Here is a 55,993-nt window from a genome sequence, read left to right on the forward strand (position 1 = left end):
CCTCCAGCGCCAATGGTACTTAGACCGCAGGGTCTTGGGAGAGTAGGACGTCGCCAAGCACGAGAGACCTATCGCATGTTATGCGGTAGGTTTTTTGTTGTTTCTTGTTATCTAATGAAATCTATAACACTATAAAACATCCATTTCGAGAAAATAGGTTGTCTGATTATAGCAAACGTATCTCTCCAAACATATGAATACAGTATAAACTGCCTGATGTAGAAGCTATACAGGCGGCAGGAGGAGCATTCCTTATCATGCTCAGCGGCAGCGTTTCGTTCGCCGATCTAGCCGTTATGGCAACAAGGGCAAGGGATTCGGGTATACGGCTCTTCTGGTATGATAATTACCATCATCGCTTCGTATTTTGCTGTCCCGATTGAATGGGTCGCTGTTGGCGGCTCAGCTCTGCTACCTTACCGAAATGAATCTGGATCCGTTAACTTTGAAAATTGTTTATTTAGCTAATGTAATAGGCAGTGACATCAGTTCACTTCTGCTGCCGATCGGCACACTTGCTTCCTTGATCTGGTTTCATATCCTGAAGCAAGTTGTGCTGTATGCATGGGTTCATTGGTTATTTTGATTGAATGATTGGGAATCATGTCGTAATTTGCTGACGCTCAGTCGATTTGCCGGTGAGGCGAATGGAATGAGCGTTTTTGATGTTTCTGAAATGTGCAAAGCATGTATAAATGCCCGATAAGCGCACCAAGCTAATACATAAATGAATTTCTGCAAGCACTTGACCTTTTGCTAAAATTGCATATAATAAAATCAAAGTCAAAGAAAGTCAAAGTCAATTGTCCGAATATTCGGCGTTTGGTTAAACGATGTAAGGAGACTCCTTTGATTTTTGTGGTTCAGATTTCGTTTTACTGGTTATTTCTCAGGGAGGTTGGTGATTTGCGAAACATTTCCGATCTCATCGAACAGTATTTGAAGCACATGCTCCAAGACAGCCCGGAGGGCGCAGTCGAAATTCAGCGGAATGACTTGGCTGACAAATTTTCTTGTGTACCGTCGCAAATTAACTATGTGATCAGCACTCGGTTTACGATGGAGAAGGGTTACATGGTTGAAAGTAAGCGCGGCGGAGGAGGCTATATTCGAATTCAACGAATAGATCTTCCGTCATTGAAGGCGATCCAGTACCATATCGAGCAGACGATTGGCGATTGTGTCGATCAGAGTGCGGCGGAAGGGCTTATTTATCAGCTTGAGGAAGGCAGACTTATTTCGAAGCGAGAAGCGAATCTGCTTCGCGCAGCGGTGCATCGGGAGACGATTGCGCTCAAGCTGCCGCTGAGGGATGAGATCAGGGCAAGATTGCTCCGATCCATGCTTATCTCACTGTTGGTCAAATAGCGGCAATCCGATTATACCGGGAGGAGGGATCAGGTTTGTTTTGCCAAGAATGCGGTAAGAAACCGGCGACGCTTCATTTTACAAAAATCATTAACGGTGAGAAGACCGAATTCCATATTTGCGAAAGCTGTGCTCGCGAGAAAGGGGAAGGCATTCCTGGTGCGCCAAACAGTTTTTCCATCCATAGCTTATTGTCAGGACTTCTTGATTTCGAGCATTTAGGTGCTTCCGGAATTAGCGGCATGAAGCAGCCAGCGCTGCGCTGCGGGGATTGCGGTTTAACCTATGCACAGTTCAGCAAGATTGGTCGATTTGGATGCAGCAACTGCTATCATGCCTTTTCTGACAAACTCGATCCGCTTCTTAAGAGGGTTCACAGCGGTACCGTTCACAGCGGGAAAATTCCGAAGCGATCCGGTAATCAGATTAAATGCAAACGGGAAATCGAGCAGTTAAGGCGTGATATGCAAGTCAGAATCGAGCATGAGGAGTTTGAGAGCGCGGCTCAGCTGCGGGATCGAATACGTGAACTTGAACGCAAGATAGCTGATCTGTAAGCCTGTATGGAAGGAGTGAAAGAGCCTCTTGTCTAAGCATCGATTCTCACAGCACGCGCTAAGCGAATGGATGAAGGACGAAGGTCCCGAATCTGAAATCGTCATTAGCAGCAGAATACGCATCGCCCGTAATTTAAGTCATCAGCCCTTTCCGCTGCTCGCCACCGATCAGCAGGCCAAGGACGTGATGGACCAGCTCACGGAAGTCAGTCAATCGGGTAAATTAGCATCGGTTGGCCTATTCGAGACTATTATTTTATCGGATCTTACGGAGCTGGATAAACGGGTGCTTGTCGAAAAGCATTTGATAAGTCCCAATTTGGCGAATGAATCACGCTGCGGGGCTGTCATTTTAAGCAGTAACGAATCAGTAAGCATAATGATTAACGAAGAAGATCATTTGCGCATCCAATGTTTATATCCGGGTTTTCAAATTCAGGAAGCTTGGTCATTGGCCAGCGGAATTGATGATATTTTTGAAGCTGCTGCTGATTATGCGTTTGACGAGAAGCGAGGTTATTTAACGACCTGCCCGACGAACGTCGGAACAGGCATCCGGGCTTCGGTCATGATGCACTTGCCGGCACTCGTGTTGACGAATCAAATCAACCGCATTTTATCGGCAGTTACGCAGGTTGGCTTAGCGGTAAGAGGCTTGTACGGCGAAGGAAGCGAGGCGCTTGGCAATCTGTTTCAGGTGTCTAACCAAATTACGCTGGGGCAATCCGAGAACGAAATTATTGATAATTTGTTCGGTGTGGCCAGACAAATTATCGAGCACGAGAAAGCGGCGCGCAATCGGCTGCTGCAAGAGTCACGGCTTCGAATCGAGGATCGGGTGAGACGCTCGTACGGCATTTTAAGCCACGCCATGATTATGGATTCCAAGGAGTCGGCACAGCGGCTGTCGGACGTGCGGCTTGGCACGGATCTCGGTATTTTAACTGAAGTAACTCCGCAAATGTTGAATGAGCTTTTGGTTATGACTCAGCCCGGATTTTTACAGCAAGCCTTCGATGAGAAGATGAGTCCGGAGCAGAGGGATTACAGGAGAGCAGAACTGATACGCAAGCAATTGCGTGGCGAAACCGACCATGGGGGTGCATGAAAATGATGTTTGGACGATTTACGGAACGAGCACAGAAGGTGCTTGCATTGGCGCAAGAGGAAGCGGTTCGACTCGGACATAACAATATTGGAACTGAGCATATTTTGCTGGGCCTTATTCGCGAAGGGGAAGGAATAGCGGCTAAAGCATTAATCGGATTGGGGCTTGGACTCGAAAAGATTCAAGATGAGGTAGAGGCGCTGATCGGCCGTGGACAAGAGCAGCCGAACAATATCGCGTATACGCCTCGCGCTAAGAAAGTTATCGAGCTGTCCATGGATGAAGCGAGAAAGTTGGGCCATACGTACGTGGGCACGGAGCATATTCTGCTCGGGCTTATCCGTGAAGGCGAAGGCGTTGCAGCACGAGTGCTGAACAACCTGGGCATCAGTCTAAATAAAGCGCGTCAGCAAGTGCTGCAGCTGCTTGGAAGCAGCGAGGCGGTATCGAGCAGCCACGGCTCACAAGCAAACGTAAGCACGCCTACTCTGGATGGACTTGCAAGAGATTTAACAGCCTATGCCAAGGAAGGAAATCTGGATCCGGTTATTGGCCGGAGCAAGGAAATTGAGCGCGTCATTCAAGTGCTTAGCCGCCGGACGAAAAATAATCCTGTACTAATCGGGGAGCCGGGCGTCGGTAAAACGGCGATTGCCGAAGGCCTCGCTCAAAAGATCATCGAGAACGAAATTCCGGAAACACTTCGTGACAAGCGCGTCATGACGCTCGATATGGGCTCAGTCGTTGCAGGTACGAAGTACCGCGGTGAATTCGAGGACCGTCTAAAGAAGATCATGGACGAAATTCGCCAAGCGGGCAATATCATTCTCTTCATCGACGAGCTTCATACGTTGATTGGTGCAGGCGGCGCAGAGGGCGCGATCGATGCTTCGAACATTTTGAAGCCGTCGCTCGCACGCGGCGAGCTGCAGTGCATTGGGGCTACTACGCTTGATGAATACCGGAAATACATCGAGAAGGATGCAGCGCTTGAACGCCGCTTCCAGCCCATTATGGTGGATCAGCCTTCCCCAGAGGAAGCGATTCAAATTTTGTACGGTCTGCGCGACCGTTACGAAGCCCATCATCGGGTAAAAATTACGGATGAAGCGATCGTGCAGGCGGTGAAGCTGTCGGATCGCTACATTCCAGACAGGTTCCTGCCGGACAAAGCGATCGATCTAATTGATGAGGCCGGCTCGAAGGTTCGCTTGAACTCCTACACGATTCCGCCGAATTTGAAGCAGCTTGAGAATCGTCTGGAGGATATCCGCAAGGAGAAGGACGCAGCGGTTCAAAGCCAAGAATTCGAGAAGGCGGCTGCCCTTCGCGATACGGAACAAAAAATTCGCGAAGAGCTCGACGTGACGAAAAATCAATGGAAAGAAAAGCAAGGGCGTACCGATTCTGAGGTTACTCCTGAGGACATAGCTCAAGTCGTAGCAAGCTGGACGGGAATTCCGGTCAGCAAGCTGGCGGAGGGAGAAACAGAGCGGCTGCTCAACATGGAATCGATCCTGCATGATCGCGTTATCGGTCAAGATGAAGCCGTTAAATCCGTATCTCGCGCGATCCGCCGCGCACGTGCCGGTCTTAAGGATCCGAAGCGTCCGATCGGCTCGTTCATATTCTTGGGCCCTACAGGCGTAGGTAAAACCGAGCTTGCCAGAGCACTCGCAGAAGCGATGTTCGGCGATGAGAATGCGGTTATCCGCATCGACATGTCGGAATATATGGAGAAGCATTCGACTTCTCGACTCGTCGGAGCGCCTCCGGGCTATGTGGGTTATGAAGAAGGCGGACAGCTAACAGAGAAGGTTCGCCGCAAGCCTTATTCGGTTGTCCTGCTCGATGAGATCGAAAAGGCGCATCCGGAAGTATTCAATATTTTGCTTCAGGTGCTGGAGGATGGCCGCTTGACCGATTCTAAGGGCCGTGTAGTAGACTTCCGCAACACGCTTATTATTATGACGTCGAACGTCGGCGCAGATCAGATCAAACGGAACTCCTCCCTTGGCTTTACGGCCGTGCAGGATGCGGGAAGAGATTTTGCGCAAATGAAAGACAAAGTAATGGCGGAGCTGAAGAAAAGCTTCCGTCCGGAGTTCCTGAACCGGATAGATGAGACCATCGTGTTCCACTCGCTGGGTGAGGAGCACATCGCTCAGATCGTAACGCTAATGTCGGAGGAGCTTCGCAAGCGTCTGCGCGAGCAAGAAGTCGATTTCGTATTGACGGATGCGGCCAAGAGCTTCCTGGCGAAGGAAGGCTTCGATCCCGCATATGGAGCGCGTCCGCTTCGCAGGGCTATCCAGAAGCATATCGAGGACCGTATCTCAGAGGAACTGCTCATGGGCAACATCCGGAAGGGTGATTCGTTCACGATCGATGAGAAGGATGGCGGCTTGTCGGTTATCAAGACACTATCTGAGCCGGCTTCCGAAGAGCCTGCAGCGAAATAAATAAAATATAACAGATTACTGAAAGGCGCTCTCGTTATCCACTGTGGATAACGAGAGCGTTTTTTGCTGAGTTGCATATTGGGGATATGCTAATAACTTGTGGAAAATGTTGATAATATGTTGATAATTCTGTGGACAAAACCGTTATACAGTATAGGGGCGTTTAAGTGAACAAGTCATAAAACATATTCACCATTTATTTTGTAAACAAGGTGGGTTTATACAACGGGGATAAAATGGTAAACTTTAAGTACTGTCAAACTTAAGGAGTACAGAATGGCCAAAATAAAAACGAAATTCGTGTGTACCGAATGCGGCACCGAATCGCCAAAGTGGCTTGGCAAATGCCCGGGCTGCCACGCATGGAACTCCATGGTAGAAGAGAAGGAAACGGCAGTAAAGACGAGAGGAGTCGGTTTATCGTCGTTTCATGCGAAAGAAAAGCCGCAGTCCATCATACATATAGAAAGCGAGCAAGAGCCACGAATCGAAACAAGAATGCTGGAGCTTAACAGGGTGCTCGGTGGAGGTGTCGTGCCCGGGTCGCTCATTCTGGTTGGGGGTGATCCCGGTATCGGTAAATCGACGCTGCTTCTGCAGACCTCGCATGCCTTAGCGGATAAAGGACTTCGAGTGCTCTATATATCCGGAGAGGAGTCTGTACGCCAAACGAGATTGAGAGCGGATCGACTCGGCGCACTTACGGAATCGCTGTATGTATTATGTGAGACCAATATGGAGCAAATTAACGATGCCATCGAATCGTTGCAGCCTGATTTTCTCGTTATCGACTCCATCCAGACGGTTTACGATCCAAATGTGCAATCCGCACCGGGCAGCGTTTCTCAGGTCCGTGAATGTACGGCCCATTTCATGCGCGTTGCCAAGATCAAAGGCATTGCGACGGTGCTGGTGGGCCATGTTACGAAGGAAGGCGCCATCGCTGGACCGAGATTGCTCGAGCATATGGTAGATTGCGTGCTCTATTTCGAAGGAGAGCGTCATCATACGTACCGTATCTTGCGCGCCGTCAAAAACCGCTTTGGCTCCACGAATGAAATCGGCATTTTCGAGATGAGGGAGGAAGGCCTTCGCGAGGTGTCCAATCCGTCGGAGCTGTTTCTGTCGGAACGACCTCTTGGCGTTGCCGGCTCAACGGTCGTAGCGAGCATGGAAGGGACCAGGCCGGTGCTCGTTGAGCTGCAGGCTCTGGTTGCGACGACGAATTTTCCGTCTCCAAGACGGATGTCTACAGGCATGGACCATCATCGCATGGCACTTATCATTGCGGTGCTGGAGAAGAGAAACGGTATGTTTCTCCAAACGCAGGATGCTTATTTGAATGTAGCAGGCGGTGTGAAGCTGGATGAACCGGCCGTTGATCTGGCGGCTGCGGTCAGCTTAGCCTCAAGCTTTCGAGATGCTCCGACAAAGCCCTACGATGTCGTTTTCGGCGAAGTGGGGCTGACGGGTGAGGTCCGTGCCGTATCGCGGGCGGAGCAGCGGGTGAAGGAAGCGGAGAAGCTGGGCTTTAAACGGGTCATTATGCCTGAGAAGAGCTTAAAGGGCTGGAAAACGCCCGAGGGTATTGAAATTATTGGCGTCAGCACGGTTGCGGAAGCACTTAAGGCAGCGCTTGGATAGGGGGGCAGATGATGAAGGAACCTACTCAGCTTGAAATTATGAATCAATTATTGCAATTAGTCGCGCCAGGCACCCCTTTCCGCGAAGGGCTGGAAAATGTGCTTCGCGCCAAAACAGGCGCCCTGATCGTTGTGGGCTACAGCCCGGAGGTGATGGAGGTCGTTGACGGGGGCTTCTCCATTAATTGCGACTTTTCTCCGAACTATTTGTATGAGCTGGCTAAGATGGACGGAGCGATTATTATGAGCGAGGATATGCGGCGGATTTTGTACGCGAACACGCAGCTTATCCCGAATAGCTCGATACCGTCGATCGAGACAGGCATTCGCCATCGAACGGCGGAGCGGGTTGCTAAGCAAACGGGCAAGCTCGTCGTTTCGATCTCGCAGCGCCGTAACATTATTACGCTATATCAAGGCAACCTGCGCTATTCTCTCAAGGATATGGGCGTTATTCTTACAAAGGCGAATCAAGCGATTCAGACCTTGGAGAAATATAAGGCCGTGCTCAGCCAGTCGTTCACCAATTTGTCCGCGCTGGAGTTTGAAGAGCTGGTTACGCTGCAGGAAGTGGCGCATGTCATTCAGCGCGTCGAAATGGTGCTTCGCATCAAGATGGAGATTAAGCGTTACGTTAACGAGCTTGGTACGGAAGGACGTCTAATCAGCATGCAGATGGATGAGCTGGTAGGCGGCGTAGAAGAGGATGCTTGGTACTTACTTAAAGATTACGCAAAAGATAATTCAGATGAGAAAATCAGGGAAATACGGGCAGGGCTCAAGAAGCTCAGCTCCGAAGAACTGCTCGATGCTCCGCCAATCATCCGTTTGATCGGATATTCACATACGAATAATATGAACGAGGAATCGGTATCGCCGCGAGGCTACCGTTTGTTGAATAAAATACCTAGGCTGCCGCTCATCATTATTAACAACCTGATCGAGCGCTTCGGCCGTTTACCGCATATTTTGATGGCTACGATAGAGGAACTGGATGAAGTTGAAGGCATCGGCGAGGTGAGAGCGCGAGCGATCAAGGAAGGCCTCAAACGGATTCAAGAGCAGATGTTCATTGACAGGCAAATCTAAATCCCATACAATAGATGGAATGTAGTCCTGTAATTTCGTGATACATTCGTTAATGTTTTTGGGCATAGTAGAGAAGAGGTGGAAATGATGATTACAAAATCGATACCGAGCCTTCTCACGGTGGGGAACCTATTCCTAGGAGTAATCGCCATCATTCTTGTTTTTAATGAAAAACCAGATACGGCAGCGATGATGGTATTAATCGCCATGCTGCTTGACGGAGTAGACGGTCGCGTTGCTCGGGCGCTGAACGTTCAAAGTGAATTCGGCAAAGAGCTGGACTCGTTATCCGACGTCATTTCGTTTGGCGTAGCGCCGGCATTCATTATGTATGTGGTCGCTTTTCAAGAACTTAATCCGGCGTACGCTTGGATTGTAACGGCTTTGTTTCCGATCTGCGGCGCTTTGCGGCTTGCCCGCTTTAACGTCATATCGAGTGCGCCAGGCTACTTTATCGGCCTTCCCATTCCTGCGGCGGGAGGCGTTCTGGCGACGCTTGCCTTGTTTAAGGATGACATTTACGTCTCTGTGCTTCTAGCGAGCACTTTTGCGCTTTCCATTCTGATGGTCAGTACGATTAAATATCCGAATTTCAAAAAAGTCGGCATTCCGAAGAGCGCTGTATGGGTCGTTCCCGTTGTTATCATCGTTGCTATCGTTCTAGGCTTAATCTTCAAAAACGATTTATCCAAAATTTTGTTTGTACCGCTGCTTCTCTATGCGCTGTACGGCCTAAAAAAAAACGTTGATCGAAGGCTTAAGAAACGCAATCGCAAGCGCGGCAAGCGGGGGGATCAACCGGAGGAGCCGGTTCAAAGCGAGAAGCCCGCATAAATTTATGCGATGCCATAAATACAAAAATAAGTCTTTCATCACCTCGACGGTGACGAAAGACTTTTTCTTATTTTTGCATTAATGGAGCAAGCATCACGTTAAATTAAACAGGCCTAAAGTCGAGCATTTGTCGTATTCGTCGGTAATGACTTCGTCCAATTGAATATCTAGCTGATTACATAATGCGGTCATGTAAAACAGGTTGCGGCCAAGCTCGGACTTCAGAACGTCGCGGCAGTGTTCGCATACGGCCCCCGATAGGTGGCTTTGCAGCGTTGCTTTTGCATTTTCAAGATTGAGCTCATCGGAATATTGCTGTTTTCGGGCATTCAATTCGATACAGCCGCAGTCCGTAACGGCTTTCGTAACCGCACGATTGACGGAAGCGTTCGACTGGCCGAATTTGGACATGACATCCAGCAAGCTGCGGTGCCTGAGCAGCAATTCCGAGACCTGCTGCTGAAATTGATTCAATGTAGGAGCACTCATTGGTTCCACCTCTTTCATCAACCTCTTGTGAAGTAATCTCAATTCCCATTATAAGCCTCCGCCGTACCGTTTACAAAATGTGAATTATTAAAAATTAAAAATGTTTGCAATTAATAGTCCGACTACGGTTAGCACGACCATAATTGGAACATAATTGTAGTGGAGGTGAACCATTATGGTTAGACGAATAATACAATTGATAGGTATGTTGTTCGGCGGTATGGCCGGCGGTGAAGTATACGGGTGGATGAACGGCGCGGCCGTATGGTCCGGCTCATCATTCGGGATGCTGCAGCGATCCGGCACTTATTACATGAATGTAGCAATTGGCGCGGTTTTTGGTGTTATTGCGGCTACGATGCTAGCAGGTAAAATCATACGTTTCATGCAAGAAGGTGCGGAGAAAACGGCAGAACTTCCGCTTAGGCAGCTGTTCGCGGGCGCGGGAGGCTTGCTTGCCGGCTTGCTGCTGGCGGTATTGCTTTATCCGGCTGTGTCAGGATTAGAGGGTATAGGGCATCTCATTCCCGCTGCCATGATGCTGTGCTTCGGTTATTTGGGTACGCGTATCGGGCTTTATAAGCAGGAGGAGCTGGCGAGCGGCTTTGCAGCTATGCTGGAGAAGCGGCGCACTGCACCGGCGGCTGATGAAGCGGGCGGGTACGAGGAGCATAAAATATTGGATACGAGCGTCATTATAGACGGCCGGATCGCCGATATTTGCAAAACCGGATTTATCGAGGGTACGCTCGTCATACCTGAATTCGTACTGGAGGAGCTGCAGCATATTGCCGATTCCTCTGATTTGCTAAAACGTAATAGAGGACGGCGCGGGCTCGATATTTTGAATAAGATTCAAAAAGAGCTTGATGTAAAGGTGCTTATCTACGAAGGCGACTTTGAAGAGATTGGCGAGGTCGACAGCAAGCTTGTTAAGCTGGCTAAGGCGCTGCATGGCAAGGTCGTCACTAATGATTTTAACTTAAATAAGGTATGCGAACTGCAAGGCGTATCGGTGCTGAATATTAATGATTTGGCTAATGCGGTGAAGCCTGTCGTCCTGCCGGGAGAAGAAATTATTGTTCAAGTGATAAAAGACGGTAAAGAGCATGGCCAAGGCGTAGCCTATTTGGATGATGGAACGATGATCGTCGTAGAGGGCGGACGCGAATATATCGGTACGACGATGGAGGTGCTCGTGACGAGCGTGCTGCAAACGTCGGCGGGCCGCATGATATTCGCAAAGCCGAAGCTGTTGGAAAAAGCGCTGTAAAAAGGTATGATAGTACTATTCTATCTAACAGCGTGAGGCAGGTTAAAGGCATGGGAGTTAAATGGGGAGTCGTCATCGTGGCGGCCGGTCGAGGCACGCGAATGGGGACGAAAGAGAGCAAGCAATATTTGCAGCTCGGGGACAAGCCCATTCTCGTTCATACGCTGGAGCTGTTCCAGTCGATGGATTTGGTGAAGGAAATGTCTCTTGTCGTCGGTGACGATGATATTGGGCGATGCCGCGAATGGGTGCGTCTGTATGAACTGACGAAAGTAACAGCCGTGGTTGCGGGCGGCAAGGAGCGTCAGCACTCCGTACATGGCGGTCTAAAGTCGCTGTCGACGGACTGGGTAATGGTGCATGACGGCGTTCGTCCGCTAGTCACAACGGCAGCAGTACGCGCTTGCTGTGCCGCGGCGGAGCAAAGCGGCGCTTCCGTGCTTGCCGTTCCGGTTAAGGATACGATAAAACAAGTGAACGAAGCGGGCGTGATCGTTTCTACGCCAGACCGCCGAAGCTTGTGGGCGATACAAACGCCGCAAGCTTTTCGGCGTGTCCTATTGCTGGAAGCGCATGAGCGTGCGCTGGCGGACGGCTTCATCGGCACGGATGATGCCATGGTTGTGGAGCGTTTGGGAACTCCCGTAACCGTGGCGGAAGGTGAATACACGAATATAAAAATAACGACGCCCGAGGATTTGCCGTGGGCGGAATTTTTGCTCGCGAAGCGTCGTGCCGATACGGCAGAGGGGAAGGGTGGGCACGGATGATTAGAGTTGGACAAGGGTTTGATGTGCATCAATTGGCAGAAGGTCGTCCATGCATTATCGGGGGAGTAACGATTCCCTATGAAAAGGGCTTGCTGGGTCACTCTGACGCGGATGTGCTGCTGCATGCTATTACGGATGCGATTCTCGGCGCATTGGGGCTTGGCGATATCGGCAAGCATTTTCCCGATACGGACGCCGCCTTTAAGGATGCGGACAGCTTGAAGCTGCTTGAACAGGTATGGATGCTCGTACGCGGGCGCGGATACAAGCTCGGCAATATCGATTCGACGATTATCGCCCAGAAGCCGAAAATGCTGCCCTATATTCCGCAAATGGCGGAGATTATAGCCAAGGCGCTGGAAGCGGATATATCGCAGGTGAATGTAAAGGCGACGACGACGGAGCAGCTTGGCTTTACGGGACGCGGCGAAGGGATTGCGGCGCAATCTGTTGTTTGCCTTATTAAGGATGTGCTATGATCGGACTTATATTTAAAATAACGAAGGCTTGCGATGCCGGAAATGGCTTCGCAAAAATTTGAGGAGGTATATGAGATGACAGCAGAAGTGCGCGTACGCTATGCCCCGTCTCCGACGGGACATTTACATATCGGCAATGCAAGAACGGCCTTATTTAATTATTTATATGCCAGAAATCGCGGCGGAAAATTTATTATCCGTATTGAAGATACGGACGTGAAACGTAACGTGGCCGGCGGTGAAGAAAGCCAGCTGAAGTATCTGAAGTGGCTGGGCATCGATTGGGACGAAAGCATTGACGTTGGCGGAGGCTACGGCCCTTATCGGCAGACGGAGCGTCTGGATATATACAGCAAGTACTGGCAGGAGCTGCTGGACCGCGGCCTTGCGTATCGCTGCTATTGCTCAGAGGAGGAGCTTGAGCAGGAGCGGGAAGCGCAAATCGGGCGCGGCGAGACGGCGCGTTATTCGGGACAGCACCGAAGTCTGACTGAAGAACAGCGCCTGGCGTTCGAAGCGGAAGGGCGCATTCCGAGCATTCGGTTCCGCGTGCCGGAGAACCGCACCTATGCGTTCGATGATATCGTGAAAGGCTCTATCAGCTTCGATACCGCTGAAATGGGCGATTTCGTTATTGTGAAGAAGGACGGCATCCCAACCTATAACTTCGCCGTCGCGCTCGACGATCATTTGATGAAAATCAGTCATGTGCTGCGCGGAGAGGATCACATCTCGAACACGCCCCGCCAGCTTATGATCTATGAAGCGTTCGGCTGGGAGCCGCCGCAGTTCGGCCATATGACGCTTATCGTCAATGAACAGCGCAAGAAACTGAGCAAACGCGATGAATCGATCATCCAGTTCATTTCGCAATATGATGACCTGGGTTATTTGCCGGAAGCTATGTTCAATTTCATTGCGCTGCTTGGCTGGTCGCCCGAAGGCGAGCAAGAGATGTTTACTCTGGCTGAGCTCGTACAGCTGTTTAATGCGGAGCGTTTAAGCAAGAGCCCTGCCGTATTCGACACGCAGAAGCTTAGCTGGATGAATAATGAATATTTGAAAAAGGCCGATATTGCTCGACTCGTGGATCTATGCATTCCTCATTTGCAAAAGGCGGGACGCGCGGTAAGCGAACTGGATGCGGAAGGACGCGCTTGGGTAACGGATCTTGTAGCGCTGCATCAGGAGAAGCTGCGCTATGCCGCGGAAATTGTACCGATGACGGAGTTATTCTTCCGCGAAACGGTTCAGGATGAGGAGGAAGCGGCAGCGGTACTTGCAGAGGAGCAGGTGCCTGCTGTGCTCCAGGCTTTCCTTGATTTAGTGGAAGCGGGCGAGACGCCTTTCCAAGTAGATGGCATTAAAGGCATGATAAAGACCGTACAGAAGGCGACGGGCTTCAAAGGCAAGCAGTTGTTTATGCCGATCCGCGCAGCGCTAACCGGACAGACGCATGGACCGGATTTGAATCAGTCAATTGCTTTGCTCGGCAAGCAGAAGGTAATAGAACGTTTACGCGGACGTTTAGCTTCGCAAAGCGCATAGCGAATAGGCTAGCTGCACCATAAGCGGGCAGCCGTGTGATATAGCCCTTGTCACCTTTTTAGGTATTCGGTATACTATGACTATTAAACATATGAAATGAACGGCCATGAACAGGAGAAGTACGTTTGCTTGTGGATTCGCAGAGAGGACAACCGTCATTCGAATCGGCGTTGCGGCAAGAGCGATGTTCGAAGATTGGAATGGGGCTGCAAGTTGTCTGGTCCGCCGAACGGAAATATGCACCTGGGAGCTTTGTTCCGAGCTGCAAGCTTGAAATTGAACGGTCATAGGATACGAAGGAATCGTGTATCCTTTTTGATGGCATATATTTCAGCTAAGCAGGGTAGGCAGCAACGTCCGTCCGCGTTAAGGACCTTAAGACGAACAGCAGCCGACGATGAGTCGGAGGGTTTGTTCAAGCAGAGTGGGACCGCGAGATAACACGCCTCTGCAGCATTTGATGCTGCGGAGGCTTTTTTTATTTTTGAACTATTAGAGCGCATGGAAAAGGAGTCTTGACTATGTTTCGCCATTTTCGTTCGGACATACAGGCGGTATTCGAGAATGACCCGGCTGCCCGCAGCCGCTTTGAGGTCGTTTTCACTTATTCTGGCTTGCACGCCATTTGGGCTCACCGTGTCGCCCACCCCTTATACCGTAAAGGCTGGTACACGCTGGCGCGTATGATATCGCAGGTGAGCCGCTTCATGACGGGCATCGAAATACACCCGGGCGCCCGCATCGGCGATCGGCTGTTCATTGACCACGGGATGGGTGTCGTTATAGGGGAAACCTGCGAAATCGGAGACGATGTCGTTATTTATCAGGGAGTTACGCTTGGAGGCACGGGCAAGGAGAAAGGTAAGCGCCATCCGACAATTGGCAATAATGTGGTTATTGGATCCGGCGCCAAGGTGCTTGGCTCTTTCAGCGTAGGCGATTATTCGAATATTGGGTCAAATGCTGTAGTGCTGCGCGAGGTGCCGATGAATTGTACGGTAGTTGGTAATCCGGGACGCGTCGTGAAGCGGGACGGCCAGCGCGTAGGTGATCGGCTTGATCATACGCAGCTGCCAGATCCGGTTATCGAAATGTTCCGTACGATGCAGAAGGAAATTGATGATTTGAAAACCGAGCTGGGAAAGCTTCGGGAACCTGTAGCTGGAGGAGATTTGCGAAAATGACAGTAACGATATATAACACGATCTCGAGATTGAAAGAGCCGTTCGAGCCGCAGGAGCCGGGCAAGGTTAAAATGTACGTTTGCGGACCGACCGTTTATGACTATATTCATATTGGCAATGCACGGCCGGTTATTTTTTTCGATGTGGTTCGAAGATATTTAGAAGACGTCGGGAATGAGGTTCAATACGTCGTAAACTTCACGGACGTCGACGATAAGCTCATTCGCAAAGCGGAGCAGCTTGGCACGACGGTGCCTGAGGTAGCGGAAAAGTTCATAGCCGCGTTTTATGACGATATCGAATCGCTGGGCGTTCACAAAGCAACGTTGAATCCGCGAGTCACCGATCATATTCCGCAAATCGTCGCGTTTATTCAAGGCTTGGTGGACAAAGGCTACGCTTATACAAGCGAAGGCGACGTTTATTTCCGGACCTCCGAGTTTGCCGATTACGGCAAGCTGTCGCATCAGAATATCGAAGAGCTCCAGTTCGGTATCCGCGTAGAGGTTGGCGACCGTAAGGAGAGTCAGCAGGATTTCGTTCTATGGAAGGGCGCTAAGCCGGGGGAAGTAAAGTGGGATAGCCCATTTGGTGAAGGCCGCCCCGGCTGGCATATCGAGTGCTCGGCCATGGCGCGGACTTACCTCGGCGATACGCTGGACATTCACGGCGGCGGTCATGATTTGCAGTTTCCGCATCATGAATGCGAGGTTGCCCAGTCGGAGGCGCTCACGGGCAAGCCGCTGGCGAACTATTGGATGCATAACGGATATATTCATATCAATAATGAGAAAATGTCAAAATCGCTCGGAAACGGCATTACGGTAAATGAGCTGGTGAAGCGGGTTAAGCCGCATGCGATTCGTTACTTTATGCTCGCGACGCATTACCGCAGTCCGCTTAACTTTAGCGACGACACCCTAGAGCAGGCAGAAAACAGCGTGGAGAGGATTGCAAATTGCGCTGCTACTTTGAAGCATAGATTAACGGCTGCCGGCGGCGGGCAGGCTGCTTCGGAACAAAGCGGGAACGGGCTGCTCTCGTCTGGCGATGACGCGCTTGATGCGAGACTGAATGAGATAAACGAGCAATACCATGCAAAAATGAGCGACGATTTCAGTACGCCGGATGCGATTACCGCTGTTTTTGAATTGGTGGCAGAGGCCAATCAGTATATGAACCGTGCCGACGCTTCCATAGGGGGGCTTCGCGCTCTGCTTGCTCTTCTGGAGCGAATGGACGCGGTGCTGGGCTTGCTGCCCGTGCAGCAGGCTTCTGATGAACTGCTGGATGCCGACATCGAACAGCTCATCGTGGAGAGAACGGAAGCGCGCCAAGCGAAAAATTGGGCCAGAGCCGATGAAATCCGCGATTTGCTCATTGAGAAAGAAATAATACTTGAGGATACTCCGCAGGGTATCCGCTGGCGGCGCAAATGAGTGAACACATCGATTCAAAAGCCTTGTTATTTCATTTGCCTGCCAAAAATCCTCAGCTAATGAACCCTGTCGTGCTCGCCTATATGGGGGATGCGGTATTTGAACTGCTCGTAAGACAATATTTAATTTCGCTGCCGAATCAAAAGTCGAATCATCTGCATCGTGAAGCGACCAAGCTCGTTTCGGCCAAAGGGCAGCGAAAAATTTTGGAGCGATGGCAGCCGTATTTATCGGAGGAAGAGGCGGACATCGTCCGCCGGGGCCGCAATTCGAAATCCGGCGCCCCTCCTAAAAATGCAGACCATGCCGACTATCGAATGGCAACGGCATTAGAGAGCTTAGTCGGTTATCTATTTTATGAAGGCCGAACGGAACGATTGAATGAATTATTGGTGATTGCGCTTAACGGAGAAGGACAAGCTTAACAGACAAGTTCCGCACATAACTAGGAGGATATCCAATGACAGAAGAAACGAATCAGGAGGAAATCATCGCCGGGAAACACCCTGTACTTGAGGCGCTGCGTTCCGGACGCGAATTAAATAAAATATGGATTGCCGACGGCGCGCAGAAAAGCCTGACGCAGCCCATCGTTGCGGAAGCGAAGAAGCAGGGCATCGTCGTGCAATTTGTCGACAAAAGAAAGCTCGACGGCTTAGCCCCCGGCGTTACGCATCAAGGCGTAGTCGCACAAGCAGCGGCTTTTGCCTATGTGGAAGTGGAAGAGCTTCTTGAGAGAGCCGGAAAGCTTGGTGAAACGCCGTTTCTGCTTCTGCTTGACGAAATTGAGGATCCCCACAATTTAGGCTCGATACTGCGGACGGCTGAATGTACGGGCGTACACGGCGTCATTATCCCGAAGCGCCGTTCAGCAGGGTTAACCGCCACCGTTCTGAAGACATCGGCAGGCGCCGCGGAGCATGTGCCGGTTGCGCGGGTCACAAACCTGGCGCAAACGATCGATAAGCTTAAAGAAGCGGGCGTATGGGTAGCGGGTACTGATGTCAGCGCTTCACAGGATGTCTACAAAATGAAGTTTGATATGCCGCTTGCCATCGTGATCGGAAATGAGAGCAAAGGAATGGGAAGGCTGATTAAGGAAAAATGCGACTTTCTTGTAAAGCTTCCAATGTTAGGCCAATTAAATTCACTTAATGCATCCGTCGCAGCCGGCGTACTGATGTATGAAGTTGTTCGGCAGCGTAGGAGTGTATAGGGCATGAACCGGCGCGACGATATTTTGTTAGTCGACGGATATAACATGATTGGAGCCTGGCCGGTGCTCGAGAAGCTGAAGGAACATGATTTGGAGGACGCCCGCGATAAGCTGTTGGATATGCTGGCGGACTATCAGGGATTCACGGGAATGCAGGTGTATGTCGTGTTTGACGCGCATCAGGTACCCGGGCTCGGTGCCACCTATCGACATCATAAGCTGACAATTGTATACACGAAAGAGAAGGAGACGGCTGACGAATGTATTGAACGCCTTTGTTCGGAGCTGTTCGTCAGACGTAGAAATATCTATGTAGCAACCTCTGATTTAGTGGAGCAGCACGTGGCGTTCGGCAAGGGGGCTCTTCGCGTATCCGCTCGAGAGCTTCTAATCGATATCGGCCAAAACCGTAAAAACATCGAGCAATCGCTGCGCGAGGAGAAGCCGGGAAAGCGCAATCCGGTAGACGGGATTATCAGTCTCGAGGTTCGCAGTCAGCTGGAGAGGCTGCGCCGAGGAGAAAAATAAGGGGAAATGGACAAGAGAAGCTTTTTTTCGAGCGGTAAACGGCATGCCACAAAGTTACATTTTTACTATTAAATCTATTATTTATGAAGGAGCGCTTGGTTGACGTTGCAAGGTTACATAATGTATACTGACTCTATGTTTCTTGAAATATAAGATTCTATCAGGTTCCTTCTATAGATATGCTTATATTTCTCCGCGAAACGAGCTTTTGCCGCCGGCGGGCGGTGTCAGCCGTTTACGCTTGAATCTAGCGGTGTACGCCTTGCAGGCCGGAGGGATTGTTCGTGAGTATCGACCTCAAAGAATGGAGTACGCTTGAGTATGACAGCAGTACGGACGAGGACATCGTTGAAGCGGTCCGCAATGGCGACAGCATAGCGTTGGAATATTTGATAAATAAGTATAAGAATTTTGTGAGAGCCAAAGCTCGCTCCTACTTTCTTATCGGTGCGGATCGTGAAGATATCGTACAGGAGGGTATGATTGGTCTTTATAAAGCAATTCGCGATTTTAAAGGGGACAAGCTTGCTAGCTTTAAAGCCTTCGCCGAATTGTGCATAACGAGGCAAATTATTACCGCCATCAAAACAGCCACGCGTCAAAAGCACATTCCGCTTAATTCCTACGTATCGCTCGATAAGCCCATCTATGATGAAGATTCGGATCGCACGCTGCTGGATGTTATATGCGGCACGCGGGTTTCCGATCCTGAGGAGCTTATTATTAATCAAGAAGAGTTTGTAGGATTAGAAGATAAGATGTCCGAAATCTTGAGCGACCTTGAACGCAAGGTGCTCATGCTCTACCTGGACGGAAGATCATATCAGGAAATTGCCGTAGATCTGGACAGACATGTGAAATCAATTGATAATGCTCTGCAGCGCGTGAAGCGCAAGCTGGAACGTTATTTGGAAGTCAGAGACATTAGCGGTTAACCGCAACCATACAGAAATCAACGTAGCGAAGGGCTGTATTTCATCTGGCCGTTTCAAGATGGAATATGCAGTCCTTTTGTGTTTTAAAAGGGCGCAAGCAGACTATACTGATAGAAACGAGTCCGATGTCGCATTTGCTGCCAATTATTTGCAGGCTATACACTATCTTTTACATTGACATCAAAAATACACTATGATAAAGTGTTTAGGTAGGCCTGAAATCGAGGTTTTTTTTCGTTTTGGCGTCTGAATCAATGCTCTTTCATATAGAGTTTCATGATTCGTATTTTGTAGCAGTTCGGGAGGTGTAATTCAATGCGGGTTATTATCACGTTGGCATGCACAAACTGCAAACAGAGAAACTATGCGAGCACCAAGAACAAGCGCAATCACCCCGACCGCATCGAGTTGAAGAAGTTTTGCAAGTTCTGTAACGAGCAGACTCCTCATCGCGAGACGAGATAGTCAACTGGAGGTGTGACCGTGGCATTTTTGGCTAAACTGAAGCAAGGCTTTGGTACAACGTTTAGTTTTTTTGCCGACAGCTGGGCAGAACTGAAGAAGGTTCGCTGGCCAAGCCGTAAAGAGTTGACAAGCTATTCGATCGTGGTTTTGCTTACGATCACGTTTGTGACGATTTACTTTTGGCTTCTTGACATCGGAATCTCGTCTCTGGTTGAACTCATTGTTTAAGAAGGGACCAAAGGTGGATTTATGATGGAAAAAAGATGGTACGTCGTGCATACTTACTCCGGCTATGAGAACAAGGTGAAAGCCAATTTGGAGCGTCGCGTTGAATCGATGGGCATGGAAGACAAAATTTTCCGTGTGCTTGTTCCTATGGAAGATGAAGTGGTAGAGAAGGACGGTAAGAAGAAGACTGTCCAGCGCAAGGTCTACCCCGGCTATGTTCTTGTGGAAATGGTTCAAACCGACGATTCTTGGTACGTTGTTCGTAATACGCCTGGCGTGACAGGGTTTGTAGGATCAACTGGATCCGGTTCAAAGCCGACTCCTTTATTGCCTGACGAGGTCGAACAGATCTTGAAGCACATGGGCATGGAAGAGCCGAAGCCGAAGATTGAGTTCGACTTGAAGGAAACCGTTCGCGTCAAAGTAGGTCCTTTTGCTGATTTCGTTGGAACAGTAGAAGAAATTTTGCTGGAAAAAGCGAAGCTCAAGGTTCATGTGAACATGTTTGGCAGGGAGACCCCGCTTGAGCTGGATTATACTCAAGTGGAAAAGATATAATTTCCGGTTTCCAGATTCATCGGATCGTTCCGGTGAAAGCTTTTTCGCTGAATAGCAATACGCCTAATGGCTGTATATGCTGTTTACGCGTGGATTAATGAGTAAGGAGGTGTGTCAGGCATGGCAAAAAAGGTCATTAAAATGGTCAAATTGCAAGTTCCTGCAGGTAAAGCAAACCCAGCGCCGCCAATCGGTCCAGCACTAGGTCAAGCAGGCGTTAACATCATGGCGTTTTGTAAAGAGTTTAACGCTCGTACCGCAGATCAAGCAGGCTTGATTATTCCAGTTGTTATTACAGTCTTTGAAGACCGTTCCTTCACATTCGAAACAAAAACGCCGCCGGCAGCAGTATTGCTTCGCGTCGCAGCTGGAATCGAAAAAGGTTCAGGCGAACCGAACAAGAAGAAGGTCGCTACTGTAAAACGTGACAAAGTTCGCGAAATCGCTGAGCAAAAAATGCCCGATCTAAACGCAGCTTCTGTAGAAGCGGCAATGCGTATGGTAGAAGGTACTGCTCGCAGCATGGGCGTAACTATTGTTGACTAATGTCGCTTCGCCCACCGGGGCGAACGAATAGAGCCTGCCGAAAGGCGGTTCGATTTGCAAAGTTTCGACTTTGCAAGTGGGAGGATCATTCCTAGGAGGATTTTCCGCTACAACCACATAAGGAGGATTATACAATGGCTAAACACGGCAAGAAATATGTAGAAGCTGCTAAGCTGATTGACAGCGAAGCAACATACGAGCCTTTGGAAGCGATCGAGCTTGTTAAGAAGGCTGCGACAGCTAAATTCGACGAATCTGTTGAAGTAGCAGTTCGTTTGGGTGTAGACCCTCGTAAACAAGACCAAGCGGTTCGTGGCGTAGTGGTACTGCCGCACGGTACTGGTAAAACTAAACGCGTTCTCGTTTTCGCAAAAGGCGAAAAAGTGAAAGAAGCGGAAGCTGCTGGCGCTGACTTCGTTGGCGATGCAGACATGATCAACAAAATCCAACAAGGCTGGTTCGAATTCGACGTTTGCGTAGCAACGCCGGACATGATGGCTGAAGTTGGTAAACTTGGACGTATTCTCGGTGGTAAAGGCTTGATGCCTAACCCGAAAGCTGGTACAGTAACATTCGATGTTACTAAAGCCGTTCAAGAAATCAAAGCCGGTAAGATTGAATACCGTCTTGATAAAGCAGGTCAAATCCACGCTCCAATCGGAAAAGTATCGTTCGATGCTGAGAAGCTGAACGAGAACCTCAAAGCTTTGGTAGACGCGCTGAACCGTGCGAAACCGGCTGCAGCTAAAGGGATTTACCTGAAAAACATCGCCGTTTCTTCGACAATGGGCCCTGGCGCGCGTGTATCGACAGCGAACTATCGCTAATAGAAACGGAACTGACATTCGAATACGCATACCGTAGACAGTAGGTGCCTTTAGGCTTAATTTCCTACCGAGGTGTTATGATAAAACGTTTGTAAGCAACATTCGATCCTTTGGGATTGATGCGCGATAACGACATCATGGCCTTCGCAGTGTCTGCGAAGGCCTTTCTCATGCATCGAGGCGTGGAAAGCCCGTCGTATTAACGGAATGTATACTATTACGGGAGGTGTACAGTTTGGCTAACGCAAATATCATCCAAGAGAAACAAGAGGCGGTTCAAGTAATCGCTGCTAAAATCGCTGAGAGCTCCAGCACAGTAGTTGCTGACTATCGTGGATTGAACGTTGCGCAAGTAACTGAACTTCGGAAACAACTTCGTGAAGCAGGAATTGATTTTCAAGTTTTGAAAAACTCGCTCGTTCGCCGTGCAACGGAAGGTACGGATTATGTTGAATTGAATAACATTCTGACAGGTCCTACAGCTATTGCATTCAGCAAAGACGATGCTATTGCTCCAGCAAAAATTTTGAACGATTTTGCAAAGAAGAATGACGCCTTGAAACTTAAAGGCGGTATTGTTGAAGGTAAAGTCGTTAGCATGGAAGAAGTTAAAGCACTTGCGGAGCTTCCATCCCGCGATGGTTTACTCTCTATGCTCCTCAGCGTATTGCAAGCTCCAATGCGCAACTTCGCGCTTGCGGTTAAAGCAGTCGGCGAGAAACAAGAAGCTTAATAATCAACAACCATGTGTTGTAACGGTTTGGCTCAGGCCAGCCATATAAACAAACCAAAAAAAATAAACCCAACTTTCGGAGGTATAACCATGTCTAAAGAGCAAATCTTAGAAGCCATTAAAGTTATGACCGTTCTTGAACTGAACGACCTTGTAAAAGCAATCGAAGAAGAATTTGGCGTAACAGCTGCAGCTCCAGTTGCAGCAGGCGGCGCTGCAGTAGCTGTTGAAGCTGAGCAATCCGAATTCGACGTAATCCTTAACAGCCCTGGCGCTTCCAAAATCAACGTAATCAAAGTTGTTCGCGAAATTACAGGTCTTGGCCTGAAAGAAGCGAAAGACTTGGTTGACAGCGCTCCTAAAGCAATCAAAGAAAAAGTGGCTAAAGAAGAAGCTGAAGCAGTTGCAGCTAAACTTACTGAAGCTGGCGCTTCCGTAGAAGTTAAGTAATATTGCGTCAATAGAATACAGTCATTCATGAGAAAGAGTTGTGAATCGGCTGACGAGCCCCTTGAAACGTCAGGTTTCAAGGGGTTCGTTGTATGTTCAACGATAAGCGACGGCGGGAGGGATGGATTATGTCGAATCATTATTACTCCCAGAGCCCGGACGTGAAGCATAATCGTCACGTTCATGAAGTATCTCTGCGAGGAATTTCTTTTCGATTTGTGACAGATGCCGGCGTTTTTTCAAAGTCTGGTGTCGATTATGGAAGTCGGGTTTTAATAGACGCATTAGAACTTGAAGCATATGCTAACGTGTTAGATGTCGGCTGCGGTTATGGCCCTATAGGACTGACGGCCGCTAAGCTCGCTCCGCAAGGGAAAGTTACGATGATCGATATTAACGAGCGGGCAGTAGAACTGTCGCGAGAGAATGCTGAGTTAAACGGGATTTCGAACGTGACTGTTTTTCAGAGCGATGTCTACGAAGCAGTTAAGTCTATGAGGTTTAATACGATCATTACGAATCCGCCGATCCGCGCAGGCAAATCGGTAGTCCATCAGATTTTTGAGGAGGGCTATCAATTGCTGGAGCGTGGAGGCAGCATGTGGGTCGTCATCCAGAAGAAGCAAGGAGCGCCTTCCGCTGAAGCAAAGCTGAAAGCGTTGTTTGGAGAAGTAGAAGAAGTAACGAAGGACAAAGGCTATCGGATTTTCAGAGCTGTAAAAGATTAGAATATGAAACAAAAGATATTTTGAAAATTTCTTTGAAAATCTTCCGAAATTTATTGACTTGACTTTTTGAATATGGTAATATTATTAAATGTCAGCATTAAATTGGGCTCAATCTCTTTAGTTAACTAAAATGTCAAGTGTGATTTTTGAGCGCGGAATGCATAAAAATAATACATTTGACGTATAATGTTTACGTTTTGGGCAAAATTACATGATATGAGACTATCGCGTCCGCGCTGCGATCGGTTAACTGCCGGAACATGCTCTTTTTTCGAACTATTCGATAAGGGCTTTTCTTTATTTGACTATATAGGCGGCTGGTTCCGACTATGGTGACGCAGTAAGTATCGATGCTGTGATACAGACATGAGGGGTGAGGTTAAGTTGGCAGGACAACTTGTTCAGTATGGTCGGCGCGCGCGCAGAAGCTACGCCAGGATCAACGAGGTGCTGGAAGTCCCGAACCTGATTGAAATCCAACAAAAATCGTATGAGAAGTTTTTGGAAAGCGACTTGATTGAGTTGTTCCAAGACATTTCTCCGATTTCGGACTTTACGGGCAATCTATCGCTTGAGTTTATCGACTATAGCTTGGGCGAACCGAAGTACTCGGTCGATGAATCAAAAGAGCGCGACGTGACGTATGCAGCTCCTTTACGAGTTAAGGTGCGACTTTTTAACAAGGAGACCGGCGAGGTAAAGGAACAAGAAGTTTTCATGGGTGATTTCCCGCTTATGACAGAAACGGGCACGTTTATCATTAACGGGGCCGAGCGTGTCATAGTCAGCCAATTGGTTCGATCCCCAAGTGTGTACTTCAGCACGAAGGTCGATAAGAACGGGAAGAAGAATTACACAGCAACGGTTATACCTAACCGCGGCGCTTGGCTGGAGCTTGAAACAGATGCCAAAGATATTATTTACGTTCGTATTGACCGGACCCGGAAAATACCGGTAACGGTGCTTTTGCGTTCGCTTGGTTTCGGTACAGACGCAGAAATCCTAGAGCTGCTTGGCCACGATGAGTACATTCGCAATACGCTAGATAAGGACAATACGGATTCGACCGAGAAAGCGCTGATCGAAATTTATGAGCGTCTTCGTCCGGGTGAGCCTCCGACTCTGGATAATGCGAAGAGCTTGCTGGTAGCACGCTTCTTTGATCCGAAACGATATGACTTGGCCAACGTTGGCCGTTACAAAATAAACAAGAAGCTGCACATTAAGAATCGTTTGTTCAATCAACGGCTTGCGGAAAACTTAATTGACCCGACAACAGGTGAAATTATCGCAGAAACCGGTCAGATGATTGATCGCCGATTGCTTGATGAAATTCTTGAGAAGCTTGAGAAGGATGTAGGCTTCAAAACGTATCATGTTGCTAACGGCGTCCTGGATGCTGATAGTATTCCACTACAAACGATTAGCGTATTCTCGCCTTATGATGAGAGTAAGGTTATTAAAGTCATTGCAAATGGAGTAATTGACAAATCCGTAAAGCATATAACGCCTGCGGACATTATTTCTTCCATTAACTACTTTATTAACCTGCTTCATGGCGTAGGCAGCACGGATGATATCGATCATCTGGGTAACCGCCGTCTGCGTTCGGTAGGCGAGCTGCTTCAAAACCAATTCCGTATCGGTTTGTCTCGTATGGAGCGCGTTGTGCGCGAGAGAATGTCCATTCAGGACGCGAATGCGATTACGCCGCAGGCGTTAATTAACATTCGTCCGGTCATAGCATCGATTAAAGAGTTTTTCGGCTCCTCACAACTCTCCCAGTTCATGGACCAGACGAATCCGCTTGCTGAGCTGACGCATAAGCGTCGTTTATCCGCACTCGGACCCGGCGGTTTGACTAGGGAACGCGCAGGCTTTGAAGTTCGAGACGTCCATCCCTCCCACTATGGGCGGATGTGCCCGATCGAGACGCCAGAGGGACCGAACATCGGTTTGATCAACTCCTTGTCTTCATTCGCGCGTATTAACGAATACGGCTTTATTGAAGCGCCGTATCGTTGGGTAGATCCGAAGACGGGCGTCGTTACTGCACAAATCGCTTATTTGACAGCCGATGAAGAGGATAACTACGTTATCGCGCAAGCGAATGCGAAGCTGAATCCTGATAATACATTCACAGAAGCGAATACGATTGTTCGTTACAATAAACAAGCCGATAATATCTTGACGATGCCGAGCGAGCGCGTTGACTACATGGATGTATCGCCTAAACAGGTTGTATCGGTTGCTACAGCGTTAATTCCATTCCTGGAAAACGATGACTCCAACCGTGCCCTCATGGGATCGAACATGCAGCGTCAAGCCGTTCCGCTTCTTATTCCGAGATCTCCGCTTGTTGGAACCGGCATGGAGCACAAGGCTGCGAAAGACTCCGGTGTTTGTGTCGTCGCGAAATACGATGGGATCATCGAGCGTTCTTCCGCGAATGAAATCTGGCTTCGCCGTGTAGAGCAAATTGACGGCAAGCCGGTAACGGGTGACTTGGTTAAACATAAGCTGCACAAGTTTATGCGTTCTAACCAAGGAACATGCATCAACCAGCGTCCGCTTGTTCGCAAAGGCGATGTTATCAAGAAAGGCGATATTCTCGCTGACGGTCCTTCTACGGAAAAGGGTGAATTGGCTCTTGGGCGCAACGTTGTCGTTGCTTTCATGACGTGGGAAGGTTACAACTACGAGGACGCCATTTTGCTTAGTGAGAAGCTTGTGAAGGAAGATGTCTATACATCTATTCACATTGAAGAATATGAGTCTGAAGCTCGTGATACGAAGCTTGGACCTGAAGAAATTACACGTGACATTCCGAACGTCGGGGAAGAGGCTCTTCGCAACTTGGATGAGCGCGGGATCATTCGTGTCGGTGCGGAAATTGGCGCTGGCGATATCCTCGTAGGTAAAGTTACGCCTAAGGGTGTTACGGAGCTTACAGCGGAAGAAAGATTACTGCATGCGATCTTCGGTGAGAAAGCTCGTGAGGTTCGCGATACATCGCTTCGAGTACCGCATGGTACCGACGGTATTGTAGTAGACGTGAAAGTGTTTACCCGTGAGAACGGCGATGAATTGCCGCCTGGCGTTAACCAATTGGTACGTGCTTATATTGCTCAGAAACGGAAAATTTCCGAGGGCGACAAAATGGCCGGACGCCATGGTAACAAAGGGGTAATCGCTCGTATCATGCCTGAAGAGGATATGCCATTCCTGCCAGACGGCACACCTGTAGAGGTTGTTCTTAACCCGCTCGGCGTTCCATCGCGGATGAACATCGGTCAAGCGCTTGAGGTTCACTTGGGTATGGCTTGCAAGCATCTTGGCATTCACGCGGCAACGCCGGTATTCGACGGCGCACGTGAGAATGACGTTTTTGATACAATGGAAGAAGCTGGTATGCAGCGTAACGGTAAAACTGTCCTGTATGACGGTCGGACAGGAGAAAATTTCGAGCGTGAGGTTACGGTTGGGGTCATGTATATGATCAAGCTGGCACACATGGTCGACGATAAAATCCATGCCCGTTCTACTGGTCCTTACTCGCTCGTTACCCAGCAGCCGCTCGGTGGTAAAGCGCAGTTCGGCGGACAGCGTTTCGGGGAGATGGAGGTATGGGCGCTTGAAGCATACGGTGCCGCATACACGCTGCAAGAGATTCTGACCGTGAAGTCCGATGACGTGGTTGGCCGCGTGAAAACGTACGAATCGATCGTTAAAGGCGAGAACGTTCCAGAACCAGGCGTTCCAGAATCTTTCAAAGTTTTGATCAAAGAGCTTCAAAGCTTAGGTATGGATGTTAAGATTCTGTCTGAGAATGAAGAAGAGATCGAAATGAAAGAAATGGACGATGAAGACGAGGCTACTGGCGATAAGCTAAACCTTAATTTAGAAGGTGCCGAAGCAGGCGCTGCTGAATAAACTAGTCGCTGAATTCTGTCTTATGGTCACGCGCCCTTGACGGAATTCAGCTGCTAGAAAGATACAGTCATACATGACGGAGGAGGGTTGCTCCTTGTTGGACGTGAACAACTTCGAGTATATGAAAATCGGTCTGGCTTCGCCGGATAAAATTCGCTCGTGGTCCCGCGGAGAAGTTAAAAAACCGGAGACAATCAACTACAGGACCTTAAAGCCGGAGAAGGAAGGACTCTTCTGCGAGAAAATTTTTGGACCTACAAAAGACTGGGAATGTCATTGCGGCAAATACAAACGCGTACGCTATAAAGGTGTTGTTTGTGACCGCTGCGGCGTTGAAGTAACTCGCGCGAAGGTTCGTCGTGAGCGTATGGGGCATATCGAGCTAGCGGCTCCTGTTTCTCATATTTGGTACTTTAAAGGAATCCCAAGCCGCATGGGTCTTGCTCTTGATATGTCTCCTCGTTCGCTTGAGGAGATCATCTATTTTGCATCCTATGTCGTAACGGATCCAGGTGATACGCCGCTTGAGAAAAAACAGCTTCTGTCCGAGAAAGAATATCGCAGCTACCGGGAGAAGTACGGGTATGGTTTCCATGCCGGTATGGGCGCCGAGGCGGTTAAGAAGCTTTTGCAAGATATCGATGTAGACAAAGAATTGGAGCAATTGAGAGAAGAGCTGCGCACAGCTCAAGGCCAACGCCGTAACCGTGCGATCAAGCGTCTTGAAGTTGTAGAAGCATTCCGCAATTCCGGTAACGAACCGGAATGGATGATTCTGGATGTGCTTCCGGTTATACCGCCGGAGCTTCGCCCGATGGTACAGCTGGACGGCGGTCGTTTCGCGACGTCTGACCTTAACGACCTCTACCGTCGTGTTATTAACCGTAATAATCGTCTGAAGCGTTTGCTTGATTTGGGCGCACCTGATATTATCGTTCAGAATGAGAAAAGGATGCTGCAGGAAGCTGTCGATGCATTGATCGATAACGGTCGTCGCGGACGTCCAGTTACGGGTCCTGGTAATCGTCCACTCAAATCCCTCAGCCATATGCTTAAGGGTAAACAAGGACGTTTCCGTCAGAATTTGCTCGGTAAACGGGTTGACTATTCCGGTCGTTCGGTTATCGTCGTAGGTCCAAACCTGAAAATGTTCCAGTGCGGCCTGCCGAAGGAAATGGCACTTGAATTGTTTAAGCCATTCGTTATGAAAGAGCTTGTAAATAAAGGTTTGGCGCATAACATTAAGAGTGCGAAACGTAAGGTAGAGCGCGTAAGCCCTGAGGTATGGGACGTTCTTGAGGAAGTCATCAAGGAACATCCGGTATTGCTTAACCGTGCCCCGACCCTTCACAGACTAGGTATTCAAGCATTTGAACCGATTTTAGTCGAGGGTCGCGCCATTAAGCTTCACCCGCTCGTATGTACAGCGTACAACGCTGACTTCGACGGTGACCAAATGGCCGTTCACGTTCCGTTATCAGCTGAAGCACAAGCGGAGGCCCGTTTGCTTATGCTTGCATCAGGTAACATTTTGAACCCGAAAGACGGTAAGCCGGTTGTAACTCCTTCACAGGATATGGTACTCGGAAGTTTCTACTTGACAATGGATAACAAAGAAGCAAAAGGCAGCGGTTCTGTATTTGGTACCATTAACGAAGCGATCTCTGCTTATCAGCGCGGTATTGTTTCCTTGCATGCGAGAATTTTTATTCCGGTTCGCGTTCTTAAGAAAACGAATTTCACCGAGCAGCAGCAAAACTCGTTACTTGTCACTACAGTAGGTAAAGTAATCTTCAATGAAATTTTCCCTGAAGATTTCCCTTACATTAACGAAGCGACGAAGACGAATCTACTGCAAGGTACGCCAGATAAATATTTTGTGTACGAAAAAGGCGCCGATCTGCCGAAATTTATGGAAGCTATCGATACGCCGGGGGCGGTAGGCAAGGACTATCTCGCACTAGTTATTGCGGAGTGCTTCCGTCAATACCACACGACGCTTACTGCGATGCTTCTTGACCGGATTAAGCAGCTTGGTTTCACTTACTCCACTAAGGCTGGTATTACGATCGGCGTAGCTGACGTTATCATCCCGAAAGAGAAAGATGAAATTATTCAAAAATCCGAAGAGAAGGTTGCCACCGTTATGAATCAATACCGCCGAGGTTTGATTACGAACGAAGAGCGCTATGACCGGATCATTGGCATATGGAGCAGATGTAAAGACGAAATCACCGATGTTCTTATGAAATCGATGGATCGTTATAACAACATCATGCTCATGGTGGATTCTAAAGCACGGGGTAACAAATCTCAAATTACACAGCTTGGCGGTATGCGTGGTCTGATGGCCAATCCATCCGGTCGTATTATCGAATTGCCTATCAAATCGAACTTCCGTGAAGGTCTTACAGTACTCGAGTACTTTATATCGACGCATGGTGCGCGGAAAGGCTTGGCAGATACAGCGCTTCGTACAGCTGACTCGGGTTACTTGACACGTCGTCTTGTCGACGTAGCACAGGACGTAATCGTTCGCGAAGACGATTGCGGCACGGACAAAGGCTTCTCTGTAAGCAAAATTCAAGACGGTAAAGAGGTTATTGAGGATCTTTACGACCGTATTGAAGGGCGCTACGCATTTGAAACGGTTCGTCATCCGAAAACAGGCGAAATTATCGTGAACCGCAGCGAATTGATCGATTCAAACAAAGCGGATGCGATCATTGATGCAGGCGTTGAGAAGCTGCAAATTCGTTCTGTTCTCAGCTGCCGTGCACGTCATGGCGTATGTAAAATTTGTTACGGTCGTAACCTGGCGACAGGTAAACATGTTGAGATTGGTGAGGCGGTAGGTATTATCGCAGCGCAATCGATCGGTGAGCCGGGAACACAGCTGACAATGCGTACGTTCCATACGGGCGGCGTTGCCGGCGATGATATCACGCAAGGTTTGCCGCGTATTCAAGAGTTGTTCGAGGCGCGTAATCCGAAAGGTCAAGCGATTATTTCCGAGCTTGATGGTGTAATCAAAGAAATTCGCGAAGCGAAAGATCGTCGTGAGATCGAAGTTCAAGGTGAAGCGGAATCGAAAGTATATGCCGTAACTTACGGTTCGCGTATTCGCGTTACGGAAGGCCAACAAATCGAGGCCGGCGATGAGCTGACTGATGGTTCGATTGACCCTAAAGATATGCTGCGTATCAAAGGTATCCGCGGTGTTCAAAACTATATCTTGCAAGAAGTACAGCGCGTTTACCGGAACCAAGGGGTAGAAATCAATGACAAGCACGTTGAAGTCATGATTAAACAAATGCTCCGGAAGATCCGGATCGTAGACGCGGGCGGTACTACATTGCTCCCAGGCGCGTTTGTCGACATTCATGAATATGAATCGCAAAACCGCACTGCGATTTTTGCAGACTTGGAGCCAGCCGTGGCCAAACCGGTATTGCTTGGTATTACGAAAGCTTCCCTTGAGACGGATTCGTTCTTATCTGCGGCATCTTTCCAAGAAACAACTCGCGTATTGACCGATGCGGCTATTAAAGGCAAAGTTGACCAGTTGCTTGGACTCAAGGAAAATGTTATTATCGGTAAGCTGATTCCAGCAGGAACGGGTATGCCGCGTTACCGGAACATTCGTTTTGCCGGCATTGAGGATGGCGTTGTCGAATTGGCAGATCTTGAGACTGAAACGGAAGCTGTAGCGATCGAATAGACCGCTTAGCGGCCTGACCTTGCTTTAAGCCGATACGAGTTTACATCGAAAGAGCGAAACATTAATCGCTTCTTCCAGAAGCGGCTAGTGCCCGCTCTTTCGCATGTTACAGAGCTGCTTGTCCTTAACCAAACATTTGCAAATGAATATCTTTAAAGTTTCTTGACACGAGCACGGCATAGGTGATAATATATCGAAGTGTGCCTAGTTGTGTGATCGCTTTAAGAAAGAATTGAAGGTGATTTCATGCAATTCAAAGTCGGCGCAAAACAGACGATGAAGATGCTCGAGCACAATAGAGCTATCGAAGTCTACGTTGCACGAGATGCAGATCCGCAGATGAAAGAGAAGATTGTTCATCTATGCGAGCGGACGGGAGTTCCATACAAATGGATCGACACAATGGATGACCTTGGGGAAACCTGCGGAATCAATGTCGGTGCCGCAATGGCAGCACTTGTACCTGAAGAAGAATAACGCAATAACCGTTTTTGTTAGTTGATTATTTTAGGATGATTGACTGGCGAGAACTTTTGTTTGTTCTTTTATGAACCGCCTGGATCTGTGGGCTTAATTTTAGGTAAAATGTCTACCAAGTTAAAAGACATTCATATAAGGGAAGGGGGTGGCAACATGCCAACAATTAACCAGCTGGTCCGTAAAGGACGTGAAGCGAAAGTGGTTAAATCGAAATCGCCAGCATTGCAAAAAGGTTTCAACGCTCTGAAACGTGAAGCTACAAACATCAGCGCTCCTCAAAAACGCGGTGTGTGCACTCGTGTAGGTACAATGACTCCTAAGAAACCGAACTCCGCGCTTCGTAAATATGCGCGTGTACGTCTAACTAACCGCGTAGAGGTTACAGCGTACATCCCGGGTATCGGACATAACCTGCAAGAGCACAGCGTAGTATTGATTCGCGGCGGACGGGTAAAAGACCTTCCAGGGGTTCGTTATCATATCGTTCGCGGCGCACTTGATACAGCAGGCGTTAACAACCGGAACCAATCCCGTTCGAAATATGGAACGAAGCGTCCAAAAGTTAAAAAATCGTAAGTATAACCCTATAAGGTTATCGCAATGCTAGAATAAGCGACTATTAGAAGAAAGGGGGACTTTCTCATGCCACGCAAAGGTCCTGTAACGAAGCGCGATGTGCTTCCAGATCCGCTATATAACAGCAAGCTGGTGACACGTCTTATTAACCGCATTATGCTTGACGGTAAAAGAGGTGTTGCTCAAACGCTGTTGTATGATGCTTTCAAACTGATTCAAGAACGCACGGGTAAAGATCCGATGGAAGTGTTCGAAGCAGCTTTGAAAAATATTATGCCAGTACTTGAGGTTAAAGCTCGCCGTGTCGGCGGTGCTAACTATCAAGTGCCTATCGAAGTTAAACCAGAGCGCCGTACGGCACTTGGTCTCCGCTGGCTCGTGAACTACTCACGTAACCGCGGTGAGAAAACGATGGAAGAGCGTTTAGCTGCTGAAATCACAGATGCTTCCAATAACACTGGCGCAGCTGTTAAGAAGCGCGAAGATACTCACAAAATGGCTGAAGCAAACAAAGCGTTTGCTCACTACCGCTGGTAGAATCTTCACATTCGAGAGGAGACAATTTTATGTCAAGAGAGTTCTCCTTGAAAAATACGCGTAACATCGGGATTATGGCGCATATTGATGCTGGTAAAACTACAACTACTGAACGGATCTTGTTCTTCACTGGCCGTACCCACAAAATCGGAGAGGTGCACGAAGGTGCAGCTACGATGGACTGGATGGAACAAGAACAAGAGCGCGGTATTACGATTACGTCTGCCGCGACCACCGCTCAATGGAATGGACACCGCATTAATATTATCGACACCCCGGGACACGTTGACTTCACAGTTGAAGTTGAGCGTTCCCTGCGCGTATTGGACGGGGCCGTTGGGGTTTTCAGTGCTAAAGAAGGCGTTGAGCCGCAGTCTGAAACCGTATGGCGTCAGGCTGACCGTTATAGCGTTCCACGGATCGCTTACGTCAATAAGATGGACATCATTGGTGCAGACTTCCTAAATGTTATCAAAGACATGCGTGAGCGTCTGCAAGCCAATGCTGTTGCGATCCAGATTCCGATTGGCGCTGAGAGTGATTTCATAGGCGTAATCGATATTGTTGAACGCGTAGCTTATACGTACAAAGATGATCTCGGAAAAGACCCTGAGAAAATCGAAATTCCTTCGGAGTACGCCGACCAAGTCGAAGAACTTCGTACGGAATTGATTGAGAAGGTTGCGGAATTGGATGAAGAATTAACGATGAAATATTTGGAAGGTGAAGAAATCACAATTCCAGAAATCAAAGCAGCACTCCGTAAGGGTGTCTGTGAAGTTAAAATCTTCCCAGTTATCGTTGGCTCCTCATACCGTAATAAAGGTGTTCAATTGATGTTGGATGCTGTAGTAGACTATCTTCCATCCCCACTCGATGTACCAGCTATCAAAGGTACGCTCGAAGACGGTGAAGAAGGTTCGCGACCATCATCCGATACAGAGCCGTTTGCGGCTTTGGCTTTCAAAATCATGACGGATCCTTACGTTGGCAGATTAACGTTCTTCCGTGTATATTCAGGTGTTCTAAAATCCGGTTCGTATGTTCTTAATTCAACTAAGGGCAAACGTGAGCGTATTGGACGGATACTACAGATGCACGCGAACAGCCGTCAAGAGATCTCGGAGGTTTACTCCGGAGATATCGCCGCAGCTGTTGGTCTTAAAGATACAACAACAGGCGACACTCTTTGCGATGAGAAGAACACGATTATTCTTGAATCAATGAACTTCCCAGAGCCGGTTATCTCGGTTGCGATCGAACCAAAAACGAAAGCAGACCAAGATAAACTCGGAATTGCGATTTCCAAGCTTGCTGAGGAAGATCCTACTTTCCGCGCGCATACGGATGAAGAAACAAACCAAACGATTATTTCTGGTATGGGTGAGCTTCACCTTGAAATTCTCGTTGACCGTATGTTCCGTGAATTCAAAGTTGAGACAAACGTTGGTAAGCCGCAAGTTGCTTACCGTGAGACGTTCCGTCAAGCTGCGAAGGTTGAAGGTAAATTCGTACGTCAGTCCGGCGGTAAAGGTCAATTCGGTCATTGTTGGGTTGAGTTTACTCCACTTGAGCCAGGTACAGGCTTTATATTCGAAAACAAAACAGTCGGCGGTTCAATTCCTCGTGAATTTATCGCTCCTATCCAGGCTGGTATTGAAGAGTCGATGAAGAATGGTGTTGTAGCCGGCTTCCCGCTCGTTGATGTCAAAGCTGTTGTTGTTGACGGATCGTACCATGATGTCGACTCCTCGGAGATGGCGTTTAAGATCGCTGGTTCGATGGCGCTTAAAGCTGCTAAAGAAAAGTGTAAGCCAGTTTTGCTCGAGCCAATCATGAAGGTTGAAGTTACTGTTCCTGAAGAGTACATGGGCGACGTTATGGGGATGTTGAACTCCCGTCGTGGTCGTATCGAAGGTATGGATACTCGCGCAGGTGCGCAAATTATCCGTGCTAAGGTACCTCTCTCCGAGATGTTTGGTTATTCCACAACTCTTCGTTCCGGTACACAAGGACGCGGCGTATTCTCGATGGAGCTTTCTCACTATGAAGAAGTTCCGAAATCGATCTCTGAAGAGATCATTTCTAAGCACAAAGGCGAATAATCGCTTTTGTTCGAATAAAAAGCTTTACGGCCGTCAACTAAGTTTGCTTGCAGACCAGCTGCCGGCCCACACATAAAAAACTAAGATATATTGAGGAGGCTCAAGTTCAATGGCTAAGGCTAAATTTGAACGTAACAAACCGCACGTTAATATCGGTACAATCGGTCACGTCGACCATGGTAAAACGACTTTGACAGCTGCGATCACAACTGTACTTTCCAAAAAATACGGCGGTGCAGCAATCGCATTTGACCAAATCGATAAAGCTCCAGAAGAGCGCGAGCGCGGTATCACAATCTCGACAGCTCACGTTGAGTATGAGACGCCTGCTCGTCACTACGCTCACGTTGATTGCCCTGGTCACGCCGACTATGTTAAAAACATGATTACTGGTGCTGCTCAAATGGACGGAGCTATTCTTGTAGTATCCGCTACTGACGGCCCAATGCCACAAACTCGTGAGCACATCCTGCTCTCCAAACAAGTAGGCGTTCCTTACATCGTTGTATTCTTGAACAAATGCGACATGGTTGAAGACGAAGAGCTTCTTGAATTGGTAGAAATGGAAGTTCGCGACCTTCTTTCTGAGTATGAGTTCCCAGGCGACGACACTCCGATCATTCGCGGTGCAGCTCGTGAAGCTCTTGCAAACCCAGAAGGTCCTTGGGCTGATAAAATCATCGAGCTCTTCGAGCAAGTTGATACTTACATCCCAACTCCTGAGCGCGACACAGCTAAGCCTTTCCTTATGCCTGTCGAGGACGTATTCACAATCACTGGCCGTGGTACAGTTGCTACAGGTCGCGTAGAGCGTGGCGTTATCAAAGTAGGCGATGAGGTCGAAATTATCGGTCTTGCTGAAGAATCCCGTAAATCCGTTGTAACTGGCGTTGAAATGTTCCGTAAATTGCTTGACTCCGCACAAGCTGGCGACAACGTAGGCGCATTGCTTCGTGGTGTAGATCGCAGCAACATCGAGCGTGGACAAGTTTTGGCTAAACCGGGTTCGGTTAAGCCGCATACAAACTTCACTGCACAAATCTACGTTCTTACTAAAGAAGAGGGTGGCCGTCACAAGCCTTTCTTCACAGGCTACCGTCCACAGTTCTACTTCCGTACAACTGACGTAACAGGTATCATCAACCTGCCAGAAGGCACTGAAATGGTTATGCCTGGCGACAACATCACTGTAACGGTTGAGCTTATCGCTCCGATCGCGGTTGAAGAGGGAACTCGTTTCTCCATCCGTGAAGGCGGCCGTACAGTAGGCGCTGGCGCAGTAGCATCTATCCAAAAATAATTCAAAGCGGCTTAGCCGCTAAGAATGAAAAAGCTCTCACTTGGTGAGAGCTTTTTTGCATGAATGCAGGCAAAAGTACTTCATACTTTTTTTACAGACAACTTAGGATTGACTGTATGCGTTAAGCGCCATTAGAATTAAGAAATAGTGAATAATGCTCGTCCATGCTCGGTGGGTGAACCAACAACTTAGTTAAGTCACATATTTTACCGTGGGAAAGTGATGAGTTTTTGCTGTGTCCGATTAAGCCTATGCGAGCTGAAAATGAGACGAGGGACAACTTGAGAGGGGTTTGGAATGATGAATAGAAAGTTTTGGATAGGTATTGCAATCGCATCGGTGATGCTTGTATCTGCCGCATGCGGCGCAAGCAAAGATAATACGGGTATAACGAATGAAGGAAATACAGCAGGTGCAGGCAGCGAGTCGGAAAAGACTTACACGATTTCCGTATCACAAATCGTGGAGCACCCTTCTCTGGATGCCACTTACGATGGTTTTATTGCCGCTTTGAAGGATGCTGGATTTGAAGAAGGGAAAAACCTCAAAATTGATTTTAATAATGCGCAAAACGATATGACGAACATCAAGACAATTTCTCAGAAAATCGCATCAGGCAATAGCGATCTTGCACTTGGTATCGCGACGCCGTCAGCGTTAAGTCTTGCTGAAGATGTTACTGAAATTCCGGTTTTGTTTGCGGCAGTAACGGATCCGATCGACGCGGGAATCGTGAAGCAGTTGCAAGCACCGGGAGGCAACATAACTGGCGCTGCGGATACGAATCCGGATGCGATTAAGCAAACGATGGATTTTATCGCGAAAGAACTGCCAAACGTGAAGAAAGTCGGCCTTGTCATTAACGAAGGCGAATCAAATGCGGTTGTGATGGCAAAATACGCGGAGGAAGCATTAAAATCCCATAACATTGAATTGGTAAAAGCTCCGATTGCCAACACTTCTGAAGTGCAGCAAGCTGCAGAATCGCTGGTAGGACGTGTTGATGCGATTTATATTACACTTGATAATAATGTCGTAACAGGCGCTGATGCGATTATCGAAATCGCAAATGAAAACGACATCCCCTTCCTCTCAGCAGATCGGGATACGGTTGAGAAAGGAGCGTTCGCAACGGTTGGTTTTAAATATTATGATCACGGTTATGAAGTTGGACAAATGGCTGTTGAAATTTTGAAGAATGGTAAAAACCCGGGTGAGATGAACGTTACAGTTCCTCAGAAGCTTGATTTCATTCTCAATCTGAAGGCCGCTGCCGAGCAAGGAATTACGGTAACCGATGAAATGAAAAGTTACGTAAAAGACCAAGAGAATAATATTATTGAGTAAGCATATCCCTCTTGGATAAAATAAAAAAATCAAACGTTCGGGGTGAGCGCTAATCGGCTTCACCCCGTTATTTCGATAAGGGAGTGGCATTTTCATGCTTACATCGTTAACGGGTGCCATAGAGAGCGGTCTGCTGTACGCTTTAATGGCTCTAGGTGTATTTATAACATTTCGCATACTTGATTTTCCGGATTTAACGGTTGATGGTAGCTTTACGACTGGAGCTGCAATTGGCGCCGTTATGACGGTAAACGGTACTGCTCCATGGATAGCTGTAATCTGTGCATTTGCTGGTGGAGCATTGGCGGGCATTTGTACAGGGCTTTTGCACACAAAAGGCAAGATCAACGGATTATTGTCCGGTATTATCATGATGATTGCTCTTTATTCCATTAATTTAAGAATTCTTGGTAAACCGAATGTATCATTGCGGAACATGGACAATTTTTTTGATCATATCTCGGTCATGATCATAATGGTAATCATTGCGATAGCGGTTAAGATTCTACTAGATTTGTTTTTCAAGACTGACATAGGACTAAGTCTTCGTGCTACGGGCGACAATGCACGTATGATTCGCAGCTTCGGTGCCAACACGGATATGACAACGATCTTTGGTGTTGCTCTTTCTAATGCGCTTGTCGCGACGTCAGGCGCTTTAGTGGCACAGTATCAAAAATTTGCCGATAACAATATGGGTATTGGCATGATCGTAATCGGATTGGCTTCAGTCATTATCGGGGAAGCGATTTTTGGAGCCCGATCGATTTTTCGCGCTACATTGGCCGTTGTTCTCGGTTCGATTATTTATCGTATTATCTATGCCTTGGCTCTTCGCATCGAATGGCTTGAAGCATCTGATATGAAGCTCATTACAGCAATTATTATTATTTTCGCGCTGGTAGTACCTTCAACGAGAAGGCTATTTAAACAAAAAAGCGTTGCTCGAAAGCGTACGGCGGAAATGCTTGCTTCAATGGAGAAGGCGCAATCAGGAGGTACACGTTAATGCTTGAAATTTCAAACGTCTCCAAGTTGTTTAACCCGGGAACGTTGGATGAGAAAACAGCGCTTGTGGGTGCAAAATTGTTCATGAAGCCGGCAGATTTTGTAACGGTGATCGGCAGCAACGGAGCCGGTAAATCAACACTAATGAATATAATATCCGGCGTAATGAAACCAGATGCAGGTGAAGTGAAAATCGATAACTCCAATGTATCCGCACTGTCGGAGCATCAACGAAGTCGGTGGATTGGCAGAGTATTTCAAGATCCAATGGCCGGAACAGCGCCGCGAATGACGATAGAGGAAAATATGGCAATCGCCTATTCTCGCGGGAAATCTCGCGGCTTTTCCTTTGGCGCAACGCGGGCGAAGCGTACTATATTCAAGCAAGAGCTTCAACGTTTAGGCATTGGCCTTGAGAACCGCCTTAACGCTAAGGTCGGATTATTATCCGGCGGTGAGAGACAAGCACTCAGTTTGTTGATGGCGACCTTTACAAGACCACAAATATTACTTCTCGACGAACATACTGCAGCACTAGATCCGGCGAGGGCAGAACTCATTACGTCACTTACGGAGAGCATTGTCCGCGAAATGAAACTTACGACGCTGATGGTCACGCACAACATGGAGCAAGCCATTCGCCTCGGTAACCGGTTGATTATGATGGACAAAGGCCGCATCATTCTTGATGTTCCGGAAGAGCGTAAGAAAGATCTGACCGTGGAGCAACTGCTCGGCGAGTTCGAGCGAATTAGCGGCAAGAAATTGGCTGATGACCGCATCGTGCTGGGGTAGTTTGATCGGGAAGCTCCACTGCGAGGGAGCTGGGTGAATGCCGCGGGACCTCCACTGCGAGGAAAGCGGGCGCTTCCGCCTGCGTTGAAGCCATGTTCCCTTGAATTTATTTAAAGGAGGGAACAAGTCTTCAAAAGCAGGACGTAAACTCTCCAGCTGCCCGGGTTTATTTGATTTGGAAGCTCCACTGCGAGAAAAGCGGGCGCTTGCGCCTGCATTGAAGTCTTGTTCCTTAAGATTAGATTTAATGGTTGGAACAAGCCTTCAAAAGCAGGACGTAAACTCTTCAGCTGCCCGCTTTTCTCTCCGTTCCGTCCTCGTCAAACAACTTATTATAATAAAAAGAGAACGCAACGTCCCATTGGTCGTTGCGTTTTTGTGTTAAGGCAGGAGCTGTGGATTTCCTCCCGTCAAATGAATGATACGAGTCGAAAACGACTGATTTACCAGGAGATTTTTGAATCTTACAAGGCGATCCATCTCGAGTTCTGCTAGATAAATCCAAAATGGAGCGCCAAAAGTTACTCTGGATCGCAAAGTTACTGGAAAAATCCAATATGGGACACCAAAAGTGACTCTGGATCGCAAAGTTACTGGAAAGATCCAATATGGGACGCCAAAAGTGACTCTGGATCGCAATGTTACTGGAAAAATCCAATATGGAGCGTCTAAAGTGACTCTGGATCGCAAAGTTACTGGATAAATCCAATATGGAGCGTCTAAAGTGACTCTGGATCGCAAAGTTACTGGAAAAATCCAATATGGGGCGCCAAAAGTGACTCTGGACCGCAAAGTTACTGGATAAATCCAGCGTAGTGCTCTCTTACAACGCTTTGAGTTTAAAGTTTCTTAGCAGTCTGAGGAAGTTCACCTATAGGTCTATTTGTTACTGGCGTTATTTGGCGGTGTATTTTGAGCGTTAGGATGTTTATAATCAATTAGGACATTCAGTCTGCTAATTTATAAGGGTGATTTTAAAATTGCAGAAGATCGGACATAATGGGCGATATGTTTAGATAAAGTGATTTTGAATTTCGTCATAAAGAAGGAAGAAATGTTTCTTCATTATAATGTGATCTGCGGATGAAACGTATCCAAAAGAGAAATTGATATACCTCATTGTCAGATCATGCAAAGGCCACATTGAATTGGTGGGCGAGCGAAGCAGAGCTGGAATCGAGTCTGAGAGTTTACGTGCTGCTTTTGAAACCGTGATTTAACCTTCAAATGGAATATATGAAATCATGGTTTCAATGCATGCCGAGGACCGATTGCAGCGACGCGCAGCGAGATTGCCCAAATAAGAAGTTATGGTAATAAATAAGGCAGCAGATAAGCAGCTGTCAGCATTGTTCTTTCTCCTTTGAGCTAGCTTGCTATGAGTTTTATTCAGGGGGTTGAGCGCAGCAGAGCTGGAATCGAGTCCGGAGAGTTTACGTGCTGCTTTTGAAACCGTGATTTATCCTTCAAGTGGAATAAAAGAAATCATGGTTTCAATGCATGCCGAGGACCGATTGCAGCGCCGCGCAGCGATATCCCCCACTTTTTTAAAACTTATGCAACTCGATCAATATTGTTGTTGCATTTGCCTACTCAATTCGGTATAATATTGACTGTTGGTCTGACGTTGCGATGATGTGAGAGGTTGCCGACACACCCGGCCCCTTTGCCATGGGGCATGTGCCAGGGTTTTCTCACGGAGTATGTCCGATAATAAATTGGGCGATAGAAGGAGGGACTTATATGGCAAAGCAAAAGATTCGTATCCGCTTGAAAGCATACGATCACAGAATTCTTGATCAATCCGCAGAGAAAATCGTTGAAACTGCAAAACGTTCCGGTGCAGGCGTATCCGGGCCGATTCCGTTACCAACGGAAAAGCAAATCATCACCGTTCTCCGTGCGGTTCACAAGTACAAGGATTCCCGGGAGCAATTCGAAATGCGCACTCATAAGCGCTTGATCGACATTGTTAACCCGACGCCGCAAACGGTTGATGCGTTGATGCGCTTGGATTTACCATCCGGTGTAGATATCGAAATCAAACTGTAATATCAGCATATGCGATCATAGAAAGGAAATGAGGTGTCAACATGAAAGGTATCTTAGGGAAAAAACTTGGTATGACTCAAGTGTTTACTGCTGAAGGTAACGTCGTTCCAGTAACGGTTATCGAGGCTGGACCTTGCGTAGTACTGCAGAAGAAAGACCAAGAGAACGATGGCTATGAGGCTGTTCAATTCGGTTTTGCCGATAAGAAAGAAAGCAGATCGAATAAACCGGAAGCTGGTCACGCTAAAAAAGCCAACTCAACGCCTAAGCGCTACGTTCGTGAAATTCGCGGAATCAACCTGGCTGATTATGAAGTTGGCCAAGAAGTGAAAGCTGATCTTTTTGCAGCTGGCGAATTCGTTGACGTAACAGGTATTTCAAAAGGTAAAGGCTTTGCCGGCGTAATCAAACGTTGGGGACAAAGCACTGGACCGATGTCTCACGGTTCCCGTTATCACCGCGGACCGGGTTCGATGGGTTCCATCCAAGCGAACCGCGTACCGAAGGGTAAACGCCTGCCAGGACATATGGGTACAGAAACGGTTACGATCCAAAAGCTTGAAGTTATCCGTGTAGATGCAGAACGTAACGTTCTACTTGTAAAAGGATCGATTCCTGGTCCGAAAAACGGATTTGTTAGAGTGAAACAAACAGTTAAGAACTAATTGCTCTTGAAGAAAGGAGGAACAAGAAATGCCAAAAGTAACAGTATTTAACGTGAGCGGCGCTCAAGTTGGCGAAGTGGAGTTGGCTGAGTCGGTATTCGGTATTCAACCGAATGTACATGTTCTGCACAGCGCTGTAGTTCTTCAGCAAGCTGCTGAACGTCAAGGTACTCACAAAACAAAAGGACGCTCTGAAGTACGCGGCGGCGGTCGTAAGCCTTGGAAACAAAAAGGTACTGGCCGTGCACGTCAAGGCAGCATTCGCTCCCCGCAGTGGGTTGGCGGCGGTGTTGTATTCGGACCGACTCCACGCACATACGGATTCAAGCTTCCTAAAAAAGTTCGTCGTCTTGCGATCAAATCCGCATTGTCTTCGAAAGTTATCGCGAGCGAAATTATCGTTCTTGATCAACTGACTTTCGCGGCTCCTAAGACGAAAGAATTCGCAACGATCCTTAACAACCTTAAAGTTGACCGCAAAGCGCTTGTCGTAACGGCTAACTATGAAGATAACGTAGCATTGTCTGCTCGTAACATCCCAGGTGTGAAGTTCGTCGCAGCTGACGGCATTAATGTTCTGGATGTATTGAAGCATGACAAGCTTATCATCACCAAAGAAGCAGTAGAGAAAGTACAGGAGGTGCTTGCGTAATGAAAAATCCACGCGATATTATCAAGCGCCCGGTTATCACGGAACGTACGAGCGATTACATGGTCAACAAAAAGTATGTATTTGAAGTTGATCTTCGATCGAACAAAACCGAAATTAAACTTGCAATTGAACAAATCTTTAATGTGAAAGTAACCGGCGTTAATACAATGCGTGTAGCGGGTAAGCCGAAACGTTATGGTAAACATAGCGGCTACAGACCGGATTGGAAAAAAGCGATCGTTCAGCTGAGCGCTGACAGCAAAGAACTTGAGTTCTTTGAAACGTCTGTTTAGAAAAGGAGGGAATCGAAGTGCCAATTAAAAAGTACAAACCGACATCTCCAGCTCGTCGTGGCATGTCCGTATCGACTTTCGAAGAGATTACGACAAGCACACCGGAGAAATCGTTGCTTGCTCCGCTTTTCAAAAAAGCTGGACGAAACAATCAAGGTAAAATTACGGTTCGTCACCATGGCGGCGGACACAAGCGTAAATACCGTATTATCGACTTCAAACGTAACAAAGACGGTATCATCGGTAATGTAGCGACGATCGAATACGATCCGAACCGTACATCCAATATCGCTTTGATCCATTACGTAGATGGTGAGAAAGCATACATCATCGCTCCAAAAGGCTTGAAAGTCGGAGATCAAGTCATGTCCGGACCAACTGCCGATATTAAACCAGGCAATGCGTTGCCGCTTGTGAATATCCCAGTAGGTTCAGTTATCCACAACATCGAATTGAAGCCTGGCAAAGGCGGACAATTGGTTCGTGCTGCTGGTACGGAAGCTCAGCTTCTTGGTAAAGAAGAAAGCTATGTATCGATTCGTTTGAGCTCTGGCGAAGTTCGCCGCATTCTGAATACATGCCGTGCAACAATCGGTTCTGTTGGTAACGAGGATCACGAACTTGTGAAAATCGGTAAAGCCGGCCGTTCCCGTTGGCTTGGCAAACGTCCGGAAGTTCGCGGTGTCGTCATGAACCCTAACGATCACCCGCATGGTGGTGGTGAAGGCCGCGCTCCAATCGGACGGAAGTCGCCTATGTCCCCATGGGGCAAACCGACTCTTGGATACAAAACTCGCAAGAAGAAAAAAGCATCGAGCCAATATATTATTCGTCGTCGCACGAAGTAATAACCGCTTGATCCAAACCGCGTGATACAATTATCACGCTCTCGTGAAGGGAGGAACTCAAATGGGTCGCAGTTTAAAGAAAGGTCCGTTTATCGACGGTTACCTGCTTAAAAAAGTCGAGGTTATGAACGAAGCTGAGAAAAAGGTCGTTATCAAAACCTGGTCCCGCCGCTCGACCATTTTCCCACAATTCATTGGTCACACGTTTGCTGTATATGACGGTCGCAAGCACGTACCGGTATATGTGACGGAAGATATGGTAGGACACAAACTCGGTGAATTCGCACCGACTCGTACGTACAAAGGCCACGCAGGCGAAGACAAAAAAACGGGCAGACGTTAATTTGCCCTTAAACATCTCTAAATGAACGAGAGGAGGTTCCTACATGCCAGAAGCTAAAGCGCACGCTAAGTTCGTTCGTATTGCTCCTCGTAAAGCACAGCTTGTTGCCGATTTGATTCGCGGTAAGCAAGTTGGTGATGCAATCGCAATTTTGCGCCACACGCCGAAGTCTGCATCCCCAATTTTGGAGAAGCTGCTTAACTCGGCTATTGCTAACGCTGAGCATAACTATCAGCTGGACGTGAACAAATTGGTTATATCGCAAGCTTTCGTAAACCAAGGACCGACGATGAAACGTTTCCGTCCTCGTGCAATGGGGCGCGCAAGCCGGATTAATAAAAGAACCAGCCACATTACCTTGGTGGTATCTGAAAAATAAAGGAGGGATTACGTGTGGGTCAAAAGGTAAATCCAGTAGGTTTTCGTATCGGGGTTATCCGTGATTGGGAATCCAAGTGGTTCGCGGGCAAAGACTTCGGCGATCTTCTTATGGAAGACGTAAGAGTACGTGAATATTTGAAAAACAAGCTGAAAGACGCAGCAGTTTCTCACATCGAGATCGAACGTGCAGCTAACCGCGTGAACGTAACGATCCAAACCGCGAAACCAGGTATGGTTATTGGTAAAGGCGGTTCTGAAGTAGAAAACTTGCGTACTGAGCTTGGCAAAATCACTAATGGTAAAAAAGTTCACATTAATATTTCTGAAATCAAACATGCGGATCTTGACGCTATTCTTGTAGCTGAAAGCATCGCACAACAACTTGAGCGTCGTGTTTCTTTCCGTCGCGCATTGAAGCAAGCTATGCAACGCTCCATGCGTTCAGGTGCTAAAGGGATAAAAACCGCAGTTAGCGGACGTCTCGGCGGCGCGGAAATCGCACGTTCGGAAGGCTACAGCGAAGGTACTGTTCCACTTCATACGCTGCGCGCTGATATTGACTATGGCACAGCAGAAGCACATACAACTTACGGCCGTATTGGCGTAAAAGTATGGATCTACCGCGGCGAAGTCCTTCCGACTAAGAAGAAAGCTCCCCAGGAAGGAGGCAACTAATCATGTTGGTACCTAAACGTGTCAAACACCGCAAACAACAACGCGGACATATGAAGGGTCGCGCTAAAGGCGGCACTACAGTAGCATTCGGTGAATTCGGTCTTCAAGCACTAGAACCATCATGGATCACGAATCGTCAAATCGAAGCGGCTCGTATCGCGATGACTCGTTACATTAAACGTGGCGGTAAAGTTTGGATCAAAATTTTCCCTGCTAAACCAATTACTCAGAAGCCTCTTGAAGTGCGTATGGGTAGTGGTAAAGGTAACGTTGAGAAATGGGTAGCCGTAGTTAAACCAGGTAAAATCCTGTTTGAACTTGCTGGCGTATCCGAAGAAACCGCTCGTGAAGCGATGCGTCTTGCGGCTCACAAACTGCCAATCAAGACGAAGTTCGTGAAACGCGAAGAAGTGGGTGGTGAAGCAAATGAAAGCTAGTGAATTTCGCAACCTAACCTCTGCTGAGATAGAACAACAAGTTTCTGGTTTTAAAGAAGAGCTTTTTAACCTTCGTTTCCAATTGGCTACTGGTCAACTGGATAACCCGACTCGGATCCGTGACGTGCGTAAGGAAATAGCTCGTGCTAAAACCATTTTGCGTGAAAGAGAACTCGGAATCAGCAGCTAGTAAATATCCTTGCAAGAATGCATAATCACGGCTGAAGGAAGGAGGATGAACATGAGCGAACGCAATGCCCGCAAAGTTCAAATCGGCAAAGTCGTAAGCGACAAAATGGACAAAACAATTGTTGTTGCTGTTGAAACATACAAAAAACACAATTTGTACCATAAACGCATTAAATACACGAAAAAATTTAAAGCGCACGATGAAAATAACCAAGCGAAAATTGGCGACATCGTGAAAATCATGGAGACTCGTCCGTTATCGAAAGACAAGCGCTTTAGACTCGTAGAAGTTGTCGAAGTTGCTGTTGTCATTTAATGAACGTATGCAGTACCTGAGCATTTTTCCGAAAGGAGGACGTTGAAATGATTCAACCATTTTCGCGCTTGGCTGTCGCAGACAACTCTGGCGCTAAAGAATTGATGTGTATCCGTGTACTTGGTGGAACGGGACGTCGCGTTGGACACATTGGCGATTTGATCGTTTGCTCCGTCAAACAAGCAACACCAGGCGGCGTTGTCAAAAAGGGTGACGTTGTAAAAGCGGTTATCGTTCGCACGAAGCGCTCGGTTCGCCGTAAAGACGGTTCTTACATCACATTCGATGAGAATGCAGCTGTAATCGTTAAAGAAGACAAGAGCCCGCGCGGTACTCGTATTTTTGGACCTGTCGCCCGTGAGCTTCGCGATAAGGATTTCATGAAAATCGTATCGCTGGCACCAGAAGTTATCTAGTTAAAGAAACCCTATATAAGCTTGAAAGCACAAGCGTGCAGGAGGTGTAACTCATGCCAAGGCTGAAAAAAGTACTTGAATCCCATAACAATAAATTGCACGTGAAAAAAGACGATACGGTCATCGTTATTACCGGTAAAGACAAAGGTAAAAAAGGACGCGTTATCGCTGCGTATCCTCGTGAAAACCGCGTACTTATCGAGGGAGTAAACATGGTGAAGAAGCATTCGCGTCCTTCACAAGCTAACCCGCAAGGCGGTATTATCGAGCAAGAAGCGCCAATTCACGTTTCGAACGTTATGCATATCGATCCGAAGAGCGGTAAAGTAACACGTATCGGATATAAAGTGCTGGACAACGGCAAGAAAGTTCGGATCGCAAAACGTTCCGGAGAAGTAATCGACTAATCGTTACGGTAGGAAAGGAGGTCCATGAACAATGGCAGCAAGATTGAAAGGTCGTTTTCTAAACGAAATTACTCCTGCTCTTATGCAGAAGTTCAACTATACGTCTGTTATGCAAGTACCGAAAATCGAGAAAGTTGTTATCAACATGGGGGTAGGCGAAGCGGTTTCCAATTCGAAAATCCTTGATGTAGCTGTTGAAGAACTGCGTATCATTTCCGGTCAAAAACCAGTCGTTACCCGTGCGAAGAAGTCTATCGCAGGTTTCAAGCTTCGTGAGAACATGCCAATCGGGGTTAAAGTAACATTGCGCGGCGAGCGCATGTACCACTTCCTTGACAAGCTGTTCAACATTTCTCTTCCACGCGTGCGTGACTTCCGCGGTGTTTCGACTAAAGCTTTCGACGGTCGCGGTAACTACACACTCGGTTTGAAAGAGCAGTTGATTTTCCCGGAGATTGAGTACGATAAAGTCGATAAAGTGCGCGGTATGGACATCGTCATCGTCACGACGGCAAAAACGGACGAAGAATCTCGTGAACTGCTGACCCAAATGGGCATGCCGTTTGCGAAGTAATCCACTTTTAGGAGGTGTAATACCCAGTGGCAAAAACTTCGATGAAAGTGAAGCAACAACGCACACCGAAATTTAAAGTGCGAGCATATACGCGCTGTGAGCGTTGTGGCCGTCCGCATTCTGTTTTGCAAAAGTTTAAAATTTGCCGGATTTGTTTCCGCGAGTTAGCATACAAGGGCCAGATTCCTGGCGTTAAAAAAGCAAGCTGGTAATCAGCCTAGTTCGGGAAGGAGGTTAACACAATGGTTATGTCTGATCCGATTGCAGATATGCTGACGCGCATTCGCAACGCGAATGTCGTTCGTCACGAAACCGTGGAAATGCCCGCTTCGAAAATCAAGAAGCAAATTGCTGAAATTTTGAAGCGCGAGGGTTTTATCCGCGATGCTGAATATATCGAAGACAACAAACAAGGGATTATCCGTATTTTCTTGAAATACGGCCCTAACCAAGAGCGCGTTATTACAGGTTTGAAGCGTATCTCCAAACCAGGTTTGCGCGTATACACGCAATCAACTGAAATCCCACGCGTATTGGGCGGCCTTGGAATTGCAATCATTTCCACGTCCAAAGGGGTTATGACGGATAAAGAAGCTCGTCAGGTTAAATCCGGCGGCGAAGTCGTTTGCTACGTTTGGTAAGTAACAAGTCACAAAGACAGGAGGTGTAACAATGTCCCGTATTGGTCGCAAAGCTATCCAAGTACCTACTGGCGTAACCGTCAACTTGGATAACACAAGCATTACTGTAAAAGGACCGAAAGGTACGCTTTCCCGTGAAATTCACAAGGATATGAAAGTGAATGTAACAGAGAGCGAAATCGTAGTAGAACGTCCTTCTGATAATAAATTGCATCGCTCTTTACACGGAACAACTCGCAGCGTCATCGCTAACATGGTAAGCGGCGTTACTGAAGGCTTCTCGAAAAACCTGGAGCTGGTAGGCGTAGGTTACCGTGCAAACAAAACGGGTGACAAAATCGTACTTAACGTCGGTTACTCTCACCCCGTGGAGATTGTTCCCGAGACTGGAATTGAGTTCGATGTACCTGCGAACACGAAAATCACTGTTCGCGGTATCGACAAGGAGCGCGTAGGCGCTGTTGCTGCTCAAATCCGTTCCGTGCGTGAGCCTGAGCCTTATAAAGGTAAAGGTATCAAGTACGAAGGCGAGCGTATTATCCGTAAAGAAGGTAAAGCTGGTAAGAAAAAATAAGCAAACCGAACGTTTGCTTAAGATAGCGTCTTAAGGCAATGAGAAAGGAGTGAACCTTGAATGATTACGAAAGGCGATAAAAACAAGGCTCGTCTGAAAAGACACCTGCGTGTTCGTAAAAAAATTAACGGTACAGCTGCACGTCCGCGTCTATCTGTATTCCGTTCCTCCAAGCATATGTACGCACAATTGATCGATGATGTAGCAGGCGTAACATTGGTATCCGCGTCCACACAGGACAAAGAGCTAATCGAAGCGATCGGCAACGGCGGTAACATCGAAGCAGCTACAAAAGTTGGTGAATTGATTGCAAAACGCGCTCAAGCAAAAGGGGTAACCCAAGTAGTATTTGACCGCGGCGGTTACTTGTATCACGGCAGAATTCAGGCGCTTGCTACAGCAGCACGCGAAGCTGGCCTGGAATTCTAATCGACTTTACTTATAAGGAGGTTAAATGACTTGCGTGTAGATCCTAATACGTTAGAACTGACTGAAAAAGTTGTTAATATCAATCGCGTAGCGAAAGTTGTAAAAGGCGGACGCCGTTTCAGCTTTAGTGCGCTTGTAGTAGTCGGTGACGGTAATGGTTACGTTGGCGCAGGGATCGGTAAAGCAGGCGAAGTACCTGATGCGATTCGCAAAGGTATCGAAGATGCTAAGAAAAACCTGATCCATGTTCCACTCGTAGGAACAACAATCCCTCACCTTGTACTCGGACATTTCGGCGCTGGAGAAGTTCTCTTGAAGCCTGCTTCCGAGGGTACTGGTGTTATCGCCGGCGGCCCGGTTCGTGCAGTACTTGAACTTGCTGGCGTTGGCGACATTTTGACGAAATCGCTAGGTTCTTCGAACTCCATGAATATGGTTAACGCAACGCTCGAAGGTCTTTCCCGTTTGAAACGTGCGGAAGATGTTGCGAAGCTACGTGGAAAAACAGTCGAAGAGCTTCTACGCTAAGGAGGGAAATAAGATGGCTAAATTGCAAATCACCCTCGTCCGCAGTTTAATCGGCCGTAATGAAAAGCAGCGTGCTACTGTTGAAGCTTTTGGTCTTAAGAAGATTCGTCAGTCGGTTGTTTTGAACGATAGCCCAGCTATCCGCGGCATGGTTAACGCTGTTAATCACTTGGTAAAAGTAGAAGAAGTTTAAGAATAGATCGGTTTTCCAAGAAATAAATAAGGAGGTGCACGAACGATGAAATTGCATGAGCTAGCACCAGCACCAGGCTCGACACAAGCGCCAAAGCGCAAAGGTCGCGGTATCGGATCCGGTAACGGTAAAACAGCCGGTAAAGGTCACAAAGGTCAAAACGCTCGTTCCGGCGGCGGCGTTCGTCCTGGTTTCGAGGGCGGACAAAACCCGTTGTATCGTCGAGTGCCGAAGCGTGGATTCAATAACCGTTTCCGTACAGAATATGCGATTGTCAATATTGAAGAGCTGAACAGCTTTGCAGCAGGAACTGAAGTCACTCCAGAAGTTCTCATCGAGCAAGGTATCGTAAAGAACCCGCTCGCAGGAATTAAAATCTTGGGTAATGGTGAAATTAGCGTTTCACTGTCTGTAAAAGCAAGCAAGTTCTCTCAATCTGCGGTAGAGAAAATCCAGGCTGCCGGCGGTAAAACCGAGGTGATCTAATTGTTCAAGACCGTGTCCAACATTTGGAAGGTGGCGGATCTTCGTTCAAGGATCCTCTTCACCCTTTTCATCTTACTAATCTACCGTATCGGTTCCTTCATACCGGTACCAGATGTAAACAAAGATGTGTTTAAGCAGGTTGATGCAGCCGGTGCGGATCTGTTCGGCTTGCTTAACACGTTTTCTGGTGGTGCTTTGTTCCAGTTCTCCATTTTCGCAATCGGGATTACACCTTACATTACAGCTTCGATCATCGTACAGCTGTTATCGATGGATGTTATTCCTAAGTTTGCAGAGTGGGCGAAGGAAGGCGAGAACGGTAAACGTAAGCTCGCACAAATCACGCGTTATGGTACGATTGTTCTTGGTTTGATCCAAGGTTTCGCAACGGCAATCGGATTCAACCGTCAATATGGTTATGAGATGATTGTTGGCGCTACTTTCGTGGATTACTTGGTTATTGCGATTATCTTGACTGCAGGTACTGCATTCTTGATGTGGCTGGGTGAGCAAATCACGGAAAAAGGAATCGGAAACGGTATTTCGATTCTGATCTTCGCAGCAATTGCAGCTGGTATTCCTGGACACATCCGTACGATCGTTGAAGATCAATTCGTTGGTGCTCAAGATCAATTGTTTTTGAATATTATCAAGATGGTTCTTATCTTGATTGCGATAATCGCAATCATTGTCGGCGTCATCTTCGTACAGCAAGGTATTCGAAAAATTCCGGTTCAATACGCTAAACGCGTAGTAGGACGGAAAATGTACGGCGGACAATCGACTCACATTCCGATGAAAGTGAACGGCGCAGGCGTTATTCCGGTCATTTTCGCGGTGTCACTGATCATGTTCCCGATTACAATCGCTCAGTTCTGGTCCACAACGGCTTGGGCTGATTGGATCATCGATAACATGAACTATGACCAGCCGCTCGGTATGGTATTGTACGTTCTGTTAATTATCGGGTTTACCTTCTTCTATACATTCGTGCAAATTAATCCGGTTCAAATGGCTGATCAGATGAAGAAGAATGGCGGATACATTCCTGGTATTCGTCCAGGCAAGCCGACCTCGTCGTACCTAACGCGCGTTATGTCGCGTATTACGTTGACGGGTGCGATTTTCCTGGCTCTTATCTCTGTTCTTCCGGTGTTCTTCGGAGCACTTGCTGGATTACCGCGCTCAGTGCAGCTTGGCGGCACCTCGCTCTTGATCGTGATCGGGGTTGCACTTGACACGATGAAGCAAATCGAGAGCCAGTTGATCAAACGCCATTACAAAGGGTTTATCAATAAATAACAATAGGTTCTGACCGGGCTTCCGCTTTCGTCAACTGATGGTGCGTTAGCCCGCCCGAGCCTATTGTGCTTAAAGCGAGGAACTCGGCAATGAACATTTTATTCATGGGCCCTCCGGGAGCCGGTAAAGGTACACAAGCTGAACGGATCGTAGAAGAGTTCGGTATTCCACACATTTCCACTGGCGATGCTTTTCGTCTCGCTATGAAACAAGGAACCGCGCTCGGTCTTAAAGCGAAAGAGTATGTCGATCAAGGCCTGCTCGTTCCTGATAAGATTACGAACGGTATAGTGAAAGAGCGTTTAGCATTAGACGATTGCAAGAAGGGTTTTTTGCTTGACGGTTTCCCGCGCACGCTGCAGCAAGCCGAAGCGCTTGACAGCATGCTGAACGAACTTGGCCGCAGCATAGACCATGTTGTTAATTTGAAGGTTGACCGCGGATTGCTGCTAGCTCGCTTGACGGGCAGACGCATCTGTAGAACTTGTGGGACGACTTATCATGTAATCTTCAACCCGCCTAAAGTCGAAGGCATCTGCGACAAAGACGGCGGAGAATTGTATCAGCGTTCTGATGATACAGAGGAAAAGGTCGGTACGCGTTTGGATGAGTACACTTCCAAAACGGCTCCGCTTCTTGATTACTACAATGTTAAAGGTCTCCTGCGCGAAGTCGACGGCGAGAAGGACATTGATGTTGTAACATCCGGCATCGTATCCCTATTGCGAGGTTCATTGTAATGATTATTTGCAAATCCGAATCGGAGCTGCGATATATGAGGGAAGCTGGACGCATCGTTGCGGAAACGCATCGACTGATGGCGCAAGCTGTGAAACCAGGCATCACAACCGGTGAGCTTGACCAAATCGCTGAAGCGTACATTAGAAGCCAAGGTGCTGTTCCATCTTTCAAAGGTTACAATGGTTTTCCGTCCAGCATTTGCGCTTCTGTGAATGACGAGCTGGTACACGGCTTCCCTGGGTCACGCAAGTTGAACGAAGGCGATATTATTAGCATCGATATCGGCGCTCAGTATGAAGGCTATCATGGCGATTCGGCTTGGACCTATGCAGCCGGAACCGTAACGCCCGAAGTACAAAGGTTGCTTGATGTAACGGAGGCCTCGCTATATGCGGGACTGCAGTTGGTCAAACCCGATATCCGATTATATTCAATATCGCACGCTATTCAGAAGGTTATTGAAGATGCAGGATTCTCCGTAGTACGGGAATACGTAGGGCACGGAATCGGCGCGGACCTCCATGAGGAACCACAAATACCGAACTACGGTATACCGGATCGCGGACCTCGTCTAAAAACCGGAATGGTGCTTGCAATCGAACCAATGGTAAATATCGGTGAACGATATGTCCGTACACTCGAAGACAATTGGACGGTTGTAACGGAAGACGGCTCATGGTGCGCTCATTTTGAGCATACAGTAGCCGTGACAGAGGACGGCTTTGAAATATTGACCATTTTGCCGAAGCAGCCGGAGGCGTAAGCAATGGAAGCTCATCCCCAGATTGGTCAGTTCGTCAAAGTTCTTCGCGGCAAGGACGAAGAGAGCTTCGCCGTTATCGTAGCAATCGTTGATGATCGCTTCGTCATGATTGCGGACGGCAATAAGCGCCGATTCGACCAACCGAAGAAAAAGAACGTTCTACATCTCGAGTTACAGTCTGCGATTAGTCCAGAGGTTTCAAGCAGCATGCTTGAAACAGGCAGGGTAACCAATGCCAAGTTACGTTATGTGATTCAGAAGTTTGCACTTGCGAAAGGAGAATGACGGTTGGCTAAGGAAGACATCATTGAAGTCGAAGGAACGGTTATTGAACCGTTGCCGAATGCCACGTTCAAGGTGGAGCTGGAGAACGGTCATCAAATTCTCGCACATGTTTCCGGAAAGCTCAGAATGCACTTTATTCGTATTCTGACAGGAGACAAGGTGGTCATACAGTTATCGCCTTATGATTTATCAAAAGGGCGCATCACCTATCGGAAGTAGGCCGCTCGCGGCTTGCTGACGAAAGATTCGGGAGGTAATCACAATGAAGGTTAGACCTTCGGTAAAGCCGATCTGCGAAAAATGCAAAGTCATTCGTCGCAAAGGCAATGTTATGGTGATTTGTGAAAATCCGAAACACAAACAAAAACAAGGATAGAAGGAGGGAAATATAGCCTATGGCACGTATAGCTGGTGTAGACTTGCCGCGTGACAAACGCGTCGAAATCGCCCTGACGTACATTTTCGGTATTGGCAAAACAACGTCACAAAAACTTTTGAAAACAGCTGAAGTTAACTTCGACACTCGCGTTCGCGATTTGACAGAAGATGAATTGGGCCGCCTGCGCGAAGCAATTGATAAATCTGTTAAAGTAGAAGGCGACCTTCGTCGTGAAATTTCTCTTAACATTAAGCGTCTGACTGAAATCGGATGCTACCGTGGCCTTCGTCACCGTCGCGGCTTGCCTGTTCGCGGTCAACGTACAAAAACGAATGCACGTACACGCAAAGGTCCTCGTCGGACTGTAGCAAACAAGAAGAAATAAGAAGGGAGGATAATGGACAATGGCTAAACCAAAAAAAGTCGTTCGTACGAAACGTCGCGACCGGAAAAACATTGACACTGGCGTTGCGCACATTCGCTCGACGTTTAACAATACGATCGTTACGATCACGGATCCGCACGGAAATGCAATCTCTTGGGCAAGCTCTGGTAACCTTGGTTTCAAAGGTTCCCGTAAAAGCACGCCGTTCGCAGCTCAAATGGCTGCTGAATCCGCAGCGAAAGCAGCGATGGAGCATGGCATGAGAACTGTTGAAGTGATGGTTAAAGGTCCAGGCGCCGGCCGTGAAGCAGCGATTCGTTCGCTTCAAGCTGCCGGATTGGAAGTTAACCTCATTAAAGACGTAACACCAGTTCCTCACAACGGATGCCGTCCTCCGAAACGTCGTCGCGTATAGTTGGATTCTTGGTGGTATCAAATAACAACAACTTGTGAATAATGGTTGTGAAGGTTTGGCATACTACAAGATTTGACTTAAAATAACGGTAAGGTAACGGAGCGACGTTTGAAGGAGGGTACTATTAGTGATTGAGATCGAAAAGCCGAAAATCGAAACCGTAGAACTGAATGACGAGGGAACTTACGGACGTTTCGTCGTCGAGCCGCTGGAACGCGGATATGGCACGACGCTTGGAAATTCGCTTCGCCGAATTTTGTTGTCGTCTTTGCCGGGTGCAGCAGTAACCTCGGTTCAAATCGACGGAGTGCTTCACGAGTTCTCTACGGTTCCCGGAGTGATTGAGGATGTGACCGAAATCATTCTGAACCTGAAGGGCCTCTCGTTGAAAATCCACTCCGATGAAGAAAAGGTGTTGGAAATCGACGCGGAAGGCGAAGGGAATATTACAGCGGGCGACATTCGAGCAGACAGCGATGTCGAGATTTTAAGCCCTGATCTTCACATCGCAACCTTGGCCTCCGGCGCGCGGCTCCATATGCGGGTTTTTGCTAATCGGGGACGCGGTTACGTGCAAGCGGACCGCAACAAGAAGGACGAACAACCGATTGGGGTAATCCCCGTTGATTCGATATACACGCCAATTACTCGCGTCAACTACAGCGTAGAAAATACTCGCGTCGGTCAAGTAACGAACTATGACAAGCTCACGCTTGAGGTTTGGACGGACGGCAGTATTAGACCGGAAGAGGCTGTGAGCCTCGGCGCTAAAATTTTGACCGAGCATTTGGACTTGTTCGTTGGATTAACCGATGAAGCCAAAGACGCGGAAATTATGGTTGAGAAGGAAGAAGATAAGAAAGAGAAAGTTCTGGAGATGACGATCGAGGAACTTGATCTTTCCGTCCGTTCTTACAACTGCTTGAAGCGCGCAGGCATCAACACGGTTCAAGAGCTGATTACGAAGTCCGAAGAGGATATGATGAAGGTTCGTAACCTGGGCCGCAAATCACTCGAGGAAGTTCAAGAGAAGCTTGAAGAGCTCGGTTTGGGCCTTCGCATGGAAGAGTAGTAAACCAACAAGAATAGACAAACGAGCAAGGGAGGGGAAAACAAGATGGCATATCAAAAATTAGGACGTGACGCTAGTGCGCGGAAAGCTTTGTTCCGTGACCTCGTTACTGACTTGTTCCTTTATGAGCGTATTCAAACGACTGAAGCTAAAGCGAAAGAAGTTCGTTCTATCGCTGAGAAGCTGATCACGAAAGCGAAGCAAGGCGATCTTCATGCTCGTCGTCAAGTAGCAGCTTATGTCCGCCGCGAAACCGTTGACGGACAACAAGACGCTATTCAGAAGCTGTTCTC

The 55,993-nt window shown here is 47.9% G+C and carries 68 protein-coding genes, 1 pseudogene and 1 other annotated feature (1 of these 70 cut by a window edge); of the genes and pseudogenes, 68 read left to right on the forward strand and 1 reads right to left on the reverse strand.

Going from position 1 to position 55,993, the window contains the following annotated elements; translation table 11 throughout:
• Positions 1-415 precede the first annotated feature (415 nt).
• The 8 genes and pseudogenes from L1N85_RS17495 to pssA form a co-directional block, all read left to right on the forward strand.
• A pseudogene (locus tag L1N85_RS17495) lies at positions 416-586 on the forward strand (ArsB/NhaD family transporter); the annotation flags it as partial.
• A gap of 320 nt (positions 587-906) precedes the next feature.
• Positions 907-1,368: a CtsR family transcriptional regulator gene (locus tag L1N85_RS17500; RefSeq protein ID WP_235240360.1), complete on the forward strand. Its 462-nt coding sequence runs from the start codon at positions 907-909 to the stop codon at positions 1,366-1,368.
• A 35-nt stretch (positions 1,369-1,403) separates the two neighbouring features.
• On the forward strand, positions 1,404-1,925 hold the full coding sequence (locus tag L1N85_RS17505; RefSeq protein WP_235240361.1) for a UvrB/UvrC motif-containing protein: 522 nt from the start codon (positions 1,404-1,406) through the stop codon (positions 1,923-1,925).
• A 28-nt stretch (positions 1,926-1,953) separates the two neighbouring features.
• A complete protein-coding gene (locus tag L1N85_RS17510) occupies positions 1,954-3,033 on the forward strand; it encodes a protein arginine kinase (protein ID WP_235240362.1) in 1,080 nt (359 codons plus the stop codon).
• 2 nt (positions 3,034-3,035) lie between these two features.
• Positions 3,036-5,495: an ATP-dependent protease ATP-binding subunit ClpC gene (gene clpC, locus L1N85_RS17515; protein WP_235240363.1), complete on the forward strand. Its 2,460-nt coding sequence runs from the start codon at positions 3,036-3,038 to the stop codon at positions 5,493-5,495.
• A 276-nt stretch (positions 5,496-5,771) separates the two neighbouring features.
• Entirely contained in the window at positions 5,772-7,139 is a 1,368-nt protein-coding gene (gene radA / locus L1N85_RS17520) for a DNA repair protein RadA (RefSeq protein ID WP_235240364.1), read from the forward strand.
• An 11-nt stretch (positions 7,140-7,150) separates the two neighbouring features.
• Positions 7,151-8,227, forward strand: coding sequence for a DNA integrity scanning diadenylate cyclase DisA (gene disA, locus L1N85_RS17525; RefSeq protein ID WP_235240365.1), 1,077 nt, complete (start codon positions 7,151-7,153; stop codon positions 8,225-8,227).
• 87 nt (positions 8,228-8,314) lie between these two features.
• On the forward strand, positions 8,315-9,061 hold the full coding sequence (gene pssA, locus L1N85_RS17530; protein ID WP_235240418.1) for a CDP-diacylglycerol--serine O-phosphatidyltransferase: 747 nt from the start codon (positions 8,315-8,317) through the stop codon (positions 9,059-9,061).
• Positions 9,062-9,154: 93 nt separating this feature from the next.
• Here pssA and L1N85_RS17535 read toward each other — a convergent pair whose 3' ends face one another.
• Positions 9,155-9,550, reverse strand: coding sequence for a nucleoside triphosphate pyrophosphohydrolase family protein (locus L1N85_RS17535; protein WP_235240366.1), 396 nt, complete (start codon positions 9,548-9,550; stop codon positions 9,155-9,157).
• Between the two features lie 175 nt (positions 9,551-9,725).
• Between L1N85_RS17535 and L1N85_RS17540 the strand changes: the two genes are divergently transcribed.
• From L1N85_RS17540 to rplQ, 60 genes are all read left to right on the forward strand, one after another.
• Positions 9,726-10,823, forward strand: a complete 1,098-nt coding sequence (locus tag L1N85_RS17540) for a PIN/TRAM domain-containing protein (RefSeq protein ID WP_235240367.1) — start codon at positions 9,726-9,728, stop codon at positions 10,821-10,823.
• Between the two features lie 50 nt (positions 10,824-10,873).
• The gene (gene ispD, locus L1N85_RS17545) at positions 10,874-11,593 is read left to right on the forward strand and encodes a 2-C-methyl-D-erythritol 4-phosphate cytidylyltransferase (RefSeq protein ID WP_235240368.1); all 720 of its coding nucleotides are present in this window, start codon (positions 10,874-10,876) and stop codon (positions 11,591-11,593) included.
• The gene (gene ispF / locus L1N85_RS17550) at positions 11,590-12,072 is read left to right on the forward strand and encodes a 2-C-methyl-D-erythritol 2,4-cyclodiphosphate synthase (protein ID WP_235240369.1); all 483 of its coding nucleotides are present in this window, start codon (positions 11,590-11,592) and stop codon (positions 12,070-12,072) included. Before ispD ends, ispF begins: the two co-directional genes overlap by 4 nt.
• A gap of 75 nt (positions 12,073-12,147) precedes the next feature.
• Complete coding sequence (gltX, locus tag L1N85_RS17555) at positions 12,148-13,620, forward strand: glutamate--tRNA ligase (RefSeq protein WP_235240370.1); 1,473 nt, start codon at positions 12,148-12,150, stop codon at positions 13,618-13,620.
• A gap of 106 nt (positions 13,621-13,726) precedes the next feature.
• Positions 13,727-13,894 carry a hypothetical protein gene (locus tag L1N85_RS17560; protein WP_235240371.1) on the forward strand — a complete coding sequence of 56 codons (168 nt, stop codon included), beginning with the start codon at positions 13,727-13,729 and terminating at the stop codon, positions 13,892-13,894.
• Between the two features lie 247 nt (positions 13,895-14,141).
• Positions 14,142-14,804: a serine O-acetyltransferase gene (gene cysE / locus L1N85_RS17565; protein ID WP_235240372.1), complete on the forward strand. Its 663-nt coding sequence runs from the start codon at positions 14,142-14,144 to the stop codon at positions 14,802-14,804.
• Positions 14,801-16,243 (forward strand): cysteine--tRNA ligase, encoded by a 1,443-nt coding sequence (gene cysS / locus L1N85_RS17570; protein WP_235240373.1) that lies wholly within the window; start codon positions 14,801-14,803, stop codon positions 16,241-16,243. The genes cysE and cysS overlap by 4 nt, the downstream gene beginning before the upstream one ends.
• Positions 16,240-16,668: a Mini-ribonuclease 3 gene (locus tag L1N85_RS17575; RefSeq protein ID WP_235240374.1), complete on the forward strand. Its 429-nt coding sequence runs from the start codon at positions 16,240-16,242 to the stop codon at positions 16,666-16,668. The genes cysS and L1N85_RS17575 overlap by 4 nt, the downstream gene beginning before the upstream one ends.
• 35 nt (positions 16,669-16,703) lie before the next feature.
• A complete protein-coding gene (gene rlmB, locus L1N85_RS17580; protein WP_235240375.1) occupies positions 16,704-17,459 on the forward strand; it encodes a 23S rRNA (guanosine(2251)-2'-O)-methyltransferase RlmB in 756 nt (251 codons plus the stop codon).
• 3 nt (positions 17,460-17,462) lie between these two features.
• The gene (locus tag L1N85_RS17585) at positions 17,463-17,987 is read left to right on the forward strand and encodes an NYN domain-containing protein (RefSeq protein WP_235240376.1); all 525 of its coding nucleotides are present in this window, start codon (positions 17,463-17,465) and stop codon (positions 17,985-17,987) included.
• Positions 17,988-18,271: 284 nt separating this feature from the next.
• A complete protein-coding gene (sigH, locus tag L1N85_RS17590; protein ID WP_235240377.1) occupies positions 18,272-18,922 on the forward strand; it encodes an RNA polymerase sporulation sigma factor SigH in 651 nt (216 codons plus the stop codon).
• A 315-nt stretch (positions 18,923-19,237) separates the two neighbouring features.
• Positions 19,238-19,387 (forward strand): 50S ribosomal protein L33, encoded by a 150-nt coding sequence (gene rpmG, locus L1N85_RS17595; RefSeq protein WP_028609674.1) that lies wholly within the window; start codon positions 19,238-19,240, stop codon positions 19,385-19,387.
• A gap of 18 nt (positions 19,388-19,405) precedes the next feature.
• Positions 19,406-19,615 (forward strand): preprotein translocase subunit SecE, encoded by a 210-nt coding sequence (gene secE, locus L1N85_RS17600; RefSeq protein ID WP_056636022.1) that lies wholly within the window; start codon positions 19,406-19,408, stop codon positions 19,613-19,615.
• A 24-nt stretch (positions 19,616-19,639) separates the two neighbouring features.
• Positions 19,640-20,173 carry a transcription termination/antitermination protein NusG gene (nusG, locus tag L1N85_RS17605; RefSeq protein WP_235240419.1) on the forward strand — a complete coding sequence of 178 codons (534 nt, stop codon included), beginning with the start codon at positions 19,640-19,642 and terminating at the stop codon, positions 20,171-20,173.
• A gap of 120 nt (positions 20,174-20,293) precedes the next feature.
• Positions 20,294-20,719 (forward strand): 50S ribosomal protein L11, encoded by a 426-nt coding sequence (gene rplK / locus L1N85_RS17610; RefSeq protein ID WP_028609671.1) that lies wholly within the window; start codon positions 20,294-20,296, stop codon positions 20,717-20,719.
• A gap of 134 nt (positions 20,720-20,853) precedes the next feature.
• The gene (gene rplA, locus L1N85_RS17615) at positions 20,854-21,546 is read left to right on the forward strand and encodes a 50S ribosomal protein L1 (protein WP_235240378.1); all 693 of its coding nucleotides are present in this window, start codon (positions 20,854-20,856) and stop codon (positions 21,544-21,546) included.
• A gap of 13 nt (positions 21,547-21,559) precedes the next feature.
• Positions 21,560-21,725: a sequence feature (ribosomal protein L10 leader region), on the forward strand.
• Positions 21,726-21,781: 56 nt separating this feature from the next.
• Positions 21,782-22,279: a 50S ribosomal protein L10 gene (gene rplJ / locus L1N85_RS17620; RefSeq protein WP_235240379.1), complete on the forward strand. Its 498-nt coding sequence runs from the start codon at positions 21,782-21,784 to the stop codon at positions 22,277-22,279.
• A 90-nt stretch (positions 22,280-22,369) separates the two neighbouring features.
• Positions 22,370-22,729, forward strand: a complete 360-nt coding sequence (gene rplL, locus L1N85_RS17625; RefSeq protein ID WP_235240380.1) for a 50S ribosomal protein L7/L12 — start codon at positions 22,370-22,372, stop codon at positions 22,727-22,729.
• Positions 22,730-22,857: 128 nt separating this feature from the next.
• Positions 22,858-23,457, forward strand: coding sequence for a class I SAM-dependent methyltransferase (locus tag L1N85_RS17630; RefSeq protein WP_235240381.1), 600 nt, complete (start codon positions 22,858-22,860; stop codon positions 23,455-23,457).
• A 384-nt stretch (positions 23,458-23,841) separates the two neighbouring features.
• Positions 23,842-27,390, forward strand: a complete 3,549-nt coding sequence (gene rpoB / locus L1N85_RS17635; protein WP_235240382.1) for a DNA-directed RNA polymerase subunit beta — start codon at positions 23,842-23,844, stop codon at positions 27,388-27,390.
• A 94-nt stretch (positions 27,391-27,484) separates the two neighbouring features.
• Positions 27,485-31,111, forward strand: coding sequence for a DNA-directed RNA polymerase subunit beta' (gene rpoC, locus L1N85_RS17640; RefSeq protein ID WP_328285239.1), 3,627 nt, complete (start codon positions 27,485-27,487; stop codon positions 31,109-31,111).
• A gap of 246 nt (positions 31,112-31,357) precedes the next feature.
• Positions 31,358-31,588: a ribosomal L7Ae/L30e/S12e/Gadd45 family protein gene (locus tag L1N85_RS17645; protein ID WP_235240383.1), complete on the forward strand. Its 231-nt coding sequence runs from the start codon at positions 31,358-31,360 to the stop codon at positions 31,586-31,588.
• A gap of 156 nt (positions 31,589-31,744) precedes the next feature.
• Positions 31,745-32,167 carry a 30S ribosomal protein S12 gene (gene rpsL / locus L1N85_RS17650; RefSeq protein WP_235240384.1) on the forward strand — a complete coding sequence of 141 codons (423 nt, stop codon included), beginning with the start codon at positions 31,745-31,747 and terminating at the stop codon, positions 32,165-32,167.
• Between the two features lie 66 nt (positions 32,168-32,233).
• Entirely contained in the window at positions 32,234-32,704 is a 471-nt protein-coding gene (rpsG, locus tag L1N85_RS17655; RefSeq protein ID WP_028609662.1) for a 30S ribosomal protein S7, read from the forward strand.
• Positions 32,705-32,733: 29 nt separating this feature from the next.
• Positions 32,734-34,809, forward strand: coding sequence for an elongation factor G (gene fusA / locus L1N85_RS17660; RefSeq protein ID WP_235240385.1), 2,076 nt, complete (start codon positions 32,734-32,736; stop codon positions 34,807-34,809).
• Positions 34,810-34,918: 109 nt separating this feature from the next.
• Positions 34,919-36,109 (forward strand): elongation factor Tu, encoded by a 1,191-nt coding sequence (tuf, locus tag L1N85_RS17665; protein ID WP_235240386.1) that lies wholly within the window; start codon positions 34,919-34,921, stop codon positions 36,107-36,109.
• Positions 36,110-36,409: 300 nt separating this feature from the next.
• Positions 36,410-37,456, forward strand: coding sequence for an ABC transporter substrate-binding protein (locus tag L1N85_RS17670; RefSeq protein WP_235240421.1), 1,047 nt, complete (start codon positions 36,410-36,412; stop codon positions 37,454-37,456).
• 94 nt (positions 37,457-37,550) lie between these two features.
• Complete coding sequence (locus L1N85_RS17675) at positions 37,551-38,465, forward strand: ABC transporter permease (RefSeq protein ID WP_235240387.1); 915 nt, start codon at positions 37,551-37,553, stop codon at positions 38,463-38,465.
• Positions 38,465-39,259: an ABC transporter ATP-binding protein gene (locus tag L1N85_RS17680; RefSeq protein WP_235240388.1), complete on the forward strand. Its 795-nt coding sequence runs from the start codon at positions 38,465-38,467 to the stop codon at positions 39,257-39,259. Before L1N85_RS17675 ends, L1N85_RS17680 begins: the two co-directional genes overlap by 1 nt.
• A 1,743-nt stretch (positions 39,260-41,002) precedes the next feature.
• Positions 41,003-41,311 carry a 30S ribosomal protein S10 gene (gene rpsJ, locus L1N85_RS17685; RefSeq protein ID WP_006037947.1) on the forward strand — a complete coding sequence of 103 codons (309 nt, stop codon included), beginning with the start codon at positions 41,003-41,005 and terminating at the stop codon, positions 41,309-41,311.
• Between the two features lie 41 nt (positions 41,312-41,352).
• A complete protein-coding gene (gene rplC, locus L1N85_RS17690; RefSeq protein ID WP_235240389.1) occupies positions 41,353-41,976 on the forward strand; it encodes a 50S ribosomal protein L3 in 624 nt (207 codons plus the stop codon).
• Positions 41,977-42,004: 28 nt separating this feature from the next.
• Positions 42,005-42,628 (forward strand): 50S ribosomal protein L4, encoded by a 624-nt coding sequence (gene rplD, locus L1N85_RS17695; RefSeq protein WP_235240390.1) that lies wholly within the window; start codon positions 42,005-42,007, stop codon positions 42,626-42,628.
• On the forward strand, positions 42,628-42,921 hold the full coding sequence (rplW, locus tag L1N85_RS17700; protein ID WP_235240391.1) for a 50S ribosomal protein L23: 294 nt from the start codon (positions 42,628-42,630) through the stop codon (positions 42,919-42,921). The genes rplD and rplW overlap by 1 nt, the downstream gene beginning before the upstream one ends.
• 17 nt (positions 42,922-42,938) lie before the next feature.
• On the forward strand, positions 42,939-43,769 hold the full coding sequence (gene rplB, locus L1N85_RS17705; protein ID WP_235240392.1) for a 50S ribosomal protein L2: 831 nt from the start codon (positions 42,939-42,941) through the stop codon (positions 43,767-43,769).
• Between the two features lie 61 nt (positions 43,770-43,830).
• On the forward strand, positions 43,831-44,112 hold the full coding sequence (rpsS, locus tag L1N85_RS17710; RefSeq protein ID WP_235240393.1) for a 30S ribosomal protein S19: 282 nt from the start codon (positions 43,831-43,833) through the stop codon (positions 44,110-44,112).
• A 43-nt stretch (positions 44,113-44,155) separates the two neighbouring features.
• Positions 44,156-44,491, forward strand: a complete 336-nt coding sequence (rplV, locus tag L1N85_RS17715; protein WP_235240394.1) for a 50S ribosomal protein L22 — start codon at positions 44,156-44,158, stop codon at positions 44,489-44,491.
• Positions 44,492-44,505: 14 nt separating this feature from the next.
• Positions 44,506-45,168 carry a 30S ribosomal protein S3 gene (gene rpsC, locus L1N85_RS17720; RefSeq protein WP_235240395.1) on the forward strand — a complete coding sequence of 221 codons (663 nt, stop codon included), beginning with the start codon at positions 44,506-44,508 and terminating at the stop codon, positions 45,166-45,168.
• A 2-nt stretch (positions 45,169-45,170) separates the two neighbouring features.
• On the forward strand, positions 45,171-45,605 hold the full coding sequence (rplP, locus tag L1N85_RS17725) for a 50S ribosomal protein L16 (protein WP_028609647.1): 435 nt from the start codon (positions 45,171-45,173) through the stop codon (positions 45,603-45,605).
• A complete protein-coding gene (rpmC, locus tag L1N85_RS17730) occupies positions 45,595-45,795 on the forward strand; it encodes a 50S ribosomal protein L29 (RefSeq protein ID WP_235240396.1) in 201 nt (66 codons plus the stop codon). The genes rplP and rpmC overlap by 11 nt, the downstream gene beginning before the upstream one ends.
• Before the next feature lie 51 nt (positions 45,796-45,846).
• Positions 45,847-46,110 (forward strand): 30S ribosomal protein S17, encoded by a 264-nt coding sequence (gene rpsQ / locus L1N85_RS17735; protein ID WP_028609645.1) that lies wholly within the window; start codon positions 45,847-45,849, stop codon positions 46,108-46,110.
• A gap of 47 nt (positions 46,111-46,157) precedes the next feature.
• Entirely contained in the window at positions 46,158-46,526 is a 369-nt protein-coding gene (rplN, locus tag L1N85_RS17740; protein WP_235240397.1) for a 50S ribosomal protein L14, read from the forward strand.
• Positions 46,527-46,579: 53 nt separating this feature from the next.
• Positions 46,580-46,933, forward strand: coding sequence for a 50S ribosomal protein L24 (gene rplX / locus L1N85_RS17745; RefSeq protein WP_235240398.1), 354 nt, complete (start codon positions 46,580-46,582; stop codon positions 46,931-46,933).
• A gap of 31 nt (positions 46,934-46,964) precedes the next feature.
• Entirely contained in the window at positions 46,965-47,507 is a 543-nt protein-coding gene (rplE, locus tag L1N85_RS17750; protein ID WP_028609642.1) for a 50S ribosomal protein L5, read from the forward strand.
• Between the two features lie 26 nt (positions 47,508-47,533).
• Positions 47,534-47,719, forward strand: coding sequence for a type Z 30S ribosomal protein S14 (locus L1N85_RS17755; RefSeq protein WP_013312154.1), 186 nt, complete (start codon positions 47,534-47,536; stop codon positions 47,717-47,719).
• 30 nt (positions 47,720-47,749) lie between these two features.
• Positions 47,750-48,148, forward strand: a complete 399-nt coding sequence (gene rpsH, locus L1N85_RS17760; RefSeq protein WP_028609641.1) for a 30S ribosomal protein S8 — start codon at positions 47,750-47,752, stop codon at positions 48,146-48,148.
• Between the two features lie 31 nt (positions 48,149-48,179).
• Positions 48,180-48,722: a 50S ribosomal protein L6 gene (gene rplF / locus L1N85_RS17765; protein ID WP_235240399.1), complete on the forward strand. Its 543-nt coding sequence runs from the start codon at positions 48,180-48,182 to the stop codon at positions 48,720-48,722.
• Between the two features lie 60 nt (positions 48,723-48,782).
• Positions 48,783-49,151, forward strand: a complete 369-nt coding sequence (gene rplR / locus L1N85_RS17770; RefSeq protein WP_235240400.1) for a 50S ribosomal protein L18 — start codon at positions 48,783-48,785, stop codon at positions 49,149-49,151.
• Positions 49,152-49,181: 30 nt separating this feature from the next.
• The gene (rpsE, locus tag L1N85_RS17775) at positions 49,182-49,679 is read left to right on the forward strand and encodes a 30S ribosomal protein S5 (RefSeq protein ID WP_235240401.1); all 498 of its coding nucleotides are present in this window, start codon (positions 49,182-49,184) and stop codon (positions 49,677-49,679) included.
• Between the two features lie 13 nt (positions 49,680-49,692).
• A complete protein-coding gene (gene rpmD, locus L1N85_RS17780; RefSeq protein ID WP_235240402.1) occupies positions 49,693-49,872 on the forward strand; it encodes a 50S ribosomal protein L30 in 180 nt (59 codons plus the stop codon).
• 45 nt (positions 49,873-49,917) lie between these two features.
• Positions 49,918-50,358 carry a 50S ribosomal protein L15 gene (gene rplO, locus L1N85_RS17785; protein WP_235240403.1) on the forward strand — a complete coding sequence of 147 codons (441 nt, stop codon included), beginning with the start codon at positions 49,918-49,920 and terminating at the stop codon, positions 50,356-50,358.
• Entirely contained in the window at positions 50,359-51,660 is a 1,302-nt protein-coding gene (gene secY / locus L1N85_RS17790) for a preprotein translocase subunit SecY (protein ID WP_235240404.1), read from the forward strand.
• 89 nt (positions 51,661-51,749) lie between these two features.
• Complete coding sequence (locus L1N85_RS17795; RefSeq protein ID WP_235240405.1) at positions 51,750-52,400, forward strand: adenylate kinase; 651 nt, start codon at positions 51,750-51,752, stop codon at positions 52,398-52,400.
• Positions 52,400-53,164: a type I methionyl aminopeptidase gene (gene map / locus L1N85_RS17800; RefSeq protein ID WP_235240406.1), complete on the forward strand. Its 765-nt coding sequence runs from the start codon at positions 52,400-52,402 to the stop codon at positions 53,162-53,164. The genes L1N85_RS17795 and map overlap by 1 nt, the downstream gene beginning before the upstream one ends.
• 3 nt (positions 53,165-53,167) lie before the next feature.
• A complete protein-coding gene (locus tag L1N85_RS17805) occupies positions 53,168-53,449 on the forward strand; it encodes a KOW domain-containing RNA-binding protein (protein ID WP_235240407.1) in 282 nt (93 codons plus the stop codon).
• A gap of 3 nt (positions 53,450-53,452) precedes the next feature.
• Positions 53,453-53,668 (forward strand): translation initiation factor IF-1, encoded by a 216-nt coding sequence (gene infA, locus L1N85_RS17810; protein ID WP_053373919.1) that lies wholly within the window; start codon positions 53,453-53,455, stop codon positions 53,666-53,668.
• Between the two features lie 43 nt (positions 53,669-53,711).
• Entirely contained in the window at positions 53,712-53,825 is a 114-nt protein-coding gene (gene rpmJ / locus L1N85_RS17815) for a 50S ribosomal protein L36 (RefSeq protein WP_003333770.1), read from the forward strand.
• 19 nt (positions 53,826-53,844) lie between these two features.
• The gene (gene rpsM / locus L1N85_RS17820) at positions 53,845-54,213 is read left to right on the forward strand and encodes a 30S ribosomal protein S13 (protein WP_137186597.1); all 369 of its coding nucleotides are present in this window, start codon (positions 53,845-53,847) and stop codon (positions 54,211-54,213) included.
• A 19-nt stretch (positions 54,214-54,232) separates the two neighbouring features.
• On the forward strand, positions 54,233-54,628 hold the full coding sequence (gene rpsK, locus L1N85_RS17825) for a 30S ribosomal protein S11 (protein WP_028609630.1): 396 nt from the start codon (positions 54,233-54,235) through the stop codon (positions 54,626-54,628).
• A 127-nt stretch (positions 54,629-54,755) separates the two neighbouring features.
• A complete protein-coding gene (locus L1N85_RS17830; protein ID WP_028609629.1) occupies positions 54,756-55,700 on the forward strand; it encodes a DNA-directed RNA polymerase subunit alpha in 945 nt (314 codons plus the stop codon).
• A 45-nt stretch (positions 55,701-55,745) separates the two neighbouring features.
• Positions 55,746-55,993, forward strand: partial view of a 50S ribosomal protein L17 gene (gene rplQ / locus L1N85_RS17835; protein ID WP_235240408.1) — the 5' portion only. Its footprint extends 118 nt past the window's final position; the window shows 248 of its 366 coding nt (coding positions 1-248); the start codon lies at positions 55,746-55,748; its stop codon lies off the right edge, out of view.

This window comes from Paenibacillus alkaliterrae (assembly GCF_021532375.1).
GTDB lineage: Bacteria > Bacillota > Bacilli > Paenibacillales > Paenibacillaceae > Pristimantibacillus > Pristimantibacillus alkaliterrae.

Excerpts from the sequence above, each read along its gene's own strand:
- radA (WP_235240364.1), top strand. The coding sequence starts at position 5,772 with ATGGCCAAAATAAAAACGAAATTCGTGTGTACCGAATGCGGCACCGAA.
- rplO (WP_235240403.1), top strand. The coding sequence starts at position 49,918 with ATGAAATTGCATGAGCTAGCACCAGCACCAGGCTCGACACAAGCGCCA.
- tuf (WP_235240386.1), top strand. The coding sequence starts at position 34,919 with ATGGCTAAGGCTAAATTTGAACGTAACAAACCGCACGTTAATATCGGT.
- rpmC (WP_235240396.1), top strand. The coding sequence starts at position 45,595 with ATGAAAGCTAGTGAATTTCGCAACCTAACCTCTGCTGAGATAGAACAA.
- cysE (WP_235240372.1), top strand. The coding sequence starts at position 14,142 with ATGTTTCGCCATTTTCGTTCGGACATACAGGCGGTATTCGAGAATGAC.
- L1N85_RS17670 (WP_235240421.1), top strand. The coding sequence starts at position 36,410 with ATGAATAGAAAGTTTTGGATAGGTATTGCAATCGCATCGGTGATGCTT.
- rplW (WP_235240391.1), top strand. The coding sequence starts at position 42,628 with ATGAAAAATCCACGCGATATTATCAAGCGCCCGGTTATCACGGAACGT.
- rplA (WP_235240378.1), top strand. The coding sequence starts at position 20,854 with ATGGCTAAACACGGCAAGAAATATGTAGAAGCTGCTAAGCTGATTGAC.
- pssA (WP_235240418.1), top strand. The coding sequence starts at position 8,315 with ATGATTACAAAATCGATACCGAGCCTTCTCACGGTGGGGAACCTATTC.
- rpsK (WP_028609630.1), top strand. The coding sequence starts at position 54,233 with ATGGCTAAACCAAAAAAAGTCGTTCGTACGAAACGTCGCGACCGGAAA.
- rplC (WP_235240389.1), top strand. The coding sequence starts at position 41,353 with ATGAAAGGTATCTTAGGGAAAAAACTTGGTATGACTCAAGTGTTTACT.
- L1N85_RS17645 (WP_235240383.1), top strand. The coding sequence starts at position 31,358 with ATGCAATTCAAAGTCGGCGCAAAACAGACGATGAAGATGCTCGAGCAC.
- rplP (WP_028609647.1), top strand. The coding sequence starts at position 45,171 with ATGTTGGTACCTAAACGTGTCAAACACCGCAAACAACAACGCGGACAT.
- rpsH (WP_028609641.1), top strand. The coding sequence starts at position 47,750 with ATGGTTATGTCTGATCCGATTGCAGATATGCTGACGCGCATTCGCAAC.
- L1N85_RS17540 (WP_235240367.1), top strand. The coding sequence starts at position 9,726 with ATGGTTAGACGAATAATACAATTGATAGGTATGTTGTTCGGCGGTATG.
- L1N85_RS17585 (WP_235240376.1), top strand. The coding sequence starts at position 17,463 with ATGAACCGGCGCGACGATATTTTGTTAGTCGACGGATATAACATGATT.
- L1N85_RS17805 (WP_235240407.1), top strand. The coding sequence starts at position 53,168 with ATGGAAGCTCATCCCCAGATTGGTCAGTTCGTCAAAGTTCTTCGCGGC.
- ispF (WP_235240369.1), top strand. The coding sequence starts at position 11,590 with ATGATTAGAGTTGGACAAGGGTTTGATGTGCATCAATTGGCAGAAGGT.
- rplN (WP_235240397.1), top strand. The coding sequence starts at position 46,158 with ATGATTCAACCATTTTCGCGCTTGGCTGTCGCAGACAACTCTGGCGCT.
- L1N85_RS17560 (WP_235240371.1), top strand. The coding sequence starts at position 13,727 with ATGAACAGGAGAAGTACGTTTGCTTGTGGATTCGCAGAGAGGACAACC.
- map (WP_235240406.1), top strand. The coding sequence starts at position 52,400 with ATGATTATTTGCAAATCCGAATCGGAGCTGCGATATATGAGGGAAGCT.
- rplD (WP_235240390.1), top strand. The coding sequence starts at position 42,005 with ATGCCAAAAGTAACAGTATTTAACGTGAGCGGCGCTCAAGTTGGCGAA.
- rplE (WP_028609642.1), top strand. The coding sequence starts at position 46,965 with ATGGCAGCAAGATTGAAAGGTCGTTTTCTAAACGAAATTACTCCTGCT.
- ispD (WP_235240368.1), top strand. The coding sequence starts at position 10,874 with ATGGGAGTTAAATGGGGAGTCGTCATCGTGGCGGCCGGTCGAGGCACG.
- rpsG (WP_028609662.1), top strand. The coding sequence starts at position 32,234 with ATGCCACGCAAAGGTCCTGTAACGAAGCGCGATGTGCTTCCAGATCCG.
- rplV (WP_235240394.1), top strand. The coding sequence starts at position 44,156 with ATGCCAGAAGCTAAAGCGCACGCTAAGTTCGTTCGTATTGCTCCTCGT.
- L1N85_RS17630 (WP_235240381.1), top strand. The coding sequence starts at position 22,858 with ATGTCGAATCATTATTACTCCCAGAGCCCGGACGTGAAGCATAATCGT.
- rlmB (WP_235240375.1), top strand. The coding sequence starts at position 16,704 with ATGACAGAAGAAACGAATCAGGAGGAAATCATCGCCGGGAAACACCCT.
- L1N85_RS17535 (WP_235240366.1), bottom strand. The coding sequence starts at position 9,550 with ATGAGTGCTCCTACATTGAATCAATTTCAGCAGCAGGTCTCGGAATTG.
- L1N85_RS17575 (WP_235240374.1), top strand. The coding sequence starts at position 16,240 with ATGAGTGAACACATCGATTCAAAAGCCTTGTTATTTCATTTGCCTGCC.
- rpsM (WP_137186597.1), top strand. The coding sequence starts at position 53,845 with ATGGCACGTATAGCTGGTGTAGACTTGCCGCGTGACAAACGCGTCGAA.
- L1N85_RS17795 (WP_235240405.1), top strand. The coding sequence starts at position 51,750 with ATGAACATTTTATTCATGGGCCCTCCGGGAGCCGGTAAAGGTACACAA.
- fusA (WP_235240385.1), top strand. The coding sequence starts at position 32,734 with ATGTCAAGAGAGTTCTCCTTGAAAAATACGCGTAACATCGGGATTATG.
- rplX (WP_235240398.1), top strand. The coding sequence starts at position 46,580 with ATGCCAAGGCTGAAAAAAGTACTTGAATCCCATAACAATAAATTGCAC.
- rpmG (WP_028609674.1), top strand. The coding sequence starts at position 19,238 with ATGCGGGTTATTATCACGTTGGCATGCACAAACTGCAAACAGAGAAAC.
- disA (WP_235240365.1), top strand. The coding sequence starts at position 7,151 with ATGAAGGAACCTACTCAGCTTGAAATTATGAATCAATTATTGCAATTA.
- gltX (WP_235240370.1), top strand. The coding sequence starts at position 12,148 with ATGACAGCAGAAGTGCGCGTACGCTATGCCCCGTCTCCGACGGGACAT.
- rpsQ (WP_028609645.1), top strand. The coding sequence starts at position 45,847 with ATGAGCGAACGCAATGCCCGCAAAGTTCAAATCGGCAAAGTCGTAAGC.
- rplL (WP_235240380.1), top strand. The coding sequence starts at position 22,370 with ATGTCTAAAGAGCAAATCTTAGAAGCCATTAAAGTTATGACCGTTCTT.
- rpsJ (WP_006037947.1), top strand. The coding sequence starts at position 41,003 with ATGGCAAAGCAAAAGATTCGTATCCGCTTGAAAGCATACGATCACAGA.
- cysS (WP_235240373.1), top strand. The coding sequence starts at position 14,801 with ATGACAGTAACGATATATAACACGATCTCGAGATTGAAAGAGCCGTTC.
- rpmD (WP_235240402.1), top strand. The coding sequence starts at position 49,693 with ATGGCTAAATTGCAAATCACCCTCGTCCGCAGTTTAATCGGCCGTAAT.
- L1N85_RS17675 (WP_235240387.1), top strand. The coding sequence starts at position 37,551 with ATGCTTACATCGTTAACGGGTGCCATAGAGAGCGGTCTGCTGTACGCT.
- L1N85_RS17680 (WP_235240388.1), top strand. The coding sequence starts at position 38,465 with ATGCTTGAAATTTCAAACGTCTCCAAGTTGTTTAACCCGGGAACGTTG.
- rplK (WP_028609671.1), top strand. The coding sequence starts at position 20,294 with ATGGCAAAAAAGGTCATTAAAATGGTCAAATTGCAAGTTCCTGCAGGT.
- clpC (WP_235240363.1), top strand. The coding sequence starts at position 3,036 with ATGATGTTTGGACGATTTACGGAACGAGCACAGAAGGTGCTTGCATTG.
- rplR (WP_235240400.1), top strand. The coding sequence starts at position 48,783 with ATGATTACGAAAGGCGATAAAAACAAGGCTCGTCTGAAAAGACACCTG.
- nusG (WP_235240419.1), top strand. The coding sequence starts at position 19,640 with ATGGAAAAAAGATGGTACGTCGTGCATACTTACTCCGGCTATGAGAAC.
- rpmJ (WP_003333770.1), top strand. The coding sequence starts at position 53,712 with ATGAAGGTTAGACCTTCGGTAAAGCCGATCTGCGAAAAATGCAAAGTC.
- rpsL (WP_235240384.1), top strand. The coding sequence starts at position 31,745 with ATGCCAACAATTAACCAGCTGGTCCGTAAAGGACGTGAAGCGAAAGTG.
- rplF (WP_235240399.1), top strand. The coding sequence starts at position 48,180 with ATGTCCCGTATTGGTCGCAAAGCTATCCAAGTACCTACTGGCGTAACC.
- rpsS (WP_235240393.1), top strand. The coding sequence starts at position 43,831 with ATGGGTCGCAGTTTAAAGAAAGGTCCGTTTATCGACGGTTACCTGCTT.